This window comes from Microbacterium sp. Leaf151 (genome assembly GCF_001424225.1).
Lineage (GTDB): Bacteria > Actinomycetota > Actinomycetes > Actinomycetales > Microbacteriaceae > Microbacterium.
Genome location: NZ_LMOR01000002.1, coordinates 1 through 56687 on the forward strand (window position 1 = coordinate 1; position 56687 = coordinate 56687).

Sequence of the window (56687 nt, forward strand, 5' to 3'; positions counted from 1 at the left end):
AGAGTAGGACACCGCCGGACTTCCTTTAAGCCAGAGTAGGACACCGCCGGACTTCCTTTAAGCCGAAATGGCCACCCAACGCTGGGTGGCCATTTCGCATTTCACCACCCACGCACCACCACGCGCTGGTACGTGATCCCCCAACCGGGGGGACCACGCACCAGCGCTTCGTCGTACCCGGTGCACGTCGCGGTCGCTCCCCTATGAGGGTCGGCGCTACGCTGACCGCATCGACGGGAAGGACGCGGCCATGCGATTCAGTCACCTCGGGGACGATCCCCGCATTCATCCGGATGCCGTTGTGGCGCCCACAGCCGTCATCAGCGGAGACGTGACCATCGGGGCCGGGTGCCAGGTTCTGCACGGCGCTGTTCTCACCGCCGAGGGCAGCCCGGTGGTGCTGGGGGAGAACACCATCGTGATGGAGAACGCTCTGATCCGGGCCAGCGCAACCCACCCCGTGCACATCGGGCCGCACACCCTGATCGGTCCGATGGCAAGTGTCGCGGGCGCCGACATCGGCGCCGAGGTCTTCCTCGCCACCGGCACCCGTATCTTCAACGGAGCCGAGATCGGAGATCGCAGCGAGGTCCGCATCAATGCGGTCGTCCACCTACGCACGGTGTTGCCCGCCGAGACCATCGTCCCGATCTCCTGGGTCGCAGTCGGCGATCCGCTGCTCATCCTCCCACCCGACCGTCACGAGGAGATCTGGGCTGCGCAGAAGGAGCTCGACTTCCCGGGTTATGTCTTCGGGCTCGACCGCGAGACGCCTGACCTGATGGTGCAGCTCACCGAGCGCTACGGCCGGAGCCTCTCCCGCCACGCCTCAGACGTCCGACTGGACTGAGACGTCGACCCGACGGTCGTGCCCCTCGCCGCGCGGGAAAAGTGGCGCGCCGTCACCCGTTCCGGGGGCGCCGGCGCGTCACGGGATGGGTTCGAGCTCAGCCGGTGTTCTGCAGACCCGCAGCCACGCCACTCACCGACAACAGCAGGAGGCGCTGCTGCTCGGCATCCGGGATCTCCGACTCGGTCGAGGCATCGCGCAGGGCGCGGAGCGCCCGCAGCTGCAGCAGTGACAGGGCGTCGACGTAGGGGCTGCGCATCTTCACGGCGCGCTGCAGAACGGGCTTGTTTCCGAGCAGATCGCCGCCGGTGATGCGCTCGACCCAAGAGCGGGTGAGCAGCATCTCGTCCATGACGAGCTGAGCGAGGTCGTCGCGGTCGCCGAGCGCGAGGTAGCGGCGGGCGATGCGCTCGTCGGCCTTCGCCAGGCTCATTGCGACGTTGTCGATCATCGTGCGGAACAGCGGCCACTGCTCGTAGGCCTCACGGAGACGCTGCTCATCGTCGACGGCGTCGAGTGCCGTGCCGAGACCGAACCATCCCGCGAGGTTGATGCGCGCCTGCGTCCACGAGAACACCCACGGGATCGCTCGGAGGTCTTCGAGCGACTCCACTGACAGACCTCGGCGTGCGGGGCGCGAGCCGAGGGCGAGGTGGCCGAGCTCCTCCATCGGAGTGACCGTGGCGAACCACGGCGCAAAGCCGGGCGCCTTCACCAGGGCGAAGAAACGCTCGCGCGAGGCGATGTCCATGATGCGAGCGACGTCGGCGAAGGCATCGGCCGCTCCCCGGTTGCGCCGCTCGATCGAGGGAGAGGATGCCGTGAGCACCGCAGCCGCGACCTGGTCGATGTGGCGCATTGCGATGTCGGGGTCGCCGTAGCGAGCGAAGATCACCTCGCCCTGTTCGGTGAGCTTGAACCGACCATCGACCGAGTGGGGCGGCTGGGCCAGGATGGCCGAGTTGGCGGGTCCGCCGCCTCGACCGAGCGCGCCACCGCGGCCGTGGAAGAGCGTCAACTCGATGCCCTCGGCTGCAGCCCAGGTCGAGATCTGCGCCTGAGCCTCGTAGAGAGCGAGGTTCGCAGCGACGGGGCCGACGTCTTTCGACGAGTCGGAGTAGCCGAGCATGACCTCGAGGCGACGGCCGGTGGCATCCAGTCGGCTGACGAACGAGGGGTGCGTCACGATATCGGCGAGGATGCCGGGAGCCGCCTGCAGGTCGGCGAACGTCTCGAACAACGGGATGACGTCGAGCACGGGGAGCGCCTCGCCCGGGCCCATCGCGTACGAGGCGAGTTCGTGCACGTTCGCGAGGTCTTCGGCGGACTGCGTGAACGAGACGATGTAGCGGCCGGCGGCGCGGGGTCCGAAGCGCTCTTGTACGTAAGCGATGGAGCGGAAGACCTCAAGCACCTCGTCGGTCAATTCGCTGCGCTGACCGCCGACGCGAAGCTCTTCGAGCACCTTGCGGTGTACCGCCGAGTGCTGGCGGACCTCGAGCTCGGTGAGGTGGAAGCCGTACGTCTCGACCTGCCACACCAGTCTCTGCAGCGCACCGTAGGCCTGCCGCGCGGCGCCGGCGGTGACGAGCGACTCTTGCACGGTTCGCAGATCGGCGAGCAGGTGCTCGGGGTCGCGGTACGCCAGGTCGGCGTTGCGGGTGCGGGTCGCGGCGATCTTCCGAGCCAGCAGCAGCAGGATCCGGCGGTGCGGCTCCTCGGGGGAGCGCTCGGCGATCTCCGTCGCAGCATCTTCGTCGGCGGCACGCAGGCGGTGCCACAGAGCGACGAGGGCGTCGCTGGGCGGGGTGGTGCCGGCATCCAGGGTCAGACCTCGCCCCACGCGGAGCGCGGTGCGCTCCAGGCCCAGGAGCACGTGTTCGCTCGCGATCGAGGCGGCCTTGCGGGTCACGGACGCCGTGACGAACGGGTTGCCGTCACGGTCTCCACCGACCCAGGAACCGACGCGGACGAACGGCTTCACGATAGGCGCGCGGGATCCCGCGTTCTCGCCCTGGAGGATGTCGTCGATTCGGCGATAGACGTGCGGCACGGCGGTGTACAGCGTCTCGTCGAACACGGCCATGACCGAGCGCACCTCGTCGACGGGAGACGGCTTCTCGCGGCGGAGGGGAGCGGTGCGCCAGAGCGTGTCGATCTCCTCCAGCATGCGGCGCTCGGTGCGACGGGTCTCGGCCGCGTTCTCGCCCGCGGCGTCGCGTTCGCCGAGGAGTTCCGACAAACGACGGATGCTCGTCGAGATCGCTCGGCGCCGGGCCTCGGTGGGGTGCGCCGTGAAGACGGGGTGGAAGCGCAGGGCCTGGAGTCGCGCGAGGGCGGTCTCTTCGCCGACCTCGCTCGACAGCCTCTCGAAGGCGCTGGCGATCGTGTCGGGGATGCCGCTGCGCGACGGCTGATCACCGCGCTCGCGCAGGACGCGCACGCGCTGATGCTCTTCGACGAGGTTGACGAGGTGGAAGTACGCCGTGAAGGCACGGGCGACTTCGTCGGCCCGCTCGATGGAGAAGTCGTCGGCGATGGCCGCGGCTCGCTCGAACGCGGCGGGTGTCTCGTCGGTGTAGGCCTGGATCGTCGCCGTACGAAGTCGTTCGACGTCGTCGTACAGTCCGGGGGAGCCGCTCTCCCGAAGGACACGGCCCAGCAACGATCCGAGCAGGCGCACGTCGGCACGCATCTGTTCGGGGAGCTCTTGGCCGGCTTCGAAGCGGCCCACGAGGTCGATGGCCTCGGTCGGGGTCAGATCACGCACACGGCCAAGATTATCTGCGTCGCGTTGCGCGCAGATGACACGTCGACGCGGTGGTACCGGTCGACAGCGTGTGGAGAAGCCGTCGAGCCGACTCGGCGGCGCGCCACGAGTCGGAGATTGTCCGGCCTGGGGGCAGCATCATGGCCGACGTGAGGCCGCGCGCGGAGTGTCGTGCGAACTTTTCCGACGCCCGGGGCGGGTGCGCCCGCCGCCGTCGAGACGCACGGAGACTCTTCGAGCGGGAGAAACCCGCGCGCCGCCCAACGGAGATCCGCTCGGAACGTTGCGCCCGCCGCCGTCGAGACGTCCCGCGCGGGGAGGACCCGGTATCCGGGGATCCGCGAGATCCGTCTCGGCTCGACCGGAGGAGCGGCGGGCGGGGCATACTCGGGGGAGCGTTTCCCGCGGAACCGGTGGATGCCGGGCGTCACGGGTCGCGGAAGGAGATCCCGTGAGCGACGACGCCCTGCGCGAGGCCGCCGAGACCATGCACGCCGTGCGCGAACGGTGCGTGTGGACGCAGCAGATCGACCATCGCGACCTCGTGCCGTACCTCGTCGAGGAGAGCGCCGAGGTGATCGACGCGGTGGAGGCGGGCACCCGCGCCGACCTGCGCGAAGAGCTCGGCGACCTGCTCTGGCAGGTGCTGTTCCACGCCGAGATCGCCGCGGGCGATCCCGACGACCCGTTCGACATCGACGATGTGGCGCGTGGCCTGACCGAGAAGATGGTGCGGCGTCATCCCCACGTTTTCGCGGATGCCGTGGCATCCACTCCCGAAGAGGTCCTCGTGCACTGGGACGCGGCGAAGGCCGCTGAGAAGCGTGCGCGCACGAGCGTCCTGGACGGGGTCAGCGACCACATGCCCTCGCTGGCGCTGGCGCAGAAGATGCTGGGCAAGGCGGCGCAGACCGGGGTGCCCGCCCCGTCGCATCGGCTGGCGGATCCCGAGACCGAGACGGAGCTGGGCGACGCGCTGCTGATGCTGGTGCACCTGGGACGCACCCGCGGGTGGGATGCCGAACGCGCCCTGCGCGAGCGCCTCCGCATGCTGCGCACCGAGGTGCAGACCGCAGAGCGGTACCCCGGAACACCGGCGGGCTGAACGGGTCCTCACGCGAGATCACTTCCTCGGCGCGGGGGCGCACGACGAGCGTGCGTGACGGGCGATCAGCCGTCGACATCGAGCCAGGCAGGCGTCAGCCGCCCCCGCATCCGGACCTGCCGCCCGAGCCTGGAACAATGGGGCCGTGGCATCTGTGAACCCGCCGCGCGGCATGCGCGACTTCCTCCCCGCTGACAAGGCCCGTCGCGAGCGCGTGCTCGCCGTCATCCGCGAGCGGTACCGCGCGCACGGGTTCGATGAGATCGAGACGCCCGTCATGGAGGACTACGACCGCCTCCACGCCGGTATCGGCGGCGACAACGAGAAGCTGTCGTTCAGCATCCTGAAGCGCGGGATGGATGCCGAGGGCATCCGCGCTGCGGCAGACGACCCGGCCGCCCTCGCCGACCTGGGCCTGCGCTACGACCTCACCGTTCCGCTCGCCCGCTTCTACGCGACGAACCGCGCGCAGCTGCCGACGGTGTTCCGCGCGATCCAGATGGCGCCGGTGTGGCGCGCCGAGCGTCCGCAGAAGGGGCGCTACCGCCAGTTCCTCCAGTGCGACATCGACGTCATCGGCGACGCCACCGCCCGCGCCGAGGCCGAGCTCATGGTCGCGAGTCTCGACGTGCTCGACGCTCTGGGGCTCACGGGCGGCTCGATCCGCGTGAACGACCGCCGCGTGCTCGACGCGATGCTCGACGTGTTCGGTTTCGCCCCCGAGGAGCGTCCCGGCGTTCTGATCACGATCGACAAGCTCGACAAGGTCGGGCCCTCGGGCGTCGTCGCCGAGCTCCGCGGACGGGGAGCCGACGAGGGCGCCGTCGATGCTCTCTCCGCCTACCTCGACCGGCCGGCGGCATCTCCGACGTTCGACGAGGTCGGGATCCGTTCGGCCCTTCCCGACGGCATCCCCGACGAGGTCATCACCCACCTCGTGGCCCTGGGCGACACCGTCGCCGCCGCCCGAGGTGCCGATGCGCCCTTGGTTTTCGACCCGTTCCTCGTGCGCGGGATGGGCTACTACACCGGCACCATCTTCGAACTGGCGCACCCGAGCGTCGACTACTCGCTCGGCGGCGGAGGACGCTACGACGGCATGATCGGTCGCTTCCTCGGCCAACAGGTCCCGGCCGTGGGATTCTCGATCGGCTTCGAACGCATCGTCGACCTGCTGCCCGACACCGACGCCGAGGGGGAGCGCTCCGTCGTGCTCGTTCACGACCGCGACGTCGCCCTCGCCCCGTTGCTCGCGATGAAGGCGCACCTCGTCGCCGAGGGCGCACGCGTGCGCATCGAGCAGCGGGTGAAGAACATGAAGGCGCTGCTCGAGCGGTCCGCGGCGGACGGCTACACCTCGTTCGCCTCCGTCGGCACCGAGACGACCGCCGACACGCTCGAGTTCAAGTCGCTCGCCTGATCCGCGCCGAGGTGCGCCCGTCCCTCGGGGGACGCCGACCCCTCCCGTGGCAGCACCCGAGGGCCGATATCCGCCAGGCTGCGGCTCGCTCGGCGAAGGGAGCGGAGCCTCGACACGGGTTCCCCTCACGCCACCGCGCTGATCAACGCCTCCTCGGGACTCTCGGCGGCGAGACGCTCCAGGCGCCCCGCGGTCGCGGCATCCCGGGGCGAGAACCACACGACGCGTGAGCCGAGGCCGTCGTCGATCCACAGGCTCGACATCTCGAGGTGCAGCTCGCCGACGCGGGCGTGCACGAGGTGCTTGGTGGCGTTCCGCTCCCCGCCGACGTCGCCGAGGCGCCACAGCTCCCTGAACCGCGGGGACTCCTCTTCGAGATCGGCGATGAACCGCTGCCACGCGGGTTCTTCATGGTGGCGCCCGTACGCCGATCGCAGACGCGCGGCGATGCGCCGCTGCGCGTGGTCGAGGTCGGCATGCGACCGCTGCCAATCGGAATCGGTGAACAGCAGCACGGCGCAGTTCCGGCGCTCGGCGGGGATGTCGTCGAGGTCGTCGAAGAGGTAACGGTAGGCGCGGTTGTAGGCACGGATGTCGAAGCGGGCGGTCTGCACCGCGGCCGGGTACGGCAGGAGCTTCTCGAGCAGGTCGAGATGGGTCGCCCCGACGCAGAGTCGCGCTTCGCGGTCGGGGACCGGGAGGTCGGCGAGGGCGAAGAGGTGGTCGCGCTCGTCATCGCTCAATCGCAGGGCTCGCGCGATGGCGGTGACGACCTGGGCGGACGCGGCGATGGGGCGACCCTGCTCGAGCCAGGTGTACCACGTGAGTCCGACGCCGGCGAGTTGTGCGACTTCTTCGCGGCGGAGGCCCGTCACCCGGCGACGCGTACCGTCGGGGAGGCCGACGTCGGCGGGGCGGAGGCGGGCGCGGCGGCTGCGCAGGAACGCGGCGAACTCCACGCGGGCGTCATCGGATCGCGTCATGGCGTCCCTCTCTCTCGCGGCGATCGTAGATCGCCGGCTCGGCATGCGTGCGCTCCGAGGGGAGTGCTCCCACTACCAGGATGAGCGCACTCCTGGTACCAGGATGCCGCGGTCTCCATGCTGGCACCATGACGACTTCCGCCCACCCCGCCACCGGGAGCGCGCCGGTGCCGATCCGCCCCGACCTCGCCGAAGGCGTACCGACGTGGCGATATCTGGGATTCCTCCTCGGACCGGGCGTGGGAACGTTCGCCTTCAATGCGGTGACGGTGATCCTCCCGACGCTCCGCGAGCGCTTCGGCGCCGACGACATCTCGCTCGAACTGGTCATCGCCGGCTACGGCATCCCTTTCGCTGTGCTGCTGATCCTCGGCGGGCGACTCGGCGACCGGTTCGGCCGCCACCGCCTCTACGCCCTCGGGATGGGGCTGTTCCTCGTCTCGGCCATCGCGTGCGCCCTCGCTCCCTCGATCGACACCCTCATCGTCGCGCGCGTCATCCAGGGCGTGGGCGCAGCCCTCTGCACCCCTCAGGTGCTCGCGACCATCCAGGCCACCTCGCGGGGACCGGCCCGTACCCGCGCGATCGCCGCGTTCGGCGCGAGCGGAGGAATCGGCGCCGCGGTCGGTCAGGTCGCCGGCGGCGCCCTCGCCGCCCTCTCCTTCGGCCCCGTCGAGGGATGGCGAGCGGTGTTCGTGGTGGTGGCGTTCGTCGCCGGCGCGGCGATCGCCCTGGCGCCTCTGGCCCCGAGCTCCCGGGCTCATGAGGTCGTTGCCATCGACCTGATCGGGACCGTGGCGCTCGCCCTCGGAATCCTCGCCGCCTCCGTCGCGCTGACCTTCGGACCCGTGTGGAACTGGTCATGGCCGGTGGCCGTAGCGCTCGTCGTCGCCGCAGGCGCGCTGTGGTCGATGTGGAAGCACCAGGATGCCGTCGAGCGCTCTGGCCGCGTCCCCCTGCTGCCGCCCAGCGTCCTGCGCCTGCGGCCCCTGCAACTCGGGCTGATCGCAGCGGGGCTCTTCTTCGCGGGATACTCCGCGCTGCTGTACGTCTTCCCGCGAGCCGTCGAGGCCGGGGGTCTCACTTCCTTCGAGGCGGGGATGGCACTGCTGCCCTTCGCCGTGGTCTTCGCCGGAGTCTCGCTCGCGGTGGCCCGCATCCAGAGCCGTCTCGGCGACTCGACGCTCGTGCTCGGGGTCGCGCTTCAGATCGTCGCGCTCGTGGCGATGGCCGCGATCCTCGTCGCGGCGTGGGGGAGCGGAATCGGCCTCTGGCTGCAGCCGGCCCTGCTGGTGCTCGGAGCGGGACAGGCGCTGATCTTCTCGCCCCTCACCCAGCTCGTCGTGCGCGAGGTGCCGGTGGAGGCGGCCGGGCTCTCCGGAGGCATGTTCAGCACTGCACAGCAGATCGCGCTGTCGTTCGGGGTGATCGTGATCGGCGGGGTGGTGAGCTTCAGCGGGGTGGCCGGCCGAGAGGAGCTCCTCGCGGGGCTCGCCCTCGACCTCGTGCTCGCCGTCGCCGTGCTCGTGCTGGCCGTCGTGCTGCGCGCACGAGGCGCACGCGCCGCGGTCTGAGCGGGGCGTTAGAGATTCCGGTATCCCGACACTGCTCGAGAATCCACGGGATGCCGGGAGGCCACCGTCGCCGCAGCGTCACGCGTCGTCCACCGGGCGTTCACCCCGGGCGAGTGTCATCGGAGCATGTCTCCGCGTCGGCCCCTCGCCGTGACGGCCGCGTCGTCGATCGCCGTGCTGAGTGCGGCGGCGGTGGGGCTCCGCGCCCTGCTCACGCGACAGGCGGCGATCGCACGGCGCCGCATCGGCAAGCCCCTCGGCGAAGAGGCTCTGGATGCCGACCGGATCTGGCGCCGCAAGAAGCATCCGGGGGAGCCTGTCGAGCTCCTGCTGCTCGGGGACTCCATCGCTGCGGGTCTCGGCGCAGGGCACCGGCGCGACACGCTCGGCGCGCGCCTGGCGAAGGGCATCGCGCGGCAGGCCGGTCGCCCGGTCCGGTTGCGCACCGTCGCCGTCGTGGGGTCGGAGACGTCAGCCCTTGCGGGGCAGATCGCCGCTCTTCCGGCGGAGTACCGAGCGGATGCCGCCGTGATCGTCGTCGGCGGCAACGATGTGACGCACCGCATCCCGGCATCCCGATCCGCCGAGCAGCTCGAGGACGTCGTGCGAGCGCTGCGCGACGACGGCATCCCGGTGGTCGTGGGAACGTGTCCGGACCTCGGGACGCTCCGTGCGATCCCGCAGCCTCTTCGGGCGCTCGCTGCGCGGTCGTCGCGGCAGTTGGCTGCCGCGCAGGCCACCGCCGTCCATCGCGCCGGCGGTCGCGTCGTCGCCCTCTCGCGGGCGGTGGGTCCGGTGTTCGCCGAGCGCCCCGACGAGATGTTCAGCGTCGACCGCTTCCATCCGAGTGCCCTGGGTTACCGACGCACGGCCGAGGCGCTGCTGCCGGCGGTGCTCGCTGCGCTCGAGGCGGCCGCGAGGTCCGACGCCCGCTGACACGTCGCCCACGTCGGGCCCGTGCGCGCTCGGGCCAGCACGGGCCTCCCGGGCGTTGACCCGCGCTGCCCGCGTCGACAGGGTGGGATGGTGCCTACCCACGACGACGTCGACGCCTTCCTCACGGCCACCCTCGTGGGTGACGATCCGATGCTGGATGCCGCGCTGCGGGCGCAGCACGACGCCGGTCTCCCGGCGATCGAGGTGGCCCCCGTCAACGGGAAGTTCCTGCATCTGCTCGCCCGGATCGCCGGGGCGCGGAGGGTGCTCGAGATCGGCACCCTCGGCGGGTACTCCACGATCTGGTTCGCCCGCGCCGTCGGCCCCGCCGGCCGCGTCGTGACGATCGAGGCCGAACCGGACAACGCGCAGATCGCCCGCGCCAACCTCGCGCGCGCCGGAGTCGCCGACCGCGTCGAGGTGCGGATCGGACGCGGGGCCGACGTGCTGCCGACCCTTGCGGGCGGCGTCCCGTTCGACCTCGTCTTCATCGACGCCGACAAGGAGTCCAACACCCTGTATCTCGACTGGGCGGCGCGCCTGGGTCGGCGCGGCACCGTCGTCGTGCTCGACAACGTCGTGCGCGCGGGAGAGGTCGCCGACGCCGACACTGCCGACACGAAGGTCCGGGGCGCGCGCCGCGGCGTCGAGATGCTCGGCACCGACCCCCGCTTCGACGCCACCGCCTTGCAGACCCTCGACCGCAAAGGGTGGGACGGCATCGCGCTGGCGATCATCGTCGACACCGCCGCTCCCTGACCCGGTCGCGAGGTCCGTGCCGGTCGAAGGACCTGCCCGCAACCGACGGGTTCCGCCACCTCGCGTCCGCGGATCCACGGCTGACCGGCATCCGTCCCCACGGCCGTCACCCCGTGTCACTAGACTCGACGACGGACCGACGACGCTCCGCCCTCTTTCCCCAGAACCAACGAGGAGTCCTTCGTGGCACTTATCGAGGCTGTCAACGCGCGCGAGATCCTGGATTCGCGCGGTAACCCGACCGTCGAGGTGGAGGTGCTCCTCGACGACGGAATCGTCCAGCGGGCGGCCGTCCCCTCCGGCGCGTCCACCGGCGCGTTCGAGGCCTACGAGCTGCGCGACGGCGACAAGAGCCGCTACAGCGGCAAGGGTGTGCTGAAGGCCGTCGCCGCCGTCGTCGACGAGCTCGGTCCCGCCATCGAGGGCGTCGAAGCCAGCGAGCAGCGCATCATCGACGAGATCCTGATCGAGACCGACGGCACCGAGAACAAGTCGCGCACCGGCGCCAACGCCATCCTCGGCGTCTCGCTCGCCGTCGCCAAGGCCGCCGCCGACAGCGCCGACCTGCCCCTGTTCCGCTACCTCGGCGGCCCCAACGCGCACCTGCTGCCCGTGCCGCTGTTCAACGTCATCAACGGAGGCGAGCACGCCGACAACGGCATCGACTTCCAGGAGTTCTTCCTCGCGCCCATCGGCGCCGACACCTACAGCGAGTCCCTGCGCTGGGGCACCGAGGTCTACCACGTCCTCAAGGGCGAGCTGAAGTCCGCGGGGTACAACACGGGTCTCGGCGACGAGGGCGGCTTCGCCCCCGACCTGCCCAGCAACCGCGAGGGCCTGGACTTCCTCATCCGCGCGATCGAGAAGGCCGGCTTCACCCCCGGCACGGACATCGCGGTCGGCCTCGACGTTGCCGCGACCGAGTTCTTCAAGGACGGCGTGTACACCGTCGAGGGCAAGGAGTGGAGCGTCGACACGCTCGTCGACTACTTCGCCGACCTCGTCGCGAACTTCCCGATCGTCACGATCGAGGACGCGCTCGCAGAGGACGACTGGGACGGCTGGAAGAAGCTGACGGAGGCCATCGGCTCCAAGGTGCAGCTCGTCGGCGACGACCTGTTCGTCACCAACCCCCAGCGTCTGCAGAAGGGCATCGACCTCGGCATCGCCAACTCGCTGCTCGTCAAGGTCAACCAGATCGGCACGCTGAGCGAGACCCTGGATGCCATCAACCTGGCCACCCGCTCGGGCTACACCTCGATGCTGTCGCACCGCTCGGGCGAGACCGAGGACACCACCATCGCCGACCTCGCCGTCGCGGTCAACGCCGGACAAATCAAGACCGGTGCCCCCGCGCGCAGCGAGCGCGTCGCGAAGTACAACCAGCTGCTCCGCATCGAGGAAGACCTCGGCGACGCCGCGGTCTTCGCGGGCCGCTCGGCGTTCCCCCGTTTCAAGGGCTGATCGTTCGATCCGAGGGAGGGGGAGCCGCGGGGCTCCCCCTCCCTTCTTGTTTCCCGGGGTCCGCGAGGGCGCTACCCGGCGGTCGAGATCCCGGCGTCCCGGCCGATCATGGTCACCCGTCTGAGCGGATGCCGAGCCCCCGGCGCGTCCCCGGAGCGCCTCGAAGTGGCGACGTAGACTCGCCTGCGGCCTGATCGACAGTCCATGAAACGAAGGGAGGGGCGTGGAACGACCGACCCTGCCTCCCCGCCGTCCCCTGGCATCCGAGGCCCCGAAGGCGAAGAAGACACCGAAGCGTGCGCCCAGCGCCCGGCCCGATCGTCCGCCGCGACCGTCGGCGCCCGAACGCCGCGTGGACGTGCGCGACTGGCTCGGCCGAGTGCGCGTCTCGGGTTTCGTCGTCATCATGCTCGGTCTGGTCGTGCTAGGCACCTTCGTGCTTGTGCCCTCGGTGGGGACGTACATGGACCAGCGTCAGCAGATCCAGGCGCTCGAGAGCGCGGTGAAGATCGGCCAGTCCGAGGTCGAGGATCTGCAGATGCAGCGCGACCGATGGTCGGACCCCGCATACATCCGTACGCAGGCGCGTGAGCGCCTCGGCTATACCTTCCCGGGCGAGGTCGTCTACCTCATCGACAACGACCTGCCCGCGTCGGCGACGCCGCAGGAGCAGGACGACGTCAGCGGAGACGTGGGTCAGACGCGTACCGACTGGATGGCGCAACTGGTGCGCTCGGTCACCGCGTCCGGCGCGGCGCAAGTGGCCGTGCCCACGATCGGCGTGCCCGATCCGACGCCCGCGCCCGACGCTCGCGCACCCTGACCGCATCCGTCCCGCCTTCCGACACGCGCCGGAGGGGCCGGGTACCCTGGGAGCGATGACTACCGCGACTCTTCCTCCCGCATCCAACGCCGACCTGGCTGTGCTCAAGGCGCAGCTCGGACGCGTTCCCCGCGGAGTCATCGGGATCGCCGCTCGATGCGCGTGCGGGAACCCGACGGTGGTGGCGACCTCTCCCCGTCTCGACGACGGCAGCCCTTTCCCCACGTTCTACTACCTCACCCACCCGGCCGCGACCGCCGCGATGTCGGTACTCGAAGCCGGGCACGTCATGAAGGAGTTCTCCGACGAGCTCGCCGAGAGCGAAGAGCTGCAGCAGCAGTACGAGGCGGCGCACCGGTCTTATCTCCGCGACCGGGCCGCCTACGGGGAGCCCGAGGAGATCGCCGGGATCTCGGCCGGCGGCATGCCCACGCGTGTGAAGTGCCTGCACGCGCTCGCGGGGCACGCTCTTGCGGCCGGTCCGGGCGTGAACCCCATTGGCGACCGAGCCCTCGAGCGCGGTACGTGGTCGCCCGAACGCTGCCAGTGCGAGAGCCCCGGGACCGGCGGATGAAGCGCGTCGCCGCCGCCGTGGCATCCGTCATCCTGGTGGCGGTGCTCACGGGCGCGTCGGCGACACCCGTCCCGCCGACGTCCACGGCGGCCCCGCAGCTGCCGGCGGGCCCGGTCGCCGAGGACCCGACGGACTCGGTGCGCGCGGCAGAGTACTGGCTCGACCAGTACGGCGTCCGCGAGGCGTGGAAGACCACGCGCGGAGCCGGGCAGAAGATCGCCATCATCGACACCGGCATCGGCCGCGGCCCGACGGAGTTCAGTGGTGCTGTCATCGGCGGCGTCGACGTCTCGGGCGTCGGATCGAGCGACGGACGCACGCCCGTCGGCGCGGTGGACGCCAACCACGGCAGCTGGGTCGCTTCGCTCGCCGCCGCCCGCGGCACCGGCAATGGCCGCGGCATGATCGGCGTCGCTCCCGAGGCCGAGCTGTTGTCGATCTCGGTCGGATTCGGCGCGACGACGTCGAAGCCGTTCACCGAGCAGATCGCCGAGGCCATGAAATGGGCCGTCGACAACGGCGCCACCGTCATCAACCTCTCGCTCACGACGAACACCCTCGACTGGGACCGCAGCTGGGACGAGGCGTTCGAGTACGCCTTCGACAAGAACGTCGTCGTCGTCGTGGCGGCCGGCAACCGGGGGAGCGGCACCGACCGCGTGGGCGCGCCCGCCACGATCCCCGGCGTCCTGGCCGTGGGCGGTGTCGACCCGAGCGGCGCTGCGAGCAACAGCGCGTCGACGCAGGGCATCACGATCGGCCTCTCCGCGCCCAGTGAGCGTCTGATCGGCGTTTCCGCCGACGGCAGCCTGGTGCAGTGGAACGGTACGAGCGGCGCGGCCCCCATCGTCGCTGGCATCGCCGCGCTGGTGCGCGCCGCGCACCCCGAACTCGACGCCGACAACGTCCTCAACCGCCTCATTCAGACGGCGAAGCCTGCCGCGGGTGCGTCGACCAAGCCCGACAAGCTGTACGGCTACGGCCTGGTGGATGCCGCCGGCGCGGTGTCGTCCAGCCCGGTCGCGACCGTGAGCGAGAACCCGCTGGGAAGCCTCACGGAATGGATCCGCCTCTACCGCCGAGCGGACGCCCAGCCTGCACCCGAGCCCAGCGCGAGCCCGGTCACCATCCCGCCGCTCCCGCCGGTCCAATCGGCGCCGCAGGCGAGTTCGCCTCTGCTGCCGTCGCGCGATAGCGTGCTCTACGGGTCGTTGCCGCTCGGCGCTGCCACGCTGGCCGCTATAATGATTGCGCTCGGCGTCACTGCTGCTGCCCGGCGATCCCGACAGGCACGCACCTCCCGCGAGCCGAGCCGCATCATTAACGAGGAGTCCCTCCCATCGTGACCACTACCGTGCCCAGAATCCTCATCGTCGGTGGGGGCTACGCAGGTTTCTACACCGCGTGGAAGCTCGAGAAGCTCCTCGGCCGCAACGAGGCCGAAGTCACGCTCGTCGACCCGCTGCCGTACATGACGTACCAGCCGTTCCTCCCCGAGGTCGCCGCCGGCGAGATCGAGCCCCGTCACGTCGTGGTGGGCCTTCGTCGCCACCTGAAGCGCACCACGGTCATCGCCGGCAAGATCACGGGCATCTCGCACGCGACCAAGACCGCCACGATCACTCCGATCGCGGGCGACGAGTCCTTCGAGCAGGCCTACGACCAGATCGTCGTGACCGCCGGTGCCGTCTCGCGGACCTTCCCGATCCCCGGCATCGCCGACAACGCCATCGGCCTCAAGACCATCGAGGAGGCCGTCGCCATCCGTGACCGCCTCACCTCGAACTTCGACAAGGCGTCCGTGCTCCCCGCCGGACCCGAGCGCGACCGTCTGCTGACCGTCGTGGTCGTCGGCGGCGGCTTCGCCGGCATCGAGGTGTTCGCCGAACTGCGCGCCTACGCCTCGTCGCTGCTGAAGCAGTACCCGACGCTGACGTTCGACGACACGCACTTCCACCTCATCGAGGCAATGGGCCGCATCATGCCCGAGGTGTCGCAGAAGACGAGCGAGTGGGTCCTCGCCGACCTGGCGAAGAAGGGTGCCTTCGTGCATCTCGACACCCAGGTCAAGGGTGCCGTCGACGGCGTCGTCGAGCTGTCGACCGGCGAGAACCTGCCGACCGACCTCATCATCTGGACCGCCGGCGTCATGGCCAACCCCACGGTCGTCCGCGGCAGCGACCTGCCCGTCGAGGAGCGCGGCCGCATCCGCACCCGTCCCGACCTGCGCGTCGGTACCGACGAAGACATCGTCGAGGGCGCCTGGGCCGCCGGTGACGTTTCGGCCGTTCCCGACCTGTCGGGTGGCGGCGTCGGTGGCTTCTGCGTCCCCAACGCCCAGCACGCGGTGCGCCAGGGCAAGCTCATGGCGAAGAACATCGTGGCGGTCCTGCGGGGCGAGGAGCCCAAGCAGTACTTCCACAAGAACCTCGGTGCCGTTGCGGGTCTCGGCCTGTACAACGGCGCATTCCAGTCGGGCAACATCGCCCTGACCGGCCTGATCGCCTGGTTCGCCCACCGCGGCTACCACGGCCTGGCCATGCCCACGTGGGAGCGCAAGTTCCGCGTGGTCGGCGACTGGATGCAGAACTTCCTGCACGGTCGTGAGGTCGTGAACCTCGAGGCCGTCCAGCAGCCCCGCGCCGCGTTCGAGGAGTTCGCCGCGCGCCCGCGTCCGGCAGCTCCCGCCGCAGACGCGCCCGCTCCGGCCGAGAACAAGGCCGAGCCCGTCGCGGCGAAGTAACACCTCACGTTCCGAGACCCCCGCGCCCTTCCGGTGCGGGGGTCTCGTCGTTTCCGGATGCCGCGGGCTGACGTGCTCGAGCCGTCGAGTGGATGCCGTGGGCAACGCGCCGGGTGTTGGCATCCGGGGTCGGCGTGTCGGGGTTGCGGTCCGCAGGACGGCGGGCGCGAGGCCGCCCCACGATACGGTGGAAGAGGGCCCCCGTAGCCCAATGGCAGAGGCAGGCGACTTAAAATCGCTTCAGTGTGGGTTCGAGTCCCACCGGGGGTACGCGACGATCCGGCCCGCCGGCATCGCGGTCGACTCGATCCAGATCCCCTGGGAGTCCTCAGCACCGCCCGGCCCCCGCCCCACCCCGTAGTTACACTGAAGAGCAATCTCTCGAACGGAAGTGTGGGGACTTATGTGGGAGTGGCTCGTACCGGTCATTGTGATCGTCGGCATCCTGGTGATCGCGGGCATCTACCTCTGGGCCACCTACAACGCCCTGGTCGCGCTGAACGTGCGCGTCGACGAGGCGTGGAGTGACATCACGGTGCAGCTCAAGCGGCGCGCCGACCTGCTGCCCAACCTCATCGAGACGGTGAAGGGGTACGCGGCGCACGAGAAGGCCGTGTTCGAGAACGTCACGCGTGCCCGCGCTGAGACGCTGTCGGCGCAGAGCCCCGCCGAGGCCGGTATCGCCGAGGGACACATGCAGCAGGCGCTGAAGTCGCTGTTCGCCGTGGCCGAGGCGTACCCGCAGCTGCAGGCGAGCCAGAACTTCCTGCAGCTGCAGCACTCGATCGTCGATACCGAAGACAAGATCCAGGCGTCGCGCCGGTTCTACAACGGCGGCGTCCGCGAACTGAACACGAAGATCAAGGTGTTCCCCAACAACCTGTTCGCACGCCAGCTCGGCTTCCACGAACGCGAGTTCTTCGAAGTCATCGACGGCGCCGCGATCGCGGAACCTCCCCGCGTGCAGTTCTGACCGAACACGCCCCCTCCGCTCCGGCGGAGGGGGCGTTTCAGTTCGACCGGCCGTCGGGGTGTTCGTGCCGCTCCGCCGCGAGCGCCCCGGCGACGGCGTCTGCTGCGTCGCCCCACCGCGACACGGTCACCGTCTCGAGACCCTGCCAGCGCGCGGCCGTGAGGAGTTCTGCGGCGATGCGCTCGGCGGCATCGGGGGGCGCTCCGGCCTCCCACCACGCCGACTGCACGCGCAGGGCGCTGGAGGCGCGGTCGGCCTTGAGGTCGAGTCGGCCCACGACGTCGTCGCCGACGAGCACCGGCAGCGAGTAGTAGCCGAACCGGCGCTGCGGCGCCGGGGTGTAGATCTCGATGCGGTAGTCGAAATCGAACAGTCGCTCCGCCCGGTCGCGGAACCACACCACCGGGTCGAAGGGCGTAAGGATCGCCGCGGCGTCGACCTTTCGCGGGCGGGCGGCGTCTCGGTGCAACCATGCCTTGGCGGGACGACCCGCGATCCGCCACCCCTCCACTTCGACCGGTATCAGTTCACCGGCGTCGACGAGATCGCGAATGCCGGCCAGCACGGCGGGCCGATCGCGGATACGCCAATAGTCGGCCAGGTCGGACGCCGTCGCGACGCCGTAGGCGACGGCGGCGCGGCGCACGAGCTCGGTGATCGCCTCCGCCCGTGGCACCGTCGTCTCGAGCGCGGAAGCGGGCAACACGTCGTATGCCAGGGCGTAGCGTCGTTCGAACCCGCGTCGTCCGGCGATCGCCACATCGCCGAACAACCACAGCCGCTCGAGACCGTTCTTGGCGTCGTCCCAGCCCCACCACGCGCCGCGGGTGCCTCTGCGGGCATCGCGATCGATCTCGGCCGGCCGCAGCGGCCCGCGCTCGGCCAGCTCGTCGCGGAGCCACTGCAGGAGCGGCTGATTCGCCTCCGCCCAGGCGTCGTGGCCGTATTTGCGGCGCATGTCATCGCGTCGGAACTGCAGCAGCGGCCAATCGTCGACCGAGACGAGGGATGCCACATGCGCCCACGACTCGACCCAGGTCGGCCGTCGCGAGAACGCCAGTTTGTCGAGCAGCGCGGTGTCGTACGAGCCGAGACGGGCGAACAGCGGCATGTAGTGCGAGCGGGCGAAGACGTTGACGGAGTCGATCTGCAGGATGAGCAGGCGGCGCAGCGCGGCGGTGATCTGGCGCGTGCCGACGGCCGTGGGACGCGGACGGGCGAAGCCCTGAGCGGCCAGAGCGATGCGACGCGCGTCGGCGCGACGGAGGGTCGTCGTCATGCCCCTCACGGTATCCCCAACCACCGACATCGCCCGCGAGCGATGCGGGAGGGCGGCGGTAGGCTGGCGGAATGAGTGGAACCGATCCCGAACCGCGTGGATCGTTCCTCGACGCCCTCAAGCGTCGCACCGTCTCGAGCGACCTCCAGCCCCCGGTCCCGCCCGGGCTGCGTCAGGCCACCGCCTATGCGTGGCGCCTGCTCGTCATCGCGGCGGCTCTCGCCGTCGTCGTCTTCCTCGTCATCCAGCTGAAGCTCCTCGTCATCCCGCTTCTCGTGGCCATCCTCGTGACGGCGCTGGTGTGGCCGGGCTTCTCGTTCTTGCTGCGCCATCGCTGGCCGAAGTGGCTCGCGATCATCGTGGCGGTGCTGGGGACGATCGCCATCATCTCGGGACTCGTGTGGCTCGCCGTATGGCAGATCACCCGCGAGTTCGGGTCGGTGCGCGAGCGCACCACGCAGGCGGTCGAGCAATTCCGCCTGTACCTCATCGACGGGCCGCTCCACCTCAGCGCTCAGCAGATCGACGATGGTCTGCGGCAGGCCGCCACCTTCCTCCAGCAGCAGGCGGAGGTGTTGTGGACCGGCGCCCTCGCCATCGGTACGACCCTCGGCCACGTTGCCACGGGGGTGCTGCTGACGCTGTTCATCCTGCTCTGCCTGCTCGCCGACGGCGGCGGCATCTGGCGCTGGACGACACGGCTCTTCCCCCGTGTCGCCCGCCCCGCCGTCGACGGCGCCGGTCGTGCCGGCTGGCGCACGGTCAAGAGCTATGCCCGCACGCAACTGCTGGTCGCGACCATCGACGCGGTCGGCATCGGTCTCGGCGCTTTCCTGCTCGGCGTTCCGCTCTCCATCCCGATCGGCGTGCTCGTCTTCCTCGGCGCGTTCATCCCGTTCGTCGGGGCGGTCGCGACGGGCGCTCTCGCGGTGTTCATCGCGTTGGTCTACAACGGCCCGCTCATCGCCCTGTTCATGCTGATCGTCGTCTTGGGTGTGCAGCAGGTCGAAAGCCACATCCTGCAGCCGATCCTCATGGGCTCAGCCGTCAAGGTGCACCCGCTGGCCGTCGTACTCGTCGTCGCCGGCGGTGCCATGATCGGCGGCATCGCCGGTGCCCTCTTCGCCGTGCCGCTGGCGGCGTTCGTCAACGTCGTCGCCGTCTACCTCGCGTCGAAGGCCTGGCAGCACGAGGGCGAAGCCCTGGCATCCCGAGATCTCATCTGGCAGACCGTCCCGCGCGAACGCGCAAGGAGACCATGAACGACACCCCCACCCTTGCCGAGTTCGAGGATGCCGCGCAGGCTCTGCGCGGCATCATCACGCGCACGCCGCTCGACGAGTCACTGCACCTCAGCGAGCTGCTCGGCGTGCCCGTCAACCTCAAGCTCGAGAACCTTCAGCGCACCGGCTCGTTCAAGATCCGCGGCGCGACCTATCGTCTCTCCCGCCTCACGGCGGAGGAGCGCGCCCGCGGCGTCGTCGCCGCCTCCGCCGGCAATCACGCCCAGGGTGTCGCGTTGGCCGCGCAGCAGCTCGGCATCGCCGCGACGATCTTCATGCCGCTGGGCGTTCCCGTGCCCAAACTGCTCGCTACCAAGGGCTACGGCGCCGAGGTGATCCTCGAGGGGGCCACCGTGGAGACCCCTCTGCGCCTCGCCGCCGAGTTCGCCGAGCGTACCGGTGCCGTGCTGATCCACCCCTTCGACCACCGCGACATCATCGTGGGTCAGGGCACGCTCGGCCTCGAACTGGTCGAAGACATGCCCGACCTCGAGACCGTGATCGTCGGCATCGGCGGGGGAGGGCTGGCGGCCGGTGTCGCGGCCGCGGTGAAGGCCCGCGCGGCCGCCGAGGGGCGCGAGGTGCGCATCATCGGGGTGCAGGCGCACAACTCCGCCGCCTATCCGTCGTCGCTGGCCGCGGGCTATCCGATGCAGGTCGCGACCACCCCGACCATCGCCGACGGCATCGCGGTCGCCCGTCCCGGCGACCTCCCGTTCGAACTGATCCGTCAGTACGTCGACGAGGTCGTCACCGTCACGGAGGACGACATCGCGCGAGCGCTCCTCGTCCTCCTCGAACGCGCGAAGCAGGTCGTCGAGCCGGCCGGCGCCGTCGGTGTGGCCGCCATCCTTGCGGGGAAGATCACGGCGCACGGCCCGACGGTCACTATCCTCTCGGGCGGCAACATCGACCCGCTGCTGCTCCAGCGCGTCGTGGCGCACGGGCTCTCGGCATCCGGGCGGTACATGTCGCTGCGCATCCCGCTGCCCGATCGTCCCGGGCAGCTCGCGCGAGTGTCGGAGCTGCTGGCCGGGGTCGGTGCGAACGTCATCGAGGTGCTCCACACCCGCCACGGACAGGGCCTGCAGATCAGCGAGGTCATCCTGCAGTTGAGCGTCGAGACGCGCGGCGCCGAGCACCGTGCGCTCGTCATCTCGACGCTGGAAGAGGCCGGGTTCGTCGCGACCGTCGTCCCCGACTGATCTCTCGGCGCGTCGTGGTCGTCGCGCCGCGGGGGTCGGCCCTGCGGGGCGCGTTTCGTGCAGCGGGGCGGGGCCGGCGCGCACCCCGGTGCACATCGGATGCCCCGGCGCGTGGCTCGGCGACGCCGCCGCTGCACGGCGGAACGCCGCCCTCGGCGCGGCAGGGCCGAAGCGGCGTCGAGGCATCCATACTTCTGAACGCCGCGAGCCGCCCACCCATCCGGGGGAGCGGCTCGCGAGCGAAAGGGGCTTACTGGCCCGAGTAGGTCTCGACCTTGACGATCTCGACCGCGATCTCTTTGCCGTTCGGCGCGGTGTACGAACCCTTGTCGCCCTCTTTGAGGCCGAGGATGGCGGCACCCAGCGGAGACGCCTCGCTGTACACGTCGAGCTCGGAGTCGGCGGCGATCTCGCGGTTGCCGAGCAGGAACTTCTCTTCACCACCGGCGATCACGGCGGTCACGACGGTGCCCGACTCCACGACACCGTGGCTCTCGGGGGCCTCGCCGACCTTCGCGTCTTTCAACAGCTGCTGGAGGGTGCGGATGCGCGCCTCCTGCTTGCCCTGCTCGTCTTTCGCGGCGTGGTAGCCGCCGTTCTCCTTCAGGTCGCCCTCTTCGCGCGCCGACTCGATGCGCTTGGCGATCTCCTCGCGACCCGTGGTCGAGAGGTGCTCCAGCTCATTGTGGAGACGGTCGTAGGCGTCTTGCGTGAGGAACGTCACCTGAGCGCCGTTGGACACGAGTACTCCTTCTTCGAGAGGCGAGCGGCGGTCGCACGGAACCGCCGGGCATATGTCGAACGCCCCGGCATCGAGCCGGGGCGCGTCGTGATTCCGCGAGTTTACGGCACCCAGCAGGCGTTGACAAAACCTGTCGTGGCCAGCGAGAGCGTGGGAATCGTCTCGCTGAAAGCCCGGGAATGCTCTTCGGATGCCGGGTACTGCACGACCCGCCACCCGACGGTGCCGTGCTCTTCGTCGCGGGCTTCGAGAGCGCACGCGACCGGCTGGCCGATGGGCGCCGTGATCTGGAACGTGGCGGAGACGGACCGGTCGTCGGTGACCGAGAACCCGGTGTCGGTCGCGGTGACCGACCCGGCGCTGCTGGCCACGGTCGTCCACCCGAGGTAGCCGATCGCACCGAGGGCCAGCACGGCGACGATCGACCAGCCGAGGAGGCGGCGCCGCGGGGAGCGCGTGCGCCCGTAACGGTCGTCGAGCAGGTCTTGCGTCGTCATGGTCTCCCCGGGCTTTAGGCTGGAGTTCCAGGCTACGCGCTCCCGCACCGAAGGACTCCATGCTCCCCGTGATCGTCGCCCTCGCGACCACGCCCTCACCGGTGGTGACCCCCGATGAGTCGATCGTCACACCCGGCCCGCTCGGTTTCGCCGCGATCGCCTTCATCGCGATCGCGGTGTTCCTCCTCGTCTGGGACATGCTGCGCCGCATCCGTCGCGGTCGCTACCGCGAAGAGGTGAACGCCGAGTTGGATGCCGAGGAGCAGGCGCGCTCAGCCGCCGCGGCCAGCGAGACCGACGACGAAGACATCGATCCTGCTCCGCCGCGTCGCTGATCCCGCCGGGCGTGGCTGAGGCGTGACCTCGGGGGCGCCGGCAGCGAGCCTCACTCGCGCCGGGCTCCGCCGAGGCGCGACCGCCCGTTCACCGCATCCGGGTCGCGGCAACGGAGTCGGATCAGGATGCCGCCGGCATCCGAATCAGTGGCACATCCTGCGGGTCTGCTGCATCCGGCGGCCTCGGCTCGCGAGGCACGTCCTCCGGTCGCCGCGGGAGATCTTCCTCTCAGCCGCCGTGGTAGGCGGGCTGGAGTGCGATGAGCAGGCACGCCGTCCAGTGGCAGAGGAATGCCAGCACCGTGCACACGTGGAAGATCTCGTGGAACCCGAAGTGCCCCGGCCACGGGTTGGGCTTCTTCACCGCGTAGATGATCGCGCCGGCGGTGTACAGCAGCCCGCCGACGACGACGAGGAGCATCATCGCGACATTCGCCGCCAGCAGGTCGCCGAGGTACATCACCGCGGCCCACCCGAGTGCCAGGTACAGCGCCACGTAGAGCCAGCGCGGCGCGTTGATCCAGAACACACGGAACAGGATGCCGAGAACGGCACCGCCCCACACGATCGACAGCAGCAGCACGGTCTTCGGCGTCGGCAGCGCCAGCACCGCGATCGGCGTGTACGTGCCCGCGATGAGCAGCAGGATGTTCGCGTGGTCGATGCGCTTGAGCACCGCCAGAGTCTTCGGCTTCCAGTGGAAGCGGTGGTACAGCGCGGAATTGCCGAAGAGCAGCATGGAGGTCGCCATGAACACCGCCGATGCCCACTTGGCGGGGGCGCCCTGCGCGAGCACGATCAGGACGATCCCCGCGGCGATCGCGACGGGGAACGTACCCGCGTGGATCCACCCGCGCCACGTCGGCTTGAGCTCGACCGCGGCGCCCACCGACCCTGCCTCGATGAGGGGGAGCTGGGGCATCTCGGGGCCGTCTGCGGGCGTCGGACGTGTCACACCTCGACACTACGTCCGCTCCCATGCTCCGGGGGGAACATGGCGCCGGCGCTCACCCGTCACCCGGGCGACGCCACCCCGAGCCCGCCGTGTGGCGGCCGTCGGACGCGGTAGCGTATGCGGGTGGCGCGCGTGTGGAAGAACGAGGGGCGAGGCCCCCTCTATCGTCTGTACATCTCGCGCCTCCGCCGCCGCATGCCGGCGACCGTGCCGCACCACGTCGCGATGATGATCGACGGCAACCGTCGCTGGGCGCGTCAGCTCGGGTACGACAGTGCCGCCCACGGCCACCGCGCCGGCGCAGCGAAGATGCACGAGTTCCTGCGATGGTGCGACGACCTCGGCATCGAGGTGGTGTCGCTGTACCTGCTGTCGAACGACAACCTCGTCAAGCGGGAGAGCAAAGAGCTGCAGGACCTGCTCGAGATCATCGCCGAACTCGCCCGAGAGCTGTCGCACGAGCCGAACTGGCGGGTGAAGCACGTGGGACGCGCGCACGGACTGCCGCCCGAACTCGCCGAGGTGCTGAACGAGGTCACCGAACGCACGCGCGGTCACAAGGGCCTGCACGTGAACCTGGCGGTCGGCTACGGAGGCCGCAGTGAGATCGTGGATGCCGTGCGCTCCATCATCGCCAAGCACGACGAGTCGGGTGGCTCGTTGGAGGAGCTCGCCGCGAGTCTCACTCCCGAGCAGATCGGCGAGCATCTGTACACGGGCGGTCAGGCCGATCCCGACCTGGTCATCCGCACCTCCGGAGAACAACGTCTCAGCGACTTCCTCTTGTGGCAGTCCGCACACTCGGAGTTCTACTTCGTCGAGGCCCTCGGGCCCGACCTGCGCGAGGTCGACTTTCTGCGAGCCATCCGCGATTTCGGCGCGCGCGATCGTCGTTTCGGGCAGTAGGCCCGACGGCCGAGACGCATTCACCCCCCCCGTGGCCAGTGGACGGGCACCGGCGCGAGGGCGCAGCGGAGGCCGGGCACGTCGAAGGGTCTGCCCTTCACGCGGGCGGAACGAGCGGCATCCGCCGAACTACTTTCCGGACGATGAGCCGCGCGAACAAGGTGTTCATGAACTCGTCACATTCGCGGCGTGTTAACGACCCTCGCGACTCTCGGAGCGTCGTACGGTGAAGCATCGGACACGGAGTCCGATCGAGTCGGCCTTCGGATTGCGACTCGTGACCCACAGGTCGACTCGTGAAAACCGGGTGAAACACCCGGGTCGGGAGTGGGTTGTGGCTACACGAGCACCGTACGACCAGCGTCACGTCGTCGAGAGCGCAAAGTCCGAAGCGGGGGCCGATCAGGCGCTTCGCACGTACGTCCTGGACACCTCCGTCCTTCTGAGTGACCCGCGGGCGTTCTTCCGCTTCGCCGAGAACGCGGTGGTGATCCCCGTCGTCGTGATCATGGAACTCGAGGGCAAACGTCACGACCCCGAGATCGGGTACTTCGCCCGCCAGGCGCTGCGCCACCTCGACGAGCTCCGCGTCGAGCACGGCCGTCTCGACTTCCCGGTCGCCGTCGGCGACAACGGCTCGCTCCGCGTCGAGCTGAACAACACCGACCCCAGCGTGCTGCCCTCCGGCATGCGCACGGGTGGCAACGACAGCCGCATCCTCGCCGTGGCGATGAACATCGCCAAGGACGGCGCCGAGGTGACCGTGGTGTCGAAGGACCTGCCGATGCGCGTCAAGGCGGCATCCCTCGGCCTGAACACCGAGGAATACCTCGCCGAGCAGGCGATGGACTCCGGGTGGACGGGCATCTCCTCGATCGACGTGTCGGGCGACGACCTCGCCGACCTCTACGAGACCGAGGTCGCCGTCAGCGACGCGGTGAAGGGGATGCCGGTCAACACCGGTCTCGTCATCCACTCCGAGCGCGGCTCCGCCCTCGGTCGCGTCACCGGCAAGGGCGAGTACCGTCTCGTCCGCGGCGACCGCGAAGCGTTCGGACTGCACGGCCGGTCGGCTGAGCAGCGCATCGCGCTCGACCTGTTGCTCGACCCCGAGGTGGGCATCGTCTCGCTCGGCGGACGAGCCGGCACCGGTAAGTCGGCGCTGGCCCTGTGTGCGGCGCTGGAAGCCGTGCTGGAGCGGCAGCAGCAGAAGAAGATCATCGTCTTCCGCCCCCTCTTCGCGGTCGGTGGACAGGAGCTCGGCTATCTCCCGGGCGATCAGGCCGAGAAGATGGGTCCGTGGGGCCAGGCGGTCTTCGACACGCTGGGTTCGGTCGTCTCGGGGAACGTGCTCGAGGAGGTGCTCGCGAGGGGCATGCTCGAGGTGCTGCCGCTGACGCACATCCGTGGCCGTTCGCTGCACGACGCCTTCGTCATCGTCGACGAGGCGCAGTCGCTCGAACGCAACGTGCTGCTGACCGTGCTCAGCCGCATCGGCCAGAACTCCCGCGTGGTGCTGACCCACGACGTCGGTCAGCGCGACAACCTGCGCGTCGGGCGTCACGACGGTGTCGCATCGGTCATCGAGACGCTGAAGGGTCACGGCCTCTTCGGCCACGTCACCCTGACGCGGTCCGAGCGCTCCGCGATCGCGGCTCTGGTGACCGAGCTGCTGGAGGCCGGCGAGCTGTCGTAGGACCGGATGTAGCGAGGGGCCGGGATGCCATGGCATCCCGGCCCTTCGCCGAGAAGGCGGCGATCCACGCAGATGAGAGCTTTCTCATTTTCGGCTCCCCCCTCTCTCACGAAAACCGGCCAGAGTAGAACACGTCGACGAAGGAGACTTCGTCACCGCTTCGGCGGTTCCCCCATGGAAACAAGAGAACACGTCACGCGCAGGTCACCGCTCTTCGGGTGAGCCGGAAGACCACCGGACGCGTCTCTCCAGAACCCCCGGTGCCCCCCGCCGGGGGTTTTCGGGGTTCACGGCGCTGCCGCACGGCGACTCACTCCCAGCGGTAACCGGCTCCTCGCACCGTGACGATATGACCCGACCCGACCTTCGCGCGCAGATAGCGTACGTAGACGTCGACCACGTTGGATGACGGGTCGAAGTCCATCCCCCAGACGCGGCTGAGCAGCTGCTCGCGGCTGAGCACCTGCCCGGCATGGCGGAGGAACTCCTCGGCGAGGGCGAACTCGCGAGCGCTGAGGTCGATCTCGCGGCCGGCGACCGTCGCGCGCCGGGCGAGGATGTCGAGCGAGACGTCGCCGTGGCCGATCGTCATCGAGCCCACCGTGACCGGCTCGCGCAAGCGCGAGCGCACGCGGGCGAGCAGTTCGTCGAATTTGAAGGGCTTCGCGACGTAGTCGTTCGCTCCGGCGTCGAGACCGTCGACCGTGTCGCGCGTGCTGGTGCGCGCGGTGAGCATGATGACGGGGATTGTCGATCCCTGGCCGCGGAGGCTCCGCAGCACCTCGAAACCGTCGAGCGAGGGCAGCCCCACATCGAGCAGCACCAGGTCGACCTCACCGGCGAGCGCGGTGTCGAGCGCGTCAGCGCCGTCGTCGACGATCAGCGTCTGGTAGCCCGCGGACTCCAGCCCCTTCGCCACGAAGGAGGAGATGCGCTCCTCGTCTTCCGCGATGAGGATGCGGGTCATCCGGTGGCCTCTCTCTGCATGACGACGTCGCCCGCGCGTACGGGCGTGGGAAGATCGGCCGGCGACAGCGCACCGGCCACGGGGATGTGGAGCACGACCGTGGCGCCGCCGCCGGGGGTGTCGACGACGGCGCAGTGTCCGTCATGCGCCTTGGCGATGGCATCCACGATCGAGAGGCCGAGGCCCGAACCTTCGACACCCCGACGGGTGGACAGTCGGTCGAAGCGGCGGAACACGCGATGGCGGGCGGCCGGGGGGATGCCGGGACCGTGGTCGCGCACCCACAGGTGGGCGGTGCTGTCGTCGACGGAGCTGCCGATCTCGATGGGGCTGCCTTCAGGGGTGTACTTCGCGGCGTTGTCGGCGAGCTGGAGCCACGCCTGCACCAGACGGTCGGCGTCGCCGCGGATGCGGGCGCGGGCGCGCCGCTCGACGCTCCAGGTGTGTCCCGCGATCGCTCCCGCGAGTTCCGCGACGCGGTCGGTGAGCGCTCCGACGTCGATGACGGCATCCGAGAGAGCACCGGTCTCGATGTCGGCGAGGGCGTCGATGTCGTCGACGAGGCGAGAAAGGCGGTCGAGCTCGGCGATGCCGAGGTCGCGTGTCTCGGTGACGTCGTGCGGGTCGGCGGGATCCATCATCTCGAGGTGGCCGCGGACGATGGTGATGGGCGTCTTGAGCTCGTGCCGCACGTCGTCGAGCAGCTGGCGCTGCGCATCGACCGACATCGCGAGGCGGTCGAGCATGGAGTTGACCGAGGTGGTGAGATCGGAGATCTCGTCGTTGCCGCGCGCGCGCAGGCGCGTGCCCAGGTCGTCGATCGTGATCGCGTCGGCGGTCGCACGCAGACGCCGCAACGGCGAGAACAGGCGGCCGGTGACGAAGTACCCCGCGATGCCGATGAGGATCAGCACCGCCAGCGCCGTGATGCCGTAGGTGGTGGTGGAGAGGGTGACGAGCTCCATCCGCTGATCGATCGAGATGACCTGCACGACGGTGCCGCCGCGTGCGGGCACCGCGGCGTAGAGGAGGGGGCCCTGATTGCTGTCGAGGCGTCCCGTGAGGCGCCCCTCGGCCACGACCCCGGCGAGGGATGCCACGAGCTCGGCGTCGTCGGCCAGACGCAGGCCCGGGGGTGAAGGCGTCGCGGCGAGCACCTGCGCGTCGGCGAGGGCGAGCGTGCCATCGGTGCGGCCCGGAATGGCCGCGGCGATGAGGTCGGCGGCATCCTGACCGCTCGTCGACACCGTCGAGACGAACCCGTCGAGCTGACGCTCGGCGTTGGCGATCACGCGATCGCTCTGCACGAGGAACGTGACGCCACCGGCGAGGATCATGCCGAGCAGCACGACGCCGAGGATCGCGCCGAGAAGTCGCCCACGCGTCGAGACGGGTCTCGTCGCGGGGCTCATCCTCCGATTATGGCGCGCCTCGGCGTCGTGGACGTGCGTGGGATGCTCAGCCGGGGTGCGTCATCGACAGCAGGTCGAGTTTGGCGTCGAGCACCTCTTCGGTGATCTCGCCCCGTTCGACGTAGCCGAGATCGACGACGGCCTCACGAACGGTGATGCCCTTGGCGACGGAATGCTTGGCGATCTTGGCAGCGGCTTCGTAACCGATGACCTTGTTCAGCGGCGTGACGATCGAGGGCGACATACCGGCGAAGGCCTCGGCGCGGGCCACGTTGGCCTCGAGGCCGTCGATGGTCTTGTCGGCGAGCACGCGCATGGCGTTCGAGAGCAGGCGGATCGACTCCAGCAGCGCCGTGCCCATGACGGGGATGGCGACGTTGAGCTCGAACGAGCCCGAGGCGCCGGCCCACGCGACGGTCGCGTCATTGCCGATGACCCGAGCGCAGACCATGAGGGTGGCCTCGGGGACGACCGGGTTGACCTTGCCGGGCATGATCGAGGATCCGGGCTGCAGGTCGGGGATGTGCAGCTCGCCGAGACCGGTGTTCGGTCCCGATCCCATCCAGCGGATGTCGTTGTTGATCTTGGTCAGCGACACGGCGATGGTGCGGAGTGCGCCGGACGCCTCGACCAGGCCGTCGCGGTTGGCCTGCGCCTCGAAGTGGTCCTTCGCCTCGGTGATCGGCAACCCGGTCTCGGCCGCGAGCAGCTCGATGACCTTCTGCGGGAAGCCGAGGGGCGTGTTGATGCCGGTGCCGACCGCAGTGCCGCCGAGGGGCACCTCGCCGACGCGGGGGAGCACCGCCTGCACGCGCTCGACACCCAGGCGCATCTGGCGGGCATAGCCGCCGAACTCCTGGCCGAGGGTGACGGGGGTGGCGTCCATGAGGTGGGTGCGACCCGACTTCACAATCCCCTTCCACGCCTGCGCCTTGGTCTCGAGCGCCACCGAGAGGTGCTCGAGAGCGGGGATGAGATCGGTGATGAGGGCTTGGGTGACGGCGATGTGCACCGAGGTGGGGAACACGTCATTGGAGGACTGCGAGGCGTTCACGTGATCGTTGGGGTGAACGCTCGACCCGAGGATGCCGGTCGCCAGTGTCGCGAGCACCTCGTTCATGTTCATGTTCGACGAGGTGCCGCTGCCGGTCTGGTAGGTGTCGACGGGGAACTGCGCGTCGTGGCGACCGGTGACGACCTCGTCGGCGGCCTGGGCGATGGCATCCGCGATCTGTCCGTCGAGGGTGCCGAGCTCTTTGTTGGCGAGCGCGGCGGCCTTCTTGATGCGCGCGAGGGCGGCGATCTGCGTCGATTCGAGCCCGGACCCGGAGATGGGGAAGTTCTCGACGGCGCGCTGCGTCTGCGCGGCGTAGAGGGCGTCCTTGGGCACCCGCACTTCACCCATGGTGTCGTGTTCGATGCGGTACTCGATGTCGGTCACGTCGTCGTTCCTCCAGATCGGTGTTCGGTGGTTCTCAGCTGCGGGCGGCTTCGACGCGCTCGTCGACCACATCGCCCACGATGACGACGGGGGACGCTTCTCCCTCGTCGAGACGGTAATTGGCGCCCACGACGGCGGTACGGCCCTCGGCCACCGCCTCGCTGATGAGTTCGGATGCGCGCAGCAACTCGGCCACGGTGTGGCGCAGGTGCTCGCGGCCGACCTGTTCGGGGTCGACGTGCTCGGGCAGGCGTCCGTCAACCGCACTGGCGCGCTGCACGCGGCGCACCGCCGGCACGATGGGGGCGATCTGACGCCAGATGTAGGCAGGCAGGGTCGGGGCATCGAGGCCGGTGCTGTCGATTGCGGCCCCCACGGCGCCGCAGGCGTCGTGCGCGAGGACGACGATGAGCGGCACTTCGAGGACCCCGACGGCGTACTCGAGGCTGCCGATGACCGAATCCGAGATGACCTGGCCGGCGTTTCGCACGACGAACAGGTCGCCGAGCCCCTCGTCGAAGATGATCTCGGCGGCCAGACGCGAATCGGAGCAGCCGAACAGCGCCGCGGTGGGGTGTTGCGAGCTGGCGAGCTCGGTGCGACGCTCCACGTCTTGCCGGGGATGGGCGGGAGCACCCGCGATGAATCGCTGGTTTCCCTCCACCATCTGCTGCCACACCTGACGGGGGGTCATGCGCTCGCTCACGGAACCTCTCTCAACTGCTCGACCTGGTCGGTGACGGATGCGGCCGCCAACGCCGCCGTCTCCGGGGCTGCGTCGCCGTAGACGAGCACGTAGTCGGGGCCGGCCGGTGCGGCCAGGGCGTAATCGATGTTCCCCGTACCCGACGGGTTGGCGGGCCGGTAGACGTTCCAGGTGATGCCGTCGATCTCGGTCGTCTCGGTGCTGCGGGTGCCGTCGAGCACCTGACCGACCCAGGCCTCGTCGGCGTCGAAGCCCTGAGCGACGCGGAGGAAGCCCGACTCGCCGGAGCGGACGTAGACCATCGTCCACGCCTCGGTACCCCCGACGCCCTCGACAGTGGCCTGGTTGACACGCCAGCCCTCGCCCAGCGAGGGCGACAGCACGGGGCGCCCGCGCTCGGCTTCGAGATCAGCGGCCAGGGCGGGCACGTCGGGCGCAGGCCGCGGCGCCGGTTCTCCCCGGGGGACCGCGGCGACGACGACGACGACGACCGCGATGATGACGAGCAGCGCCGCGATGAGATTGCGGAAGGTCTTGCTCGAGCGGTACCGACGCGAGGACTCCGCCTTGCGGTCGGCTGTCTCTTGCGGGGTCTCGGGGCGACCGAGGTGCGCGACGACGCGGGCCATCACTCGTCTCCTTCGCCACGAGCGGCGTCGAGTCGGCGCTTCGCCCCGAGCAGCCACTCTTCGCACCGGGCGTACAGCTTCTCGCCGCGCTCCCAGAGGGCCAGTGACTCTTCGAGCGTCGGTGCGCCCTGCTCGAGCTCGGCGACGACGCGCACGAGCTCGTCGCGAGCCTGCTCGAACGAGAGGGACGCGACGTCGGCGGCGGAGCCGGGGGTCGTCGCGGTCATGGCATCCATTCTAGGCGGGACCCACCGACACCCCGTCGCCGGTTGCCTCGGCATCGAGGGGTCGATCCGCGGTCGCCGGGGAATCGGCGCGATCCGCGGCGTCCGTCTGCGGCTCGTCGGATCCATCCGCGCTCGCCGCGTCGTGCGCGACGGCGTCGGGGACGGTCCCCTCCGATCGGGCGGCGACGCTGCCCTGTTCGACAGTCACGCGCAGGGCGGTCCCGACCGGGGCGTCGGCCGCGTCACGCAGCACCGAACCGTCGGGGAGTTGCGCGATCGCGTACCCGCGGGCCAGCGTCGCGAGGGGCGAGAGCGCGCGGAGCCCTGCGCCGAGCTCGTTCGTGCGACGCCGTTCGCCCTCGATGCGGCGGTCGACGATGTCGCGACCGCGATTCGACAGCATCCACAGCTCCTGGGCCCGCGAGGTGAGCATCGAGTGGGGCGCGCGCAGCGCCGGGCGCGAGCGGATCTGCTCGAGTTGGGCGATGTCGTGCAGCACACGCTGTGTGAGGCGTCCCGTCAGTCGTGCGCGCAGTTGCGCCACGAGCGCCCGCTGCTCGCTGACGTCGGGCACGACCCGCTTGGCGGCGTCGGTGGGCGTCGAAGCGCGGACGTCGGCGACGTCGTCGAGCAGGGGTCGGTCGTTCTCGTGGCCGATGGCGCTGACGATCGGAGTGGATGCCGAGGCCACCGCGCGCAACAGCCGCTCATCGCTGAAGCCGAGCAGCGTCTGAGGATCGCCGCCGCCGCGCGCGATCACGATCACGTCGACGTCGGGGTCGGCATCCAGTGCCTTCAGCGCCGCGATCGTCTCGGGTACGCATCGCTCACCCTGCACGGCGGCGTGCTTGGTGCGGAAGCGCACCCGCGGCCAGCGCAACTCGGCGTTGCGGTGGACGTCTTTCTCGGCATCAGAATTCTCGCCCGTGATGAGGCCGATGCAGTGGGGGAGGAAGGGCAGCTTCTTCTTGCGAACCGGGTCGAAGAGGCCCTCCGACCGCAACTGCACACGCAGGGCCTCGAGGCGCTCCAGTTGCTCGCCGAGGCCCACGTGGCGCATCGCCGAGATCGAGAACGAGAAGTCGCCGGTGCGGGGGAAGTAGTCGGCCTTGACGCATGCGACGACGTGGTCGCCCACCTTGAGGTCTTTGGGCAGACGGTTCAGCGTGCTCGACCAGATGCGGAACGCGACGGTCGATTCGGTTCCCAGATCTTTCAGGCGTCCGAATACGTTGCCGCCGCGGCGGTTGAAGGAGGTGATCTCGCCCTCGACCCACACCGACCCCCAGCGCTCGATGAAGCCGCGGATCGTGTCGTTCAGCCGGGAGACCGAGGTGGGGGCGTCGGTGCGGGAGTCGCGCGGGTGCACGCTGTCGGCGGGCGGCGCCTGCCCTGCGACGGTCTCGGGGTGGAAGGAGGTCATGTCACTCGCTCGGATGCGCGCCGACGGCGGGGTGCGCGTGAGGCGACAGGGTCTCGGACGGGAAGGGGCTCATCATATCCATGCGGGTCTCGGTGGGGGAGGTTCGGCCGGCGTCCAGGGGCACCCCGGTAGAATCGCGGGGTGAGCTCACCTGCCGTGCACCTGCCCGTTCCCCGCATCCCGGGTCGACGCGGGCGGCTCCAGGATATCCCCGTCGTCGGAAAGAAGAAGGTGCTGCTCGCCGCACCCCGTGGATACTGCGCGGGCGTCGATCGCGCGGTCATCGCCGTCGAGAAGGCGCTCGAGCGATACGGCGCCCCGGTCTATGTGCGCAAGCAGATCGTGCACAACATCCACGTCGTCACCGAGCTCGAGAAGAAGGGCGCCGTCTTCGTCGAGGAGGTCGACGAGGTGCCCGCAGGCTCGCACGTCGTCTTCAGCGCCCACGGTGTGTCGCCCGCCGTCGTGTCGGCGGCATCCGACCGGGGACTCCAGGCGATCGACGCCACCTGCCCGCTCGTGACGAAGGTGCACCGCGAGGCGGTGCGCTTCGCGCGCGACGATTTCGAGATCCTGCTGATCGGCCACGAGGGCCACGAAGAGGTCGAGGGGACGGCCGGCGAGGCCCCCGAGCACGTCACCGTGGTGAACTCGCCCGAGCACGCCGACGAGATCGAGGTGCGCGATCCGTCGAAGGTCGTGTGGCTGTCGCAGACGACCCTGTCGGTCGACGAGACGATGGAGACCGTACGTCGCCTGCGCGAGCGCTTCCCGCAGCTGCAGGATCCGCCGTCCGACGACATCTGCTACGCCACGCAGAACCGCCAGGTCGCGATCAAGAAGGTCGCCGTCGGTGCTGATCTCGTGATCGTGGTGGGCTCGGCGAACTCCTCCAACAGCGTCCGCCTCGTCGAGGTCGCCCTCGAGTACGGCGCGAAGGCGGCCTACCGCGTCGACTACGTCGACGAGGTCAAGCAGGAGTGGCTCGAGGGCGTCCAGACCGTGGGCGTGACCAGCGGCGCCTCGGTTCCCGAGGTGCTCGTCACCGAGGTGCTTGAAGAACTCGCCGGTGCGGGGTACCGCGACGTCGAAGAGGTGCGCACCGCCGAGGAAGACCTCATCTTCTCGCTCCCGAAAGAGCTGCGTCAGGATGCCAACGGCCAACGCGACAGCCGCGCGCTCGGCGGTCGGAGCAGCGCGTGAGCGACGCCTCGTCCGAGAACCCCGAGGCCCGGCCGCGCCCGCAGTACGGCGAGTACGCCACTCCCGAAGAGCAGCGCGCGCGCATCCAGCGACCCGAGGTGACCGAGGCGCTCGAGGCCGGTGTGGCCCCGCAGCCCGAGCCGCCTGCGGCGGCACCGGCGTCAGCGCCCACACCCGCCGCTGCACCCCGACCCGGAGCGTTGCGCGGACCGCTGTGGGACCGCATCATCACGGGTGGTCTGCTGGCCTACGGGCTCGTCTCCACGGTGTCGACCATCGTGCAGCTGCTCGACTTCCCGCGCTACGCCGAGTCGGCCGCCGCCGTGCTGAGCGTCGACGCGACCTATACGAACCTGCAGGCGGGCTACGTCTGGGGTGCGGCCGCAGCCCTCGTCTACGGCATCGGATGGCTGCTCACCGCCCTGCTCACCTGGCGGCGGTTGAGGCGAGGTCGCATCGCGTTCTGGATCCCCCTCGCGGGTTTCGTCGCCACCGCACTGATCGCCGGTGTGTGCGTCACCCTCGCCTTGGTCGGCGATCAGCAGTTCATGACGGCCATCATCGGCAGCGCCCCGAACTGAACCGGGTGAGCCGGCATCCCGTGTTCATTCGAGAGGGTTTCTCGAGACGGGGAGAGGGGATGCCGTGGTGCGGGACGAGCACGCGCAGCTGACGGCGCTGTACGACGCGCACGCCGTCCCCGTATGGCGGTACGTCGTGAGCCTGACCGGCGATCACTCCGGCGCCGACGACGTGGTGCAGGAGACCCTTCTGCGCGCATGGCGCACGCCGCGGGTGATGACCGACGATCCCTCGTCACTGCGGTCGTGGATGTACACCGTCGCCCGCAACATCGTCATCGACGAGGCGCGCAGCGCCCGGCGCCGTCATGAACTGCCCGTGGACGAACTGCCCGAGCGGGTGCGTGACGACGATACGGATGCCATGTTCGACGCCCTGCTCGTCGAGGAGGCACTGGCCACCCTCACTCCCGACCACCGCGCCGTCATCGTCAGCGCCTATTACGGCGGGCGCAGCGTCGCCCAGGCGGCCGAGGAGCTCGGCATACCCGCCGGAACCGTCAAGTCGCGTCTGCACTACGCCGTGCGGGCGCTGCGGCTCGCGCTGCAGGAAAGAGGGGTGACCCGATGACCGCCGATCACGAGCGCCTGTCCGACGCGGACGGCGCCTACGTCCTCGGAGCCCTGAGCGCCGCCGATCGAGCGGAGTTCGAAGCGCACCTCGCGGTGTGCACCGAGTGCCGGGCAGCCGTCTCCGAACTCGCGCCGACCGCCGGGCTGCTGTCGCGGCTGTCCGTCGAGCGGGCGCGCGCCGTGGGCGAGTCGACCGGCCCGGTGCCGATCTCGGAGCCCCATCCGTCGTTGCGGGGCCGCTTCGTGCGAACGGCGCGTCGTCGGCGCGCCCGCCGCGTCACGGCGTGGACGCTGGCGGCATCCGTCGCGCTGGTCGCGATCGCCGTGCCGAGCGTCATCGCGGTGACCGGTGCAGTGCAACCGTCGGGGGCGGTCTACGCGCTCGACGACATCGGGGGAGCGCCCCTCAAAGCGTCGGTCAAGCTCACCTCCGTGCCCTGGGGCACGCGCATCGACCTCGTGTGCCAGTACACCGGGCAGGTGCTCGACGCGCCGCCCGGCGGCTGGCCCTACGCCCTCGCGATCACCGACGATGCGGGGTCGACGAGTGTGCTGTCGACGTGGCGCGCCGGCCCGGGATCGACGACTGAGCTGAGCGCCGGCACCGACCTCGCCGCAGCGGACATCGACGCGGTCGAGATCCGCACGGTCGACGGCGACCGCGTCGTGATGCGGCGGACGTTCGACACGCCGTGAGTCGGGCCCGCGGAGCGGGATCGGCCATCTCGTGGACGCTCGAGGCGAATCGGCGCGGCGCCGACGAGGCCCGCGGCGCTCCGCCGCGCAGTCGGGAAGCGCTGCGGCGACGTTCTAGCATCGTCGCATGCCCCGTCTCGTCGCCGTCTGCGCCGTCCACACCCTGCATCCGGATGCCGGATCCGTCGGCGTCACCGCCATCGACAAGCGCCCGATCGAGGGCGACGTTCGCGTCGGAAAGCTGGGCGTCCGCGCCGACGTGCAGGCGAGCCGGAAGCATCACGGCGGTCCCGACAAGGCGGTGTACGCCTACGCCCACGAGGACGCGGAGTTCTGGGAGCGAGAGCTCGACCGAGATCTCCCCTCCGGGTGGTTCGGAGAGAACCTCCGCGTCGAGGGGCTCGACGTCAACGGCGCCCGCATCGGCGAGATCTGGCGCATCGGCGACACCGTCGAGGTGGAGGTGACGATGCCCCGCACCCCGTGCGCGACGTTCGCGCGGTGGGTCGGCGGCTCCGCGGCGCGCGGGTGGGTGAAGCGCTTCTCCGACGAGGGGCGACTCGGCGCGTACCTGCGCGTGCGCCGGGCCGGCGACGTCCGGGCGGGGGATGCCATCGAGGTGCTGTCGGTACCCGAGGGCGCGCCGACGGTGATCGAGGTGTACCGGAGCTGACGCTCCGGGTCTCGGCATCCGGTCGCCCTCGCGCGCGCACAACGGCGGGGAATTTCGGTGACACGCCGTTCGCGGTGGCGTGTCATCAGCGTGTCGCCGAGCCGACCCGCCGTTGCGCACGGCGGGCGCGTGTCGCGGCTCAGGCTCGGGCCGCGGCATCCGGAAACGACGAACGCCCCGGTACGGAGACCGGGGCGTTCGCTCGAGCGGGTGTGTCAGCTCTTCGACTGGCCGTACGAGCCGAGCTGCTTGGTGGCCTCGACCACGCGCACGGCCATCGCGGACTCGGCGACCTTGCCCCAGGCGCGGGGGTCGTACTGCTTCTTGTTGCCGACCTCGCCGTCGAGCTTCAGCACGCCCTCGTAGTTCGAGAACATGTAACCGGCGATCGAGCGCGTGAAGGCGTACTGGGTGTCGGTGTCGATGTTCATCTTGACGACGCCGTTGGCGACGGCGAGGGCGATCTCGTCATCGGTCGAGCCGCTGCCGCCGTGGAACACGAGGTCGAGGGGCTTGGGTCCGGTGCCGAAGTGCGCGGCGATGCCTTCCTGGATCTCGCCGAGCAGCTCGGGGCGGAGCTTCACACCGCCGGGCTTGTACACGCCGTGCACGTTGCCGAAGGTGAGGGCCGAGATGTAGCGGCCGTTCTCGCCGAGGCCGAGGCGCTCGACGGCCTTGGTGACGTCGGCGACCGTGGTGTACAGGGCGTCGTTCGAGCCCTCGTGCTGAACGCCGTCTTCTTCGCCGCCGACGACGCCGACCTCGATCTCGAGGATGGCGTTGATGTTCTTCATGCGGGGGAGGAGGTCGGCCGCGATGTCGATGTTCTCGTCGAGGGGAACGGCCGAGCCGTCCCACATGTGCGACTGGAAGATCGGGTTGCGGCCGGCCTTCACCTCTTCTTCCGAGGCCTCGAGAAGGGGGAGGACGAAGCCGGGCAGAGCATCCTTGGGGCAGTGGTCGGTGTGCAGGGCCACGGTGATCGGGTAGTTCTTGGCGACCTCAGTGACGTACCGGGCGAAGGCCAGCGCGCCGGTGGCGCGGGCCTTGACGGTGTGGCCCGCGAAGTAATCGGCGCCACCGGTGGTGACCTGGAGGATGCCGTCGGAGCCGGCCTCGGTCAGGCCCTGGAGCACCGAGTTGATGGTCTGCGAGCTCGAGACGTTGATCGCGGGGTACGCGAAGCTGCCGGCCTTGGCGCGGTCGAGCATGTCGGCGTACTGCTCAGGGGTAGCGACGGGCATGGAGGTGCTCCTTGGTGTTGTCGGGACACCGTCAGCCTAGCGAAGGCGTCGGATCGTGACATGGCGCGCGCGACAGGAACCGGCCACTTCTGCGGAAACGTTAAGAAGCGCCATTCCTTCGCCCCGGGAGTGGTGAAAACCCGCGATTGTCGTCGCTTTGCTGGATACAGTGGGCCCCATGGTGAGCCTGACTGCCGACATGAGCCCTTTGCACCCCGACCGCAACCTGGCTCTGGAGTTGGTGAGGGCGACGGAAGCGGCATCCATCCGCGCCGTCCCCTTCATCGGGCGAGGCGACAAGGAAGCCGCTGACGGTGCCGCGGTCGACGCGATGCGCGCCTTCTTCAGCACCGTCAACTTCGACGGCACGATCGTCATCGGCGAGGGCGAGAAGGACAACGCGCCCATGCTCTACAACGGGGAGCGCGTGGGCAGCGGCCGCGGCCCCCAGTGCGACGTGGCCGTGGATCCGATCGACGGTACCTCGCTGACCGCCGCCGGTCGCCAGAACGCCCTCTCGGTGATCGCGGTGTCCGACCAGGGCACCATGCTCGAGGCCTCGAGCGTCTTCTACATGGACAAGCTCGTGACCGGTCCCGCGGGAGTGGGTGTCGTCGACATCCGCCTGCCGATCGGTGAGAACATCCGCCTTCTCGCGAAGGCCCTCGGCAAGCCCGTCGACGAGCTCGTCGTCTCGGTGCTGAACCGCCCGCGGCACGAGCAGCTCATCGCCGACATCCGCGAGGCCGGCGCCGGCACCCGTCTGATGAGCGACGGCGACGTGGCCGGCGGCATCAACGCGGCCCGTCACAACGCCCGCACCGACATGTGCGTCGGCATCGGCGGCAGCCCCGAGGGGATCGTGACCGCCTGCGCGATCAAGGCGCTCGGCGGTCACATCCAGGGAGTGCTCGCACCTCGCACCGACGACGAGAAGGAGAAGGGCCGGGATGCCGGACTTTTGATCGACGGCGAGGTGTACGAGGCCGACGGTCTGGTGAAGGGCAAGAACACGATCTTCGTCGCCACTGGCGTGACCGATGGTCAGCTCGTTGCGGGCGTGCGCCGCGAGGGCGACTTCCTTTACACCGAAAGCGTCGTTCTGCGTGGGGCGTCGGGGACCCTGCGCCGCATCACGTCGGAACACCTGACGTCGAAGTGGCTGTGACGCCGGCCCTCCTGGGCTGAGTGGTGCATCTCGCGAGACGGCATCTCGCTGACATGACGGCTGCATGCTGCAACCGTCTCGTCGGCGGGGGGCCGTTTCGACGTGCAGGGGGCAGCCGTGCGGCGCGCAGATGGTCCGCGCAGGTGCAGTCGGGCGTGTCGTGACGCAAGCGTGACCGGTCTCTCAGGAGGACTCTGGCACAATCGGTAGAGGTGTCAACGGTGACGCTGTGTTCTTCCGAGACCCGAAGGGGGATCGTCCGTGACTACAGCTCCGACGAACCAGACCGCACCTCAGACAGGTGCCCAGGCGGTCATCGCCAGCGCCGTCGACCCGGCACGCCGACCCGACGTACTGCTGCGCGTGCGCCGCGCCGAGGGCCACGAAGTGAGCGCCTGGTGGATGGTCGGCGCCTTCGTCGGCGTCTCCGCCGCCGTCATCAGCCTGCTCAGTTGGGTGCCCGGCGGCGCCTGAGCCGCGGGCTCACCGACACACCGTTCAGGCGTCATCGGCGGCCAGCCCCGCCCTCTCGCGCACATCACCGAGGTCGGCTCCCGAGAGCCGCGGCGATGAAGCGTCTTCATCCGTCCGCGCGATGGACGACTGTCGTGGATCGGACTCCAGGTCGAGCATCTCGGGTGCCGTCCACCGTCTGGGCACGGAGTCGACGGCGCCGGGAGCCGCGACCACGTCGAGCTTGGTCTCATCGATACCGGGGAACTTGCGTGCGGTGACCAGCACCCGTGTCTCGAGCGACCCTGCGAACTTGTTGTAGCTGTCGACCGTGCGCTCGATGGCGCGGCGGAGGTCGCCCGCGTGGCTCGCGAGGACGCCCACCCGGTCGTACAACTCGGTGCCGAGGGCGAAGAGGGTGCGCGCCTCGTCTGAGACGTCTTGCTGCGTCCACGTGAAGGCGACTGTCTTCAGCACCGCCCAGAGGTTGACGGGAGAGGCGAGGGCCACTCGACGCGTAAAGGCGTAGTCGAGGAGGGCCGGATCTTCATCGAGCGCGGACGCCAGCAATGATTCGCTCGGAAGGAAGCAGACGACGAATTCGGGGCTCGTCGTCAGCCCGGCCCAGTAGGCCTTCTTGGCGAGCGCGTCGACGTGGGCGCGAACGGCGCGTGCGTGTTTCGTCAGGAGCGCCGCGCGCCGCGCTCCTTCCTCGCCGGCGGCCGTGACGGCGATGGCGCTCGCCTGCAGGTACGCGTCGAGGGGGACCTTGGCATCCACCGCGAGGGCCTTGCCGCCCGGGAGGCGCACCACCATGTCGGGGCGACCCGCGCCGGCGTCGCTGGAGATCGTCGCCTGCAGGTCGAAGTCGACGTAACGGGTGAGACCGGCCGCCTCGACGACCCGCCGCAACTGCGTCTCGCCCCAGACGCCGCGGGTCGTGCCGGAACGCATCGCGGAGGCGAGGGACTCGGTGGTGGCGCGGAGTGCTTCGTCGGCCTCGCGCGAGAGCCGCAGCTGCTCGCCGAGCGCGGAGTACTGCTCGACACGGTCGCGCTCGAGGCCGTCGACCTTGCGCTGCATCGCGTCGAGCGTGTCGCGCACCGGGTCGAGCGCACGCAGGACCGTCTGCTCGCGACGCTCGCGTTCCTCTCGTGCGGCTTGGTCGGCGCGGGATTGCCCGACCAGCTCTCGGTACAACGCGACCTGATGGTCGAGTTGGGCCTGTACACCCACACGTGCCGTCTCGGCGGCGGCGGCACGCGAGCCCAACGCCTGCTGTTCGATCGCAGCCCGCGCGGAGGCCCGCGACGACCCCACGAACCACCCGGCGGCGACGCCGAGGGCGAGGGCGAGGATCACGAAGAGGAGGGCGCTGGCATCCATGTTCCGAGCATGCACCAGACCTCCGACATCGCCGGAGTGACGCCGCCGGTGGTGCTCAGGCGACGGCGCGTTCGACCGCTTCGACCGCGATCTGCGAGACCCGCACGCCGAGGTGCGCGGCCAGGGCGTGCACGTCTTCGGCGCCCGCGCGGCGCGCGCAGTCGATGGTGATCTCGGCGCAGGCGACGGCGTCGGCGAGCGCGTCATGGTGCGCGAAGGGGGAGCATCCGGCCTCGGCGGCGACGAGCGGAAGGCGATACGAGGCGAGCGCGTACGTTTTGCGCGACATCTGCACGCTGCAGAGGTAGCGGTAGGGCGGGCACTCGTCGCCCGTCGCGGCGCAGGCCCGACGCAGCACCGACATGTCGAAGCCGGCGTTGTGCGCAACCAGGACGTCGGCGCCGGCGAAGGCGGTGAGGCGTGCGAGCTGATCGCTCCACGACGGCGCGTTCACCACGTGGGCGGGCTGGATGCCGTGGATGCCAACGTTGATGGGGGCGAAGTCGTCGTGTCCGGCCGGGGGCTTGATCAACCAGGCGGCGGTCGCGACCACCCGGCCGCCCCGCACTCGGGCGAGGCCGACCGCGCACGCGGACGCGCCGCTGGAGTTCGCCGTTTCGAAGTCGATCGCGGTGAAGTCCAATGCCACGGATCCACCCTGACCCGCCGCCGCGTCGAAGGGGTGAGGCGCGCCGGGGTCGGCGGCATCCGAGGTGCGGTCGGGTGCGGGGGAGCGCGGACGAGCCGACCCCGAGACGCGCGCATGCGTCGACGCGGCGGTCGAGGTGGTTGTGGCATCCCTCCCCGACCTGGCCGACGGAGGGGCGGTCGCATTGTCGTACGTCACGCACGCGTTCCGCGCGCGACGACACTGATCGCGTCGGCGACGTTGCGTCCCGGAGCTCGACGCGTCGGCGAGAGGAGCCGAGGACGTTGAGCGGGCGGCGGCCGGGTAACCTGGACTCCCGTGGCTCTTACCATCGGAATCGTCGGCCTTCCCAACGTCGGCAAGTCGACCCTCTTCAACGCCCTGACCAAGAACTCGGTGCTCGCCGCGAACTACCCGTTCGCCACGATCGAGCCCAACGTCGGGGTCGTGAACCTTCCCGATGCGCGGCTGCAGAAGCTCGCCGACGTGTTCAGCAGCGAGCGTCTCGTGCCGGCCGCGGTGTCGTTCGTCGACATCGCCGGCATCGTGCGCGGAGCCAGCGAAGGTGAGGGCCTCGGCAACCAGTTCCTCGCCAACATCCGTGAGGCGGATGCCATCGCCCAGGTCGTCCGCGGATTCGCCGACGACGACGTGGTCCATGTCGACGGCAAGGTCAACCCCGCCGGCGACATGGAGACGATCAACGCCGAGCTCCAGCTCGCCGACCTGCAGACGCTCGAGAAGGCGATCACGCGGTACGAGAAAGAGGTCAAGGGCAAGAAGCTCGACCCCTCGGTGCTCGACACCGCGAAGGCCGCACAGGACGCGCTTCAGCGCGGCGTGCTGCTCTCGGCATCCGAAATCGACCTCTCGCCGATCCGCGAGCTGGGTCTGCTGACCGCGAAGCCCTTCATCTTCGTCTTCAATGTCGATGAGGCCGTGCTCACCGACCCCGCGCGCAAAGATGAACTGTCGGCGCTCGTCGCGCCCGCGAAGGCCGTCTTCCTGGATGCCAAGATCGAGTCCGAGCTGATCGACCTCGACCCCGAAGATGCCGCCGAGTTGTTGGCATCCACCGGTCAGGACGAGTCCGGCCTCGACCAGCTCGCCCGCATCGGCTTCGACACGCTCGGCCTGCAGACCTACCTCACCGCGGGGCCGAAGGAAGCGCGCGCGTGGACGATCCCGCAGGGCGCGAAGGCCCCGCAGGCGGCCGGTGTCATCCACACCGACTTCGAGAAGGGCTTCATCAAGGCGGAGGTCATCTCGTTCGCCGACCTCGTCGAGCTCGGCTCGGTCGCCGAGGCCCGCTCCAAGGGCAAGGCGCGCCTGGAGGGCAAGGACTACGTCATGCAGGACGGCGACGTGGTGGAGTTCCGCTTCAACAACTGACGGACGCCATCATTGGGACGAGCGGGCTCGGGGACTCACGTGGACGGCCTTCGTCCGTCGGCGGCTCGTCGACCACGCCTTGAGGAGCGACAGCGTCGCATCCGGCTGCGTGCGGTGGTTCATCCCAGACGGGGCGGGCGGGAACGGCAGAGTGCTTCGTCGATGCTCCGTGATCGAGCGGTCGTCGGCACTCCGTTCAGCTCGGGCGAGAGCGTTTCGAATGCCTGAGCGCCGCGACCAGGCATCGAACCTCCCACGCGGTCGCGGCTCCCGTAACGACCGTGAGAACGAGCGCGACGACCCATTGCAGCGGGGTGAGGGCGAGCAGCGGCGCGGCGAGGAACGTCACGACGAGCCCACCCGCGAACAGCGCGGCGAAGATGACGAGGAATATCGCATGGCCGGCGGGAGATCTTCTGGGCTCGTGCTGCGACATGTCGAGGAGGCTACCCCGACACCGGGTTCCCGTGCTGGGTGATCACGCCGGCACGGCGTAGACCACCCGGTTGTCGACGTACGTACCGGCATCCCGGTCGAAGACGCCGCCGCAGGTGATGAGCCGCAGCTCGTCACGGGCGGTGGCTCCGAAGACGCGGGCGGTGGGGAAGGCCGACTTGGGATAGTCGGCGGTCTCGGTGACGCGGTAGTCGTGCGCGACGCCGTCGGCGCCGTACACCTCGACGACGTCCCCCACCGCGAGGTCCTCTAGAGCCTGGAAAACCGCGGGGCCCGTGGGTGAGTCGACGTGGGCGGCGATGACGGTGGGTCCGTTTCCGCCGGGGCGCCCCCCGCCGGAGAACCATCCGACCTCGTCGTAGTCGACCGGAACCTCCATGCCCCCGTCGTCGGCGATCCCCAGTTCGATCAACGGCTCGTCGAGCGTGAGGGCCGGGATGACGACGCGTGCGGGGGCGACGGGTACGGGCGGGGCCGCCGCGTCCACGTCGGGCGGCGCGATCGTCGTGGACGGGGTCGCGACGGCCGTCGGGGCCGGTGGGGAAGGTGTGGGGGAGGCCGCCTGCGGCGCCGCGCTGCACCCCGCGCAGATCAGCACGGCGACGAGCGCGAACGCGCACGCGGTGCGCGCCGGCCACCCCAGCGGGGTCTGCCGCCGCGCACCGCGCCGCGCGTCGATCACTCGGCCGCGGCCGCGCGGCGGCGCTGGACGACGAAGGCGGTGGCGGCGGCGAGGCCGAGCCCGCCGGCCGTTGCGGCGAGTCCCCAACCGGAGAACTCACTCGTTGCCGCTCCACCGGCGCCGGTGTCGACCCCGCCGACGGGAATGGACGTCAGCTGGCCGCGGACCACTCCGGCGGCGAAATCGACGGTGTGGGAGTCGCCGGTGAAGCCGGCGGGGTTCGCCTCGATCTGCTTGAGCGAGAAGTTCGTCCCGGTGTCGGCACCGTTGGCGACGACGCCGGTGGTGAAGGGACCCTGCAGGCATCCTGACGAGGTGCGCGGGCCGTCGCCGACGGGCGCGGGGTTGGGGAAGGCGATGCGCGGCGGGCCGGGCTTGCCGACGGCGGCCTCATGGATGTGCGTCGCCGTCTTCGCCGGGCTCTGGTAGTCGCCGCTGACCCCCTCGAGGCGGATGTCGTAGCAGATGATCTCCTGGTCGGAGTTGATGCGGAACGTGAACGTGCCGGTCGCACCGCTCTGCCCCGGTGTCGCCACCCCGTCGTTGTTGATCACCTGGTCGGGCGTCGCCATCACGGTGAATGCGCTCGTGAACTGCGACGGTTCGTCGACCTCGGTGTCGGCGAAGGCGGGGGAGCCCACGGCCAGCAGGGCGACACCGGCCAGGGCGCCGATCGTCACCGGGCGGGCGTACGTCTTCTTCGTCATCGTCGTGCCTTTCGATCGGGACGCGGAGCGTCCGGTTGAGGGCGTGTACGACAGGGAGCGGCCGAGCGTTCATCTCCGCGGCGAATTGCTCCGCGATGAACGCCGAGCCCGTCGGTGACGTATACCTCGCAGGCCGCCGTCGGGGCGACCGTTAGCCTCGGAGAGGACGGCGCGCATGACGGAGTCCGCCGGACGGAGCAGGGAGAGGCGCATGGACGCGTCTCGACGACGCATCGCGGGGGTGGGATTCGACCTCCGCCGCGCGTTCGACGACGACGGCAGTGCGCTGCTCGGGTATGCCGTGAACGCGCTCCGCGACCGTCCTCTCGCGGAAGATTGCGTGCAGGAGACCTTCTTCCGCGCCTGGCGAGCGCGGGAGCGATTCGATCCCCGAGAAGCCTCCGAGCGCACCTGGCTGTTCTCGATCGCCCGGAACGTGATCGTGGACGCCCTCCGCGCCCGCGCCCGGCTGCCCCTCATCGGCGACCACGCGGAGCTCGAAAGTCGGGCGGCGGAGGCAATCGATCCCCTCGAACGGCTGCGGATGCTCGAGGCGCTGTCGGTGCTCACGGAGGCGCATCGCACGGCCGTCGTCGCGATCCACCTTCACGGTCGCACCTACCAGGAGCTGTCGGATGCCACGGGCGTCCCCGTTGCGACCTGGCGCACCCGAACCTTTCACGCACTGCGCGCCCTCCGGGCGCACCTCGAAGAGATGGAGGAGCCCGATGCGCACTCCCGATGACCGCTGGGCCGAACTGGTCTCCGCCGCGCTGGCGGGAGAATTGACCCCCGCCGAGTCGGTGGAGTTCGAGGGGCTCCGTCGTTCCGACCCGGAGCGTGACGAAGAGTTCGCCGCGCTCGAAGGGGTCGCCGGGCGGCTGCGCCAGGGCGATCTCGGATGGACCACCCCCCGCGATGCGGGCGACCTGTTCGCGCGGATCGAGACCTCGCTCGACCGCGGCGCCTCGACGGCGGTCGGATCAGCGCCGATGGCTCCTCTCGCGCGGCGTCCCCGCCGGTGGGTCGTGCCGCTCGTGGGCGCGGCGTGCCTTGCCGCGGGTCTCGTGATCGGTGCGAACGGTGCCGGCGCGTTCCGTGCTCCCGCGCCCTCGGGCCCGCCGGGCACCCTCGGCGCCGTGGAGCAGATCGAGGTGCGCGACGACATCGGCGGCATCGATGTCTCAGCGGAGGTCGTCGCCCACACGTGGGGCACGGAAGCGTACCTGGAGGCGTCGGGACTCGACGTGGGAGCGACGTACGAGCTCGTCTTCGTCGGGGAGGACGGCACCGAGTTCAGCGCCGGAGAGGTGCTCGGTTCAGCCGTCCCCATCGTCTGTCGCATGAACGCGGCGGTGCTGCGCGGCGACGCGGCGCGAATGGAACTGCGAGACACCGGCGATGCCGTCGTCGCTCACGCGGAGCTGCCGGCGGTGTGACCCTCTGAACCGCGGGGTGCGTCAGCCGAGTTCGGTCGGGTGGGTCAGACGCCACCACAGGGTCGGTTCCTCGATCGCGCCCTTGATCTCGACCTCGGATGCCGTCGTCTGCGGGCCGGCCGTCCAGGTCACGGTTCCCACGACCTCGCCGTCTGCGTAATTCTGCGGCGTTCTGGTGTCGAGGTTCACCGTCACGGTTGTGTCCGACCAGGTGCGGAGCGCCGCATTCTCGGCGAGCACGAGGGACGCACGAGAGCCCCAGGGCGTGGAGATCGTGCCGATGTCGTCGCCGGCGGTCCCCAGGGTCAGGTCGTGGAACCCGTACTTGAGGCTCTGCAGCAAGAGCGCGACGTCTTCATCGGTGCTGTCGTGGGTCGCGCCGCTCATGCGCACACCCGTGATGCTCAGGGGGGCGCCGATACCGACGTCGAGGGTGGACGTGAAAAGGAGATTGAACGTCCCGTCGCCCAAGTTGCCGGTCTTCATGCCCGAGATTCCGAGGGTGCCGAGCAGATCGTTGGTGTTGGTGACGGTCCCGGGCCCCCGGACGGTGATCGACGGCGTCCGGACGATCGCGGCGACGACGGGGTTCGCCGCGGCGATGCGGCCGAGCGCCACGAGGTCGCTGGGCGTGCTCGTGTTGCGCTCGTCGATCCCGGTGGCATCCACGATCCGCGTGTCGTTCAAGCCGTTCGCGCTCAGCCACGACCGAGCCGCCTGTACATACGCCCCCTCGGAGCCGAACGCCCAGCGGGCGGTGGCGACGGCGTAGTTCGCGGCCGAGGGAATCAGCATGGTTGCGAGCGAGTCGTGCAGCGACATCGTCAGCCCGTCGGGCATCGATGCGATGACCGCATCCTGCACGTAGAACTGGTCGTAGAGATCGGTGTCGGCCTCGGTGAACGCGATCGTCGGACCGGGATCGCCCGGCCCGTCGAGCGGGTGGGCGTCGAGTACGACGAGGGCGGTGACGAGCTTCGCGATGCTCGCAATGGGCCGCGCGTCGTTGCCGCCCGACGAGGCGAAGGCCCCCGCGGCATCCGGTCCCAGATACTCTGCGCCTCCCTCGACGCTCATCAGCATCGCGCCGTCGGCGGGCAGGGCGAGGGATGCCGCCGGCCCCGCGGACGCGATCGGCGTCTGCGACGTGACGGTCGGTGCGGGAAGAGCGGCCGACGAAGCCCACCAGACGTATCCGCCGCTACCGCCGAGAACCACGAAGGTGATGACGAGGAAGACGATCAGCGCGATGCGGCCGGCACGGCCATTGCGCTGGGGTTCGCGAGGGGCGTCGTCGAGGAGGCTGTGGAAATCGGCGAGGGTACTCACGTCTCAGCCTCGGAGGTGAGCAGGAAGCGGGATGGGCAGGCGCGCACCTCTCGAATCTAACCCGGGGCATTGCCTCACGCCGAGACGAATTTCAAGCCCCCCACCGCTCGGAGAGAGGAGACCTACCGTGATTGCCATCGGGAAATACCCGAGGACCACACGGGAGGAGCCGCCATGGGACTCGACGACAAGATCAAGAACGCCGCTGAAGACATCGCCGGCAAGGCGAAAGAAGCTTTCGGCAAGGCGACCGACAACGAGCGTCTCGAAGCCGAGGGTCAGGGCGACCAGAGCAAGGCCAACGTCAAGAAGGCCGGCGAGAACGTCAAGGACGCCTTCAAATAAGCGCCCTCCCCGAATGCCCCGATCGTCACGGTCGGGGCATTCGTCGTTCTCGGGCACTCCGCACCGGACGAACGACACGGCGACTCCGTGCGCCCGCGACCACGCGCGGCTGACGACACGGCATGCCGTGATGGCGGCAGGAAGATCTTGCGTGACCGACCCGACCGACGTGACGGCCCGGGATGCCGTGGCTCCCACGGTGCGACCACGATAATGGCGACATGACCACTGCCGTTCCCACCGAGACCCCTACGCTCGTCTCGGGCACCCCCGTCGTCCTCCGCGCTCACGGCTACGAAGCCGCCATTGCCAGCGTCGGCGCCTCGCTCCGCTCATTGACACATGAGGGTCGCGACCTCGTCGTGCCGTTCGACGCCGACGAGCTGCGTCCCGCCTACCGCGGAACCACGCTGGCGCCGTGGCCCAACCGCGTGGTCGACGGCATCCATCATTTCGACGGTGTCGAGCACCAGCTCCCCCTCACCGAGCCCGACCGCGCTCACGCCCTGCACGGGTTGCTGTCGTGGGCGGACTGGAACGTCACCGACGCCTCGGACAGCGCCGTCACACTGAGCGCGACGATCACCGCGCAGGCGGGTTACCCGTGGTGGCTGGTGGTGTCGACGACGTACCGCTTGGATGCCGCCGGCCTCACGCAGACGGTCCGCGCGACGAACCTGTCGGACACTCCCGCACCGTGGGGGACCGGACCGCACCCGTACCTCGTCGCCGGCCCCGCGACCCTGGATGAATGGAACCTCACCCTCCCGGCCGACACCGTGCTCGAGGTGACGCCGGACCGTCTGTCGCCGGTGGCCCTGGCATCCGTGACCGTCGACGCCGACCGGTTCGACTTCCGCGAGGAGCGCGTCCTCGGTGCGGTCGAGATCGACCACGCGTACACGGGGCTGATCCGGGATGCCGACGGCCGGGCCGAGGTGGTGGTGACTGATCCGTCGGGCACCGGCGTGGCGATGAGCTGGGCCGGCGAGTGTCCCTGGGTGCAGATCCACACGGCCGACCTGCCCACCGGCCCCGGTACGCCCGGACACCGCGCCGGGCTGGCGGTGGAGCCGATGACCTGCGCGCCCGACGCTTTCAACGACGATGCCTACGACTTCGACACCGGCGTCGTCTCGCTCGATCCGGGCGCGTCTCACGAGGCGGGGTGGACCATCTCCGCTCGCTGACGCTCGATGACGACAGAACCGCCCCGGGTGAATCCCGGGGCGGTTCTGTCATGCGTGCGGGGCGTCAGACGACCTGTGCACCGCACATGCCGCAGTCGCCTCCGACGGACACCTCGACGAAGCAATCGGGGCACATAGTACGCGTGGGGCGGTCGGTGATGAGCGTCGGCCTCGGGCTCGCGCTCCGGCGCTCCGCGCGCGGGGCGGCGGCTGCCCGGGTGCGGGCGGCGGTGACGGGGGCGACCGGCGGCGGAGGGGGCGCGGCCGGCTTGTGCGCTTCGCAGTAGAAGCGGACGAACCCGTCGTGGTGCTTGGGGTGGCGGTGCTTGACCGCCCACAGCTCGGTGCGCTCGTAGAGCGGACCATCGGTGCCGCAGGCGACGCAGCGGGTGGCTTCGCCCGGCACGACATCGGCGACCAGGACGGGGGCGTCGAAGCGGATGGCATCGCGCCAGTCCTGCGACGAGACGATCTTCATGTGGGGGACCCTTCTTCGGCGGTTCGGGCCGCCTATGCCTCCACGGTACGCTCCTCCCCACCCCGGCGGACGCCGATCATGCGCGTAAGGGGTGGACACAGCCGCGTGGCCCCCCGTTAGGTTGGAAGGAATTCCCCGCGCCGCCTCGGCGGCGCCCGTCGAAGGAGAAGCATGGAACTCGCCGCATTGGGAGCCGTCGGAGTCATCGTGGCCATCGTCGTGGTGGTCGCGGTGGTCGTCATGGCCGTCCTCGCCCTGGTCATCCGCGGCTGGTATCGCGTCGCGAAGGCCGACGAGGCCCTGGTCATCGTCGGTAAGCGGCAGAAGAGCTCCGACGGCAACTCCTCCCGCATCACGGTCATCACGGGCGGCGGGGCGATCGTCAACCCGCTGACGCAGCGCGGCGAGATGATCTCGCTGCGAGCCCGCCAGATCAAGATGGAGCCGACCGCGCAGTCGTCCACCGGCGTCACGGTCAACGTCAGTGGCGTCGCCCTGGTCAAGATCGGCTCGGACCCCGAGTCGGTGCGTCGGGCGGCGGAGCGCTTCGCCTCGCAAGACAAGGCGATCGAGCAGTTCACCACGGAGCAGCTCGAGGGTGCGCTGCGCGGAGTGGTGGCGACGCTGACCGTCGAAGAACTCATGCGCGACCGCCAGCGCCTGTCGGACCAGATCGCCGAAGGCATCAAGCAGGACCTCTCTTCGCAGGGCCTCATCCTCGACTCTTTCCAGATCCAGGGCATCACCGACCTGAACGGCTACATCTCGGCGCTCGGTGCGACCGAGGTCGAGCGTGTCAAGCGCGAGGCCGAGGTCGCCCGCATCAACGCCGTGCGTGAGATCCGCGCGCGACAGATCGCGACCGACGAGGCCAACCTCATCGAGCAGACCGCGCTCGACAAGAACAGCGCTGCGGCCAAGGCCGAGGTCGGTCGCGCCAACGCCGAGGCCGAGCAGGCGGAGGCGCTGACACGAGCCGAGCGTCGGCAGGCCGTCCTGCAGCAGGAGGCGCAGAACACGCAGGCCCGCCTGGAGTCCGAGGTCTCCCGCGTCGCAGACGCCGACCTGTACCAGCGTCAGAAAGACGCCGACGCCGAGTCGTACTCGCAGATCAAGGCGGCGCAGGCGCGCGCCGCGATCGCCGAGCAGGAAGCGGCTGCGGTGCGCGTGCGTGCCGAGGCCGACGCGCAGGCCGTGCGTCTGGCCGGTGAGGCTCGCGCTGAGGCCATTCGCGCTGAGGCGGAGGCGCTGTCGCATAACCAGGAGGCCCTGCTGGCGCAGCGCGCCCTCGAGGCATTGGTGCCGATGATGGCCGAATTCGCGAAGGGCTACGACCGGGTCGGCAACATCACCGTCCTCGGCGGGGAGGGAGCCAGCGGGCACCTGGCGACCGAATCGGCCACGGGCCTCCGGGCGTCGTTCGAGGCCGTGCGTGCGGCGACCGGCATCGACCTGACGCAGATCATCCAGGGCCGCGTGGTGGCCGACGCGTTCGCAGAATCGACGCGCCGTCCCGCGGCGTCCGCGGAGAAGACGTATCCCGCACCCACCGTGCCGCCGGCAGAGCCGACCGCACCTCAGTCGGGGGCCTGAGGGCCGCGGACCGTGCCCGAAGCTCCTGAGGTCGAGGCGCTCGCGTCGTTTCTGCGCGAGCGCCTCCTCCGACGCACCGTGACCGGTGTCGAGCTCGTCGAGGGCCGGGCGCTGAAGACCCGCGGGCGCCCGCTCGACGAGCTGATCGGTCGCGACGTCACCGGCGTGACCCGCCACGGCAAGCACATCGACGTCGACGTCGAGGGCGTGCACCTCGGCCTCGGATTCGGGCGGGCGGGTTGGGCGACGTGGGACGAGGGGGCGGTCGCGGAGCGGCCGGACGACGCGCCGGTCGCGGCGGTCATCGCTCGCCTGATGTTCGACGACGCCGTCCTGGGCGTCACAGACGCGGGGGACTGGCTGTCGGTGCAGCTCCACGTGGTGGATGCCGCGGACGACGTTCCCTCGGTCGCCAAGCTCGGTCCGGATGCCGCGGATCCCGCCTATTCTCGAGCGATGCTGGCCGAGGCGCTCGGCGGTCGGCGCAAGCAGCTGAAGGCGCTGCTGCAGGAGCAGGAGACGCTCGCCGGGATCGGCAACGCCTACTCCGACGAGATCCTCTTCGCCGCTCGACTGTCGCCCCTGGCGCACGCGGCGGCACTGACGGACGACGAGATCACGCGGCTGTGGAGTGCGCTGCACGACACGATGGCCGCCGCCGTGATCGCCCGCCGGGGGGTGCCGATCGCCGGGCAGAAGGCGGCGAAGGTCGCGGCGATGCGGGTGCACGGGCGTACCGGTGAGCCGTGTCCGGACTGCGGGGGCGTCGTCGAGGACATCCCCGGCACGAAGGGTGGCGGGCAGTGGTGTCCGTCCTGCCAGGGCGCCGACTGATCCCTACGCACGAGGGGCTCCGGACCGCGGTCCGGAGCCCCTCGTCTGCTGCTGAGTCAGGCGGTCTGGCCCGAGTGCGTGCCCTCGGCGACTTCTTCGACGAGCATCGCGTTGAACGCGGGCAGGTCATCGGGGTTGCGGCTCGACACGAGCCCCTGGTCGACGTGCACCTCTTCATCGACCCACGTCGCACCGGCGTTACGCAGGTCGGTCTGCAGCGTCGGATAGCTCGTGAGCGTGCGGCCCTCGAGCACGTCGGCCTCGGTCAGGATCCACCCTCCGTGGCAGATGACCGCGACGGGCTTGTGCTGATCGAAGAAGTCGCGGGTGAACGACACGGCATCCTTGACGATGCGGATGTCGTCGGCGTTCTGCACGCCTCCGGGCAGGACCAGGGCGTCGAAGTCGCCGGCCGACGCACCCGACACCGCGAGGTCGACTTTCTGCTTGTGGCCCTTCTCGCCGCTGATGCTGCCCTCGTTCGGCGAGACCAGCACGGCTTCGGCGCCGGCGGAGGTCACGGCCTCCCACGGGCTGGTGAGCTCGCTGTCTTCGAATCCGTCTGTGGCCAGGAAGGCGATGCGCTTGCCGCTGAGATCGGTCATGGTTCGACTCTCTCTTTCTCGATCGGGGGTCGTTGCCACGCTAGGAATGGGCGTCGCACCCGAGGCGGGGGTTGCGGATGCCGGGCGAGGAGGGTAATCCCGTCGCGCTCCGGGGGCGTCTGAGACGTGAGCCCGCCAAGGCGACCCGTCGCGCGCGGTGGGGCGCCCGAGGTGGGGATGGTCGACGCTGCGCCGTCGTGCGCGGCCCAGATGCGCCGACGGCGCACGCAGCCCCGTCGCGTACGCACGGGCGTAGCATGGAGTCCATGTCCGGTGACACGATGTCTGACGCGAAGCCCGCTGAGAAGCCGCTGATCACGCTGCTGAACGCTCCCGCCGAGGAGGCGGACGACGCCGCGCGGCCCGCATCGCAGTGCTGCGGCGGCGGTTCCTGCTCGCTCTGAGCCTGTCGCTCGCGGCATCCTGATCCGGGTCTGCCCGGTCAGGGTCTGCTCCTGCACCAGTACATCACCGTTGCGCGCGCTACTCGCGGTTCGGAGAAGCCCGGTGCTGCTGTTGCGTCGCCTGAACCGTGACGGATCTGAAGGCAGTCGCTGAGCCGTGAAACCGCAGACGGGACCGGCCTGCCCGAGGCGTTGCGTCGGGCCGGGTCGACGCCGCGTCGCCCGCGTCTGGACGACCCCGTGCCGCCCGCGTCAGAGCGCCGGCGATGGTTCTCCTGAGTCGCGCGCGTCAGTGCGCTGGCGGTGAGCTTTCGCGCCGCCCGCGTCAGTGCGCCAGCGGTGTTGCCCCCTCGAGCTGGTCGGCGGGCTTGCGGATGAGGAACGCGCCGATGATGAGCGGCAGCGAGATGACCGCCGCGATCAGGAACGCCACGCGCGTGCCGGCGGCATCCGCCTCGAGCCCCGTGCCCGTCGAGGCCGACACCGACGACATGATCGTGACGAGCAGCGCGATGCCCGCGGCGCCCGCGACCTGCTGCACGGTGCCGACGATGGCCGAGCCGTACGAATAGAACCGGGGCTCGAGCGAGCCCAGGGATGCCGTGAACAGCGGCGTGAACGACAGGGCGAGACCGAGCATCATGACCGTCTGCACGCCGATGAGCAGCGGGAACGACGTGTCGGTTCCGAGGGTGGTGTAGAACCACAGGGTCGCGCTGACGATGATCGCGCCGGGGACCAGCAGGATCTGTGTGCCGAACCGGTCGTAGATGCGGCCGATCACGGGGCCGGCGAGGCCCATTGCGAGCGAACCCGGCAGCACGGCGAGCCCGGTTTCGAGCGGCGTCTTCTCGAGCACCGTCTGCAGGTACAGCGGCAGCAGCGTGATCGCGCCGAAGAAGGCCAGTGACATCACGCCCAACTGGGCCACCGACAGGGTGAAGTTGCGGGAGCGGAAGACACGCAGGTCGAGCAGCGCGGAGTCGGTGCGCTGCAGACGCAGCTGTCGCCAGACGAACGAGGCGAGTCCGATGACGCCGATGGCCAGCGACACGACCAGAGTGACGAGCGACGCGTCGGCGGCTCCGGCGTCACCGCCGTGTCCGCCACCGATCTGGCTGAGGCCGAACACGAGACCACCGAAACCGAGCGCCGAGAGGATGACGCTGGTCACGTCGATGGGGGCGTTCCGGGTCTCGCCGAGGTTGTGGATCCACCGCGCGCCGACGAAGAGCGCCACGAGTGCGATGGGCAGGACGATGCCGAAGATCCAGTGCCAGCCCAGCGACTGGAGGACGAGCCCCGACATGGTCGGGCCGATGGCGGGCGCGAGCGCCATGACGATGCTGACGCGACCCATCATGCGGCCGCGCTGGGCGGGCGGCACGATCGTCATGATCGTCGTCATCAGCAGCGGCATCATGATCGCGGTACCGGATGCCTGGATGACGCGGGCCACGACGAGCACTTCGAATCCGGGGGCGAGGAAGGCGACCAGGGTGCCCGCCGAGAACAGCGACATCGCGGTGACGAACACTTGGCGCGTGGTGAAGCGCTGGAGAAGGAATCCGGTGATCGGGATGACGACCGCCATCGTCAGCATGAAAGCGGTGGTCAGCCACTGGGCGGCGACGGCGGTGATGCCGAGGTCGCGGATCAGGAACGGAATCGCGACGTTCATCGTCGTCTCGTTCAGGATCGCGACGAAGGCGGCGGTGAGCAGCAGCCAGATGACGCGGCTCTGCTCGGCCGTGACGCCCGAAGAAGTCTGGGGCGGAGCGGAGGAAACGGTGCCGGTGGCGGCCATGACGAGGTCCTATTCGTACGGGGGCTTCGTGGCGCCACGGGGGTGACTGCGATGAGCGACAACGGAGCCGGACGTCGAGATATTCCGACGTCGAGAGAAAAACCTGGGGAGGGATGCCGCAGAGGGCGAGGCCCGAGTCTAGCGGGCACCTCCGACACCGGTCAGGCGGAGCCGGTGTCGGCGGTCGGACGTAGGCTGGCCCGCATGAACCCGGGTGGTGTGGGCGGAAGCATGTTCCGCGGCGTCGACGCCGACGTGCAGCGCCGTCGGAACGCCCAGGCGCCGCGCGTCGCCGACCTGGGCCGCCGCGTCGTCGAGCTGTTCCGGCCCTACCGGTGGCGGATCGCCTTCACCGCCGTTCTCGTCGTGGTGGGCGCCGCTGTGGCCGTCATCCCGCCGCTGCTCGTGCAGCGGATCTTCGACGACGCGCTGTTCCCGGTCGATGGATCGAGCCCCGACCTCGGGTTGCTGGCAGAGCTCGTCAGCGTGATGATCGTGCTCTTCCTGCTCTCGGCCGGGCTGAATGTCGGGCAGACCTGGCTCACGGCCACGGTGGGCAACCGCGTCACGGGTGATCTGCGCACGCGTCTGTTCGACCACCTGCAGTCGATGGAGCTCGGCTTCTTCACGCGCACGAAGACGGGTGTCATCCAATCGCGTCTGCAGAACGACGTCGGCGGTGTCTCGGGCGTTCTCACGAACACCGTCACCAGCATCCTGGGCAACGCCGTGACCGTGATCGCATCGCTGGTCGCGATGATCCTGATCGACTGGCGGCTGACCTTGATCGCCGTCGCCCTCATGCCGTTCCTGATCTTCGTGCAGCGGCGGGTCGGCCAGGTGCGGGCGCGCATCGCGGGCGAGACGCAAGAGAGCCTGTCTGAGCTCTCGGCGATCACACAAGAGACGCTGAGTGTGTCGGGAATCCTGCTGTCGAAGTCCTTCAACCGCCAGCGGACCGAATCGGCGCGTTTCGATGCCGAGAACGACAACCAGGTGCATCTGCAGGTGCGTCGGGCGATGAGCGGTCAGGGCTTCTTCGCCGTCGTCCAGGTGATCATGTCGAGCGTGCCGGCGATCATCTACCTTGTCTCCGGCTACCTCATCGGCGGGGGTGCCGGGGCGATCACTGCGGGTACGATCGTCGCCTTCACCACGGTGCAGGCGCGCCTGCTCATGCCGCTCTTGGGGCTCATGCGCGTCGCGCTCGACGTGCAGACCTCGTCGGCGCTGTTCGCCCGCATCTTCGAGTACCTCGACCTGAAGCCGGCGATCGTCGATGTGCCCGACGCGCCCCCCGTGTCGGCGGCACCCGGACCGCTGGGCCGCATCGAGTTCCGTGATGTGGAGTTCCGCTATCCCGACGCTCCGGCGCACACGCGTCCCACGCTCGACGCGGTGTCGTTCACGGTCGAGCCCGGGCAGCACGTCGCGTTCGTCGGGCCGTCGGGCGCGGGTAAGACGACCATCCTCTACCTGACCCCGCGCATGTACGAGGCGTCCGGCGGCGCGGTGATGTTCTCGGGCGCCGACGTGCGTACCCTCGACCGTGCTTCGATCGTCGACGAGATCGGCATCGTTTCGCAAGAGACGTATCTCTTCCACGCCACCGTGCGCGAGAACCTGCGCTATGCGCGACCGGATGCGACCGACGACGAGATCGTGGCCGCCTGCCGCGCCGCGAACATCCACCACGTGATCGCGTCGTTCGAGGCTGGCTACGACACCGTGGTCGGTGAGCGCGGGTACCGCCTGTCGGGCGGCGAGAAGCAGCGCATCGCCATCGCGCGCGTGCTGCTGAAGGACCCGCCGGTGCTCCTGCTCGACGAGGCGACGAGCGCCCTCGACACCGTGTCGGAACGCATCGTGCAGGAAGCTCTCGAGACCGCCTCGCACGGACGCACGACTCTGTCGATCGCGCACCGACTGTCGACGGTGATCGGTGCCGACCGCATCCACGTCGTCGACGCCGGGCGCATCGTCGAGTCGGGCACGCACAGCGAGTTGCTCGCCGCGGGCGGCCTCTACGCGAGCCTCGCGGCCGAGCAACTCGCCGCCTCTTTCGTGCTCGCGGAGGAGCAGCAGGATGCAGCGGGTCTCGCACACGCCGCGCTGCCCGCCCG

56 protein-coding genes and 1 tRNA gene (1 of these 57 running past the window's edge) are annotated in these 56687 nt (G+C 69.9%); 34 read left to right on the forward strand and 23 right to left on the reverse strand.

The window, feature by feature from the left end; all coding sequences use genetic code 11:
- The first annotated feature begins 250 nt into the window (after positions 1-250).
- Positions 251-850, forward strand: coding sequence for a gamma carbonic anhydrase family protein (locus ASF76_RS04080; protein WP_055953472.1), 600 nt, complete (start codon positions 251-253; stop codon positions 848-850).
- Between the two features lie 97 nt (positions 851-947).
- Here ASF76_RS04080 and ASF76_RS04085 read toward each other — a convergent pair whose 3' ends face one another.
- Positions 948-3620, reverse strand: a complete 2673-nt coding sequence (locus tag ASF76_RS04085; protein ID WP_055953475.1) for a phosphoenolpyruvate carboxylase — start codon at positions 3618-3620, stop codon at positions 948-950.
- 487 nt (positions 3621-4107) lie between these two features.
- On the opposite strand from ASF76_RS04085, the gene ASF76_RS04090 reads away from it, so the two are divergent.
- The gene (locus tag ASF76_RS04090) at positions 4108-4725 is read left to right on the forward strand and encodes a MazG nucleotide pyrophosphohydrolase domain-containing protein (protein ID WP_082484909.1); all 618 of its coding nucleotides are present in this window, start codon (positions 4108-4110) and stop codon (positions 4723-4725) included.
- A gap of 172 nt (positions 4726-4897) precedes the next feature.
- On the forward strand, positions 4898-6145 hold the full coding sequence (gene hisS, locus ASF76_RS04095) for a histidine--tRNA ligase (protein WP_055955243.1): 1248 nt from the start codon (positions 4898-4900) through the stop codon (positions 6143-6145).
- 125 nt (positions 6146-6270) lie between these two features.
- On the opposite strand, the gene ASF76_RS04100 is transcribed toward hisS, so the two are convergent.
- Positions 6271-7128 carry a helix-turn-helix transcriptional regulator gene (locus tag ASF76_RS04100; protein ID WP_055953481.1) on the reverse strand — a complete coding sequence of 286 codons (858 nt, stop codon included), beginning with the start codon at positions 7126-7128 and terminating at the stop codon, positions 6271-6273.
- Positions 7129-7256: 128 nt separating this feature from the next.
- Here ASF76_RS04100 and ASF76_RS04105 point away from each other — a divergent pair, with 128 nt between their 5' ends.
- The 10 genes from ASF76_RS04105 (at position 7257) to ASF76_RS04150 (ending at position 16974) form a co-directional block, all read left to right on the forward strand.
- On the forward strand, positions 7257-8702 hold the full coding sequence (locus ASF76_RS04105) for an MFS transporter (protein WP_055953484.1): 1446 nt from the start codon (positions 7257-7259) through the stop codon (positions 8700-8702).
- Positions 8703-8828: 126 nt separating this feature from the next.
- Complete coding sequence (locus ASF76_RS04110) at positions 8829-9638, forward strand: SGNH/GDSL hydrolase family protein (RefSeq protein WP_055953487.1); 810 nt, start codon at positions 8829-8831, stop codon at positions 9636-9638.
- A 150-nt stretch (positions 9639-9788) separates the two neighbouring features.
- The gene (locus ASF76_RS04115; protein WP_235561252.1) at positions 9789-10397 is read left to right on the forward strand and encodes an O-methyltransferase; all 609 of its coding nucleotides are present in this window, start codon (positions 9789-9791) and stop codon (positions 10395-10397) included.
- Between the two features lie 183 nt (positions 10398-10580).
- Positions 10581-11861 (forward strand): phosphopyruvate hydratase, encoded by a 1281-nt coding sequence (gene eno / locus ASF76_RS04120; protein WP_055953493.1) that lies wholly within the window; start codon positions 10581-10583, stop codon positions 11859-11861.
- Between the two features lie 223 nt (positions 11862-12084).
- Positions 12085-12684: an FtsB family cell division protein gene (locus ASF76_RS04125; RefSeq protein ID WP_235561232.1), complete on the forward strand. Its 600-nt coding sequence runs from the start codon at positions 12085-12087 to the stop codon at positions 12682-12684.
- Positions 12685-12739: 55 nt separating this feature from the next.
- The gene (locus ASF76_RS04130; RefSeq protein WP_055953496.1) at positions 12740-13258 is read left to right on the forward strand and encodes a DUF501 domain-containing protein; all 519 of its coding nucleotides are present in this window, start codon (positions 12740-12742) and stop codon (positions 13256-13258) included.
- Positions 13255-14604, forward strand: coding sequence for a S8 family serine peptidase (locus ASF76_RS04135; protein WP_055953498.1), 1350 nt, complete (start codon positions 13255-13257; stop codon positions 14602-14604). The genes ASF76_RS04130 and ASF76_RS04135 overlap by 4 nt, the downstream gene beginning before the upstream one ends.
- Positions 14605-14612: 8 nt before the next feature.
- Entirely contained in the window at positions 14613-16001 is a 1389-nt protein-coding gene (locus ASF76_RS04140) for an NAD(P)/FAD-dependent oxidoreductase (RefSeq protein WP_055955249.1), read from the forward strand.
- Between the two features lie 197 nt (positions 16002-16198).
- Positions 16199-16271: transfer RNA gene (locus tag ASF76_RS04145), tRNA-Leu, on the forward strand.
- Positions 16272-16404: 133 nt separating this feature from the next.
- Positions 16405-16974, forward strand: a complete 570-nt coding sequence (locus ASF76_RS04150; protein WP_055953501.1) for a LemA family protein — start codon at positions 16405-16407, stop codon at positions 16972-16974.
- Between the two features lie 37 nt (positions 16975-17011).
- On the opposite strand, the gene ASF76_RS04155 is transcribed toward ASF76_RS04150, so the two are convergent.
- Positions 17012-18253: a winged helix-turn-helix domain-containing protein gene (locus tag ASF76_RS04155; RefSeq protein WP_055953504.1), complete on the reverse strand. Its 1242-nt coding sequence runs from the start codon at positions 18251-18253 to the stop codon at positions 17012-17014.
- Between the two features lie 71 nt (positions 18254-18324).
- Here ASF76_RS04155 and ASF76_RS04160 point away from each other — a divergent pair, with 71 nt between their 5' ends.
- Complete coding sequence (locus ASF76_RS04160) at positions 18325-19515, forward strand: AI-2E family transporter (RefSeq protein ID WP_055953507.1); 1191 nt, start codon at positions 18325-18327, stop codon at positions 19513-19515.
- A complete protein-coding gene (gene ilvA / locus ASF76_RS04165; protein ID WP_055953510.1) occupies positions 19512-20741 on the forward strand; it encodes a threonine ammonia-lyase in 1230 nt (409 codons plus the stop codon). The genes ASF76_RS04160 and ilvA overlap by 4 nt, the downstream gene beginning before the upstream one ends.
- Positions 20742-20991: 250 nt before the next feature.
- Here the strand turns inward: ilvA and greA are convergent, their stop codons facing one another.
- Positions 20992-21483, reverse strand: a complete 492-nt coding sequence (gene greA / locus ASF76_RS04170; RefSeq protein ID WP_055953513.1) for a transcription elongation factor GreA — start codon at positions 21481-21483, stop codon at positions 20992-20994.
- A gap of 101 nt (positions 21484-21584) precedes the next feature.
- Complete coding sequence (locus ASF76_RS04175) at positions 21585-21980, reverse strand: DUF4307 domain-containing protein (protein WP_055953517.1); 396 nt, start codon at positions 21978-21980, stop codon at positions 21585-21587.
- A 59-nt stretch (positions 21981-22039) separates the two neighbouring features.
- Here ASF76_RS04175 and ASF76_RS04180 point away from each other — a divergent pair, with 59 nt between their 5' ends.
- Positions 22040-22315: a hypothetical protein gene (locus ASF76_RS04180; RefSeq protein WP_055953520.1), complete on the forward strand. Its 276-nt coding sequence runs from the start codon at positions 22040-22042 to the stop codon at positions 22313-22315.
- 229 nt (positions 22316-22544) lie between these two features.
- Here ASF76_RS04180 and trhA read toward each other — a convergent pair whose 3' ends face one another.
- Entirely contained in the window at positions 22545-23237 is a 693-nt protein-coding gene (gene trhA, locus ASF76_RS04185) for a PAQR family membrane homeostasis protein TrhA (protein ID WP_055955253.1), read from the reverse strand.
- 150 nt (positions 23238-23387) lie between these two features.
- On the opposite strand from trhA, the gene ASF76_RS04190 reads away from it, so the two are divergent.
- Together ASF76_RS04190 and ASF76_RS04195 are read left to right on the forward strand one after the other, a co-directional pair.
- The gene (locus ASF76_RS04190; RefSeq protein WP_055953523.1) at positions 23388-24176 is read left to right on the forward strand and encodes an isoprenyl transferase; all 789 of its coding nucleotides are present in this window, start codon (positions 23388-23390) and stop codon (positions 24174-24176) included.
- A 334-nt stretch (positions 24177-24510) separates the two neighbouring features.
- Complete coding sequence (locus tag ASF76_RS04195; RefSeq protein ID WP_055953526.1) at positions 24511-25872, forward strand: PhoH family protein; 1362 nt, start codon at positions 24511-24513, stop codon at positions 25870-25872.
- A gap of 310 nt (positions 25873-26182) precedes the next feature.
- Here the strand turns inward: ASF76_RS04195 and ASF76_RS04200 are convergent, their stop codons facing one another.
- From ASF76_RS04200 to xseA, 7 genes are read right to left on the reverse strand one after another with little or no spacing between them, the layout of a single operon-like run.
- Positions 26183-26839: a response regulator transcription factor gene (locus ASF76_RS04200; RefSeq protein ID WP_055953529.1), complete on the reverse strand. Its 657-nt coding sequence runs from the start codon at positions 26837-26839 to the stop codon at positions 26183-26185.
- Positions 26836-28251 (reverse strand): sensor histidine kinase, encoded by a 1416-nt coding sequence (locus ASF76_RS04205; protein WP_082484857.1) that lies wholly within the window; start codon positions 28249-28251, stop codon positions 26836-26838. Before ASF76_RS04205 ends, ASF76_RS04200 begins: the two co-directional genes overlap by 4 nt.
- Positions 28252-28297: 46 nt before the next feature.
- Positions 28298-29692, reverse strand: a complete 1395-nt coding sequence (locus ASF76_RS04210; RefSeq protein WP_055955259.1) for a class II fumarate hydratase — start codon at positions 29690-29692, stop codon at positions 28298-28300.
- A gap of 34 nt (positions 29693-29726) precedes the next feature.
- Entirely contained in the window at positions 29727-30398 is a 672-nt protein-coding gene (locus ASF76_RS04215) for a carbonic anhydrase (RefSeq protein WP_082484858.1), read from the reverse strand.
- The gene (locus ASF76_RS04220) at positions 30395-31027 is read right to left on the reverse strand and encodes a DUF4245 family protein (protein ID WP_055953532.1); all 633 of its coding nucleotides are present in this window, start codon (positions 31025-31027) and stop codon (positions 30395-30397) included. Before ASF76_RS04220 ends, ASF76_RS04215 begins: the two co-directional genes overlap by 4 nt.
- On the reverse strand, positions 31027-31254 hold the full coding sequence (locus ASF76_RS04225; protein ID WP_183420116.1) for an exodeoxyribonuclease VII small subunit: 228 nt from the start codon (positions 31252-31254) through the stop codon (positions 31027-31029). The genes ASF76_RS04220 and ASF76_RS04225 overlap by 1 nt, the downstream gene beginning before the upstream one ends.
- Before the next feature lie 10 nt (positions 31255-31264).
- Positions 31265-32677 (reverse strand): exodeoxyribonuclease VII large subunit, encoded by a 1413-nt coding sequence (gene xseA / locus ASF76_RS04230; protein WP_082484859.1) that lies wholly within the window; start codon positions 32675-32677, stop codon positions 31265-31267.
- Positions 32678-32818: 141 nt separating this feature from the next.
- Between xseA and ASF76_RS04235 the strand changes: the two genes are divergently transcribed.
- From ASF76_RS04235 to ASF76_RS04255, 5 genes are all read left to right on the forward strand, one after another.
- Positions 32819-33880 carry a 4-hydroxy-3-methylbut-2-enyl diphosphate reductase gene (locus ASF76_RS04235; RefSeq protein ID WP_200936078.1) on the forward strand — a complete coding sequence of 354 codons (1062 nt, stop codon included), beginning with the start codon at positions 32819-32821 and terminating at the stop codon, positions 33878-33880.
- Positions 33877-34461 carry a DUF6264 family protein gene (locus ASF76_RS04240; RefSeq protein WP_055953538.1) on the forward strand — a complete coding sequence of 195 codons (585 nt, stop codon included), beginning with the start codon at positions 33877-33879 and terminating at the stop codon, positions 34459-34461. Before ASF76_RS04235 ends, ASF76_RS04240 begins: the two co-directional genes overlap by 4 nt.
- 64 nt (positions 34462-34525) lie before the next feature.
- A complete protein-coding gene (locus ASF76_RS04245) occupies positions 34526-35032 on the forward strand; it encodes a sigma-70 family RNA polymerase sigma factor (RefSeq protein WP_082484860.1) in 507 nt (168 codons plus the stop codon).
- Entirely contained in the window at positions 35029-35730 is a 702-nt protein-coding gene (locus ASF76_RS04250; protein WP_055953540.1) for a zf-HC2 domain-containing protein, read from the forward strand. Before ASF76_RS04245 ends, ASF76_RS04250 begins: the two co-directional genes overlap by 4 nt.
- A 127-nt stretch (positions 35731-35857) precedes the next feature.
- Positions 35858-36403, forward strand: a complete 546-nt coding sequence (locus ASF76_RS04255) for an MOSC domain-containing protein (protein WP_055953543.1) — start codon at positions 35858-35860, stop codon at positions 36401-36403.
- A gap of 215 nt (positions 36404-36618) precedes the next feature.
- On the opposite strand, the gene fbaA is transcribed toward ASF76_RS04255, so the two are convergent.
- Positions 36619-37647, reverse strand: a complete 1029-nt coding sequence (fbaA, locus tag ASF76_RS04260) for a class II fructose-bisphosphate aldolase (RefSeq protein ID WP_055953545.1) — start codon at positions 37645-37647, stop codon at positions 36619-36621.
- Positions 37648-37825: 178 nt separating this feature from the next.
- Between fbaA and glpX the strand changes: the two genes are divergently transcribed.
- Together glpX and ASF76_RS04270 are read left to right on the forward strand one after the other, a co-directional pair.
- Positions 37826-38815, forward strand: coding sequence for a class II fructose-bisphosphatase (gene glpX / locus ASF76_RS04265; RefSeq protein WP_055953548.1), 990 nt, complete (start codon positions 37826-37828; stop codon positions 38813-38815).
- Positions 38816-39076: 261 nt separating this feature from the next.
- Positions 39077-39289: a hypothetical protein gene (locus ASF76_RS04270; protein ID WP_055953550.1), complete on the forward strand. Its 213-nt coding sequence runs from the start codon at positions 39077-39079 to the stop codon at positions 39287-39289.
- A 24-nt stretch (positions 39290-39313) separates the two neighbouring features.
- Here the strand turns inward: ASF76_RS04270 and rmuC are convergent, their stop codons facing one another.
- Positions 39314-40654: a DNA recombination protein RmuC gene (gene rmuC, locus ASF76_RS04275; protein ID WP_055953554.1), complete on the reverse strand. Its 1341-nt coding sequence runs from the start codon at positions 40652-40654 to the stop codon at positions 39314-39316.
- A 55-nt stretch (positions 40655-40709) separates the two neighbouring features.
- Entirely contained in the window at positions 40710-41303 is a 594-nt protein-coding gene (locus tag ASF76_RS04280; protein WP_055953557.1) for a 3'-5' exonuclease, read from the reverse strand.
- 318 nt (positions 41304-41621) lie between these two features.
- Between ASF76_RS04280 and ychF the strand changes: the two genes are divergently transcribed.
- Positions 41622-42695, forward strand: coding sequence for a redox-regulated ATPase YchF (gene ychF, locus ASF76_RS04285; protein WP_055953560.1), 1074 nt, complete (start codon positions 41622-41624; stop codon positions 42693-42695).
- 196 nt (positions 42696-42891) lie between these two features.
- On the opposite strand, the gene ASF76_RS04290 is transcribed toward ychF, so the two are convergent.
- From ASF76_RS04290 to ASF76_RS04300, 3 genes are all read right to left on the reverse strand, one after another.
- A complete protein-coding gene (locus ASF76_RS04290; RefSeq protein ID WP_055953563.1) occupies positions 42892-43131 on the reverse strand; it encodes a hypothetical protein in 240 nt (79 codons plus the stop codon).
- Positions 43132-43173: 42 nt separating this feature from the next.
- Positions 43174-43638: a class F sortase gene (locus ASF76_RS04295; RefSeq protein WP_235561233.1), complete on the reverse strand. Its 465-nt coding sequence runs from the start codon at positions 43636-43638 to the stop codon at positions 43174-43176.
- Between the two features lie 191 nt (positions 43639-43829).
- Positions 43830-44540 carry a CHRD domain-containing protein gene (locus ASF76_RS04300; RefSeq protein ID WP_055953566.1) on the reverse strand — a complete coding sequence of 237 codons (711 nt, stop codon included), beginning with the start codon at positions 44538-44540 and terminating at the stop codon, positions 43830-43832.
- 211 nt (positions 44541-44751) lie between these two features.
- Between ASF76_RS04300 and ASF76_RS04305 the strand changes: the two genes are divergently transcribed.
- A complete protein-coding gene (locus ASF76_RS04305; protein ID WP_082484861.1) occupies positions 44752-45285 on the forward strand; it encodes a sigma-70 family RNA polymerase sigma factor in 534 nt (177 codons plus the stop codon).
- Complete coding sequence (locus ASF76_RS04310; protein ID WP_055953573.1) at positions 45269-45979, forward strand: anti-sigma factor; 711 nt, start codon at positions 45269-45271, stop codon at positions 45977-45979. The genes ASF76_RS04305 and ASF76_RS04310 overlap by 17 nt, the downstream gene beginning before the upstream one ends.
- 21 nt (positions 45980-46000) lie before the next feature.
- Here the strand turns inward: ASF76_RS04310 and ASF76_RS04315 are convergent, their stop codons facing one another.
- Positions 46001-47308 (reverse strand): D-alanyl-D-alanine carboxypeptidase family protein, encoded by a 1308-nt coding sequence (locus ASF76_RS04315; RefSeq protein WP_235561234.1) that lies wholly within the window; start codon positions 47306-47308, stop codon positions 46001-46003.
- Positions 47309-47482: 174 nt separating this feature from the next.
- Here ASF76_RS04315 and ASF76_RS16620 point away from each other — a divergent pair, with 174 nt between their 5' ends.
- The gene (locus ASF76_RS16620; protein WP_082484862.1) at positions 47483-47653 is read left to right on the forward strand and encodes a CsbD family protein; all 171 of its coding nucleotides are present in this window, start codon (positions 47483-47485) and stop codon (positions 47651-47653) included.
- A gap of 221 nt (positions 47654-47874) precedes the next feature.
- The gene (locus ASF76_RS04320; RefSeq protein WP_055953576.1) at positions 47875-48843 is read left to right on the forward strand and encodes an aldose 1-epimerase family protein; all 969 of its coding nucleotides are present in this window, start codon (positions 47875-47877) and stop codon (positions 48841-48843) included.
- 64 nt (positions 48844-48907) lie between these two features.
- Here the strand turns inward: ASF76_RS04320 and ASF76_RS04325 are convergent, their stop codons facing one another.
- Entirely contained in the window at positions 48908-49321 is a 414-nt protein-coding gene (locus ASF76_RS04325; protein WP_055953579.1) for a hypothetical protein, read from the reverse strand.
- A gap of 171 nt (positions 49322-49492) precedes the next feature.
- Here ASF76_RS04325 and ASF76_RS04330 point away from each other — a divergent pair, with 171 nt between their 5' ends.
- Complete coding sequence (locus tag ASF76_RS04330) at positions 49493-50914, forward strand: flotillin family protein (RefSeq protein ID WP_055953582.1); 1422 nt, start codon at positions 49493-49495, stop codon at positions 50912-50914.
- A gap of 12 nt (positions 50915-50926) precedes the next feature.
- Entirely contained in the window at positions 50927-51748 is an 822-nt protein-coding gene (locus ASF76_RS04335) for a DNA-formamidopyrimidine glycosylase family protein (protein ID WP_055953585.1), read from the forward strand.
- Between the two features lie 56 nt (positions 51749-51804).
- Here ASF76_RS04335 and ASF76_RS04340 read toward each other — a convergent pair whose 3' ends face one another.
- Entirely contained in the window at positions 51805-52353 is a 549-nt protein-coding gene (locus ASF76_RS04340; protein WP_055953588.1) for a type 1 glutamine amidotransferase domain-containing protein, read from the reverse strand.
- A gap of 266 nt (positions 52354-52619) precedes the next feature.
- Between ASF76_RS04340 and ASF76_RS17005 the strand changes: the two genes are divergently transcribed.
- Positions 52620-52757, forward strand: coding sequence for a hypothetical protein (locus ASF76_RS17005; RefSeq protein ID WP_156459144.1), 138 nt, complete (start codon positions 52620-52622; stop codon positions 52755-52757).
- Positions 52758-53082: 325 nt separating this feature from the next.
- Here the strand turns inward: ASF76_RS17005 and ASF76_RS04345 are convergent, their stop codons facing one another.
- Positions 53083-54564, reverse strand: coding sequence for an MDR family MFS transporter (locus ASF76_RS04345; RefSeq protein WP_055953591.1), 1482 nt, complete (start codon positions 54562-54564; stop codon positions 53083-53085).
- Between the two features lie 204 nt (positions 54565-54768).
- On the opposite strand from ASF76_RS04345, the gene ASF76_RS04350 reads away from it, so the two are divergent.
- Positions 54769-56687: the 5' portion of an ABC transporter ATP-binding protein gene (locus tag ASF76_RS04350; RefSeq protein ID WP_055953594.1), read on the forward strand. 25 nt of this gene lie beyond the right edge of the window; 1919 of the gene's 1944 nt are visible here — the first part of the coding sequence; its start codon is at positions 54769-54771; its stop codon lies beyond the right edge, outside the window.

Bases quoted from the DNA above. Each gene is read 5' to 3' on its own strand.
- ASF76_RS04080 (WP_055953472.1), top strand. From the start codon at position 251: ATGCGATTCAGTCACCTCGGGGACGATCCCCGCATTCATCCGGATGCC.
- ASF76_RS04090 (WP_082484909.1), top strand. From the start codon at position 4,108: ATGCACGCCGTGCGCGAACGGTGCGTGTGGACGCAGCAGATCGACCAT.
- hisS (WP_055955243.1), top strand. From the start codon at position 4,898: ATGCGCGACTTCCTCCCCGCTGACAAGGCCCGTCGCGAGCGCGTGCTC.
- ASF76_RS04100 (WP_055953481.1), bottom strand. From the start codon at position 7,128: ATGACGCGATCCGATGACGCCCGCGTGGAGTTCGCCGCGTTCCTGCGC.
- ASF76_RS04105 (WP_055953484.1), top strand. From the start codon at position 7,257: ATGACGACTTCCGCCCACCCCGCCACCGGGAGCGCGCCGGTGCCGATC.
- ASF76_RS04110 (WP_055953487.1), top strand. From the start codon at position 8,829: ATGTCTCCGCGTCGGCCCCTCGCCGTGACGGCCGCGTCGTCGATCGCC.
- ASF76_RS04115 (WP_235561252.1), top strand. From the start codon at position 9,789: ATGCTGGATGCCGCGCTGCGGGCGCAGCACGACGCCGGTCTCCCGGCG.
- ASF76_RS04130 (WP_055953496.1), top strand. From the start codon at position 12,740: ATGACTACCGCGACTCTTCCTCCCGCATCCAACGCCGACCTGGCTGTG.
- ASF76_RS04135 (WP_055953498.1), top strand. From the start codon at position 13,255: ATGAAGCGCGTCGCCGCCGCCGTGGCATCCGTCATCCTGGTGGCGGTG.
- ASF76_RS04150 (WP_055953501.1), top strand. From the start codon at position 16,405: ATGTGGGAGTGGCTCGTACCGGTCATTGTGATCGTCGGCATCCTGGTG.
- ASF76_RS04155 (WP_055953504.1), bottom strand. From the start codon at position 18,253: ATGACGACGACCCTCCGTCGCGCCGACGCGCGTCGCATCGCTCTGGCC.
- ASF76_RS04160 (WP_055953507.1), top strand. From the start codon at position 18,325: ATGAGTGGAACCGATCCCGAACCGCGTGGATCGTTCCTCGACGCCCTC.
- ilvA (WP_055953510.1), top strand. From the start codon at position 19,512: ATGAACGACACCCCCACCCTTGCCGAGTTCGAGGATGCCGCGCAGGCT.
- ASF76_RS04175 (WP_055953517.1), bottom strand. From the start codon at position 21,980: ATGACGACGCAAGACCTGCTCGACGACCGTTACGGGCGCACGCGCTCC.
- ASF76_RS04180 (WP_055953520.1), top strand. From the start codon at position 22,040: ATGCTCCCCGTGATCGTCGCCCTCGCGACCACGCCCTCACCGGTGGTG.
- trhA (WP_055955253.1), bottom strand. From the start codon at position 23,237: ATGCCCCAGCTCCCCCTCATCGAGGCAGGGTCGGTGGGCGCCGCGGTC.
- ASF76_RS04190 (WP_055953523.1), top strand. From the start codon at position 23,388: ATGCGGGTGGCGCGCGTGTGGAAGAACGAGGGGCGAGGCCCCCTCTAT.
- ASF76_RS04200 (WP_055953529.1), bottom strand. From the start codon at position 26,839: ATGACCCGCATCCTCATCGCGGAAGACGAGGAGCGCATCTCCTCCTTC.
- ASF76_RS04205 (WP_082484857.1), bottom strand. From the start codon at position 28,251: ATGAGCCCCGCGACGAGACCCGTCTCGACGCGTGGGCGACTTCTCGGC.
- ASF76_RS04220 (WP_055953532.1), bottom strand. From the start codon at position 31,027: ATGGCCCGCGTCGTCGCGCACCTCGGTCGCCCCGAGACCCCGCAAGAG.
- ASF76_RS04225 (WP_183420116.1), bottom strand. From the start codon at position 31,254: ATGACCGCGACGACCCCCGGCTCCGCCGCCGACGTCGCGTCCCTCTCG.
- xseA (WP_082484859.1), bottom strand. From the start codon at position 32,677: ATGACCTCCTTCCACCCCGAGACCGTCGCAGGGCAGGCGCCGCCCGCC.
- ASF76_RS04250 (WP_055953540.1), top strand. From the start codon at position 35,029: ATGACCGCCGATCACGAGCGCCTGTCCGACGCGGACGGCGCCTACGTC.
- ASF76_RS04255 (WP_055953543.1), top strand. From the start codon at position 35,858: ATGCCCCGTCTCGTCGCCGTCTGCGCCGTCCACACCCTGCATCCGGAT.
- fbaA (WP_055953545.1), bottom strand. From the start codon at position 37,647: ATGCCCGTCGCTACCCCTGAGCAGTACGCCGACATGCTCGACCGCGCC.
- glpX (WP_055953548.1), top strand. From the start codon at position 37,826: ATGGTGAGCCTGACTGCCGACATGAGCCCTTTGCACCCCGACCGCAAC.
- rmuC (WP_055953554.1), bottom strand. From the start codon at position 40,654: ATGGATGCCAGCGCCCTCCTCTTCGTGATCCTCGCCCTCGCCCTCGGC.
- ASF76_RS04290 (WP_055953563.1), bottom strand. From the start codon at position 43,131: ATGTCGCAGCACGAGCCCAGAAGATCTCCCGCCGGCCATGCGATATTC.
- ASF76_RS04300 (WP_055953566.1), bottom strand. From the start codon at position 44,540: ATGACGAAGAAGACGTACGCCCGCCCGGTGACGATCGGCGCCCTGGCC.
- ASF76_RS04305 (WP_082484861.1), top strand. From the start codon at position 44,752: ATGGACGCGTCTCGACGACGCATCGCGGGGGTGGGATTCGACCTCCGC.
- ASF76_RS04310 (WP_055953573.1), top strand. From the start codon at position 45,269: ATGCGCACTCCCGATGACCGCTGGGCCGAACTGGTCTCCGCCGCGCTG.
- ASF76_RS16620 (WP_082484862.1), top strand. From the start codon at position 47,483: ATGGGACTCGACGACAAGATCAAGAACGCCGCTGAAGACATCGCCGGC.
- ASF76_RS04320 (WP_055953576.1), top strand. From the start codon at position 47,875: ATGACCACTGCCGTTCCCACCGAGACCCCTACGCTCGTCTCGGGCACC.
- ASF76_RS04325 (WP_055953579.1), bottom strand. From the start codon at position 49,321: ATGAAGATCGTCTCGTCGCAGGACTGGCGCGATGCCATCCGCTTCGAC.
- ASF76_RS04330 (WP_055953582.1), top strand. From the start codon at position 49,493: ATGGAACTCGCCGCATTGGGAGCCGTCGGAGTCATCGTGGCCATCGTC.
- ASF76_RS04340 (WP_055953588.1), bottom strand. From the start codon at position 52,353: ATGACCGATCTCAGCGGCAAGCGCATCGCCTTCCTGGCCACAGACGGA.
- ASF76_RS17005 (WP_156459144.1), top strand. From the start codon at position 52,620: ATGTCCGGTGACACGATGTCTGACGCGAAGCCCGCTGAGAAGCCGCTG.
- ASF76_RS04345 (WP_055953591.1), bottom strand. From the start codon at position 54,564: ATGGCCGCCACCGGCACCGTTTCCTCCGCTCCGCCCCAGACTTCTTCG.